The organism is Pseudomonas sp. NFPP28 (assembly GCF_900115535.1).
Taxonomy (GTDB): domain Bacteria; phylum Pseudomonadota; class Gammaproteobacteria; order Pseudomonadales; family Pseudomonadaceae; genus Aquipseudomonas; species Aquipseudomonas extremorientalis.
In genome coordinates this window covers 1-57,671 of sequence record NZ_FOWT01000012.1, presented here as the reverse complement: position 1 = coordinate 57,671, position 57,671 = coordinate 1, and the positions used below count along the sequence as shown (strand labels likewise).

General features: G+C 60.9%; 40 protein-coding genes and 1 pseudogene (1 of these 41 running past the window's edge). 19 read left to right on the top strand and 22 right to left on the bottom strand.

The genetic code is table 11. The features are described from left to right. The 4 genes from BM110_RS27085 to BM110_RS27070 form a co-directional block, all read right to left on the bottom strand. Window positions 1–956: the 5' portion of an ABC transporter substrate-binding protein gene (locus tag BM110_RS27085; protein WP_371858640.1), read on the bottom strand. The gene continues 328 nt to the left of window position 1, outside the view; 956 of the gene's 1,284 nt are visible here — the first part of the coding sequence; the start codon lies at window positions 954–956; the stop codon falls past the left edge of the window. A gap of 293 nt (window positions 957–1,249) precedes the next feature. Beyond that, window positions 1,250–7,642, bottom strand: coding sequence for a hypothetical protein (locus BM110_RS27080; protein WP_093514487.1), 6,393 nt, complete (start codon window positions 7,640–7,642; stop codon window positions 1,250–1,252). Between the two features lie 140 nt (window positions 7,643–7,782). Continuing rightward, window positions 7,783–8,688, bottom strand: coding sequence for an AraC family transcriptional regulator (locus tag BM110_RS27075; protein WP_071490598.1), 906 nt, complete (start codon window positions 8,686–8,688; stop codon window positions 7,783–7,785). A 72-nt stretch (window positions 8,689–8,760) separates the two neighbouring features. Continuing rightward, on the bottom strand, window positions 8,761–10,050 hold the full coding sequence (locus tag BM110_RS27070; RefSeq protein ID WP_093514486.1) for a glycosyltransferase: 1,290 nt from the start codon (window positions 10,048–10,050) through the stop codon (window positions 8,761–8,763). A 158-nt stretch (window positions 10,051–10,208) separates the two neighbouring features. On the opposite strand from BM110_RS27070, the gene tpx reads away from it, so the two are divergent. The 7 genes from tpx (at window position 10,209) to BM110_RS27035 (ending at window position 23,075) form a co-directional block, all read left to right on the top strand. Then, a complete protein-coding gene (gene tpx, locus BM110_RS27065; protein ID WP_092249064.1) occupies window positions 10,209–10,709 on the top strand; it encodes a thiol peroxidase in 501 nt (166 codons plus the stop codon). 231 nt (window positions 10,710–10,940) lie between these two features. Beyond that, entirely contained in the window at window positions 10,941–12,242 is a 1,302-nt protein-coding gene (locus BM110_RS27060) for an MdtA/MuxA family multidrug efflux RND transporter periplasmic adaptor subunit (RefSeq protein WP_093514485.1), read from the top strand. Continuing rightward, window positions 12,239–15,340 (top strand): MdtB/MuxB family multidrug efflux RND transporter permease subunit, encoded by a 3,102-nt coding sequence (locus BM110_RS27055; RefSeq protein ID WP_071490594.1) that lies wholly within the window; start codon window positions 12,239–12,241, stop codon window positions 15,338–15,340. The genes BM110_RS27060 and BM110_RS27055 overlap by 4 nt, the downstream gene beginning before the upstream one ends. Beyond that, the gene (locus BM110_RS27050) at window positions 15,337–18,444 is read left to right on the top strand and encodes an efflux RND transporter permease subunit (RefSeq protein ID WP_071490593.1); all 3,108 of its coding nucleotides are present in this window, start codon (window positions 15,337–15,339) and stop codon (window positions 18,442–18,444) included. Before BM110_RS27055 ends, BM110_RS27050 begins: the two co-directional genes overlap by 4 nt. Further along, window positions 18,441–19,910: an efflux transporter outer membrane subunit gene (locus BM110_RS27045; RefSeq protein ID WP_092249070.1), complete on the top strand. Its 1,470-nt coding sequence runs from the start codon at window positions 18,441–18,443 to the stop codon at window positions 19,908–19,910. The genes BM110_RS27050 and BM110_RS27045 overlap by 4 nt, the downstream gene beginning before the upstream one ends. Window positions 19,911–20,177: 267 nt before the next feature. Continuing rightward, window positions 20,178–22,274: a putative bifunctional diguanylate cyclase/phosphodiesterase gene (locus tag BM110_RS27040; RefSeq protein ID WP_093514484.1), complete on the top strand. Its 2,097-nt coding sequence runs from the start codon at window positions 20,178–20,180 to the stop codon at window positions 22,272–22,274. A gap of 54 nt (window positions 22,275–22,328) precedes the next feature. Further along, window positions 22,329–23,075: an SDR family oxidoreductase gene (locus BM110_RS27035; protein ID WP_092249074.1), complete on the top strand. Its 747-nt coding sequence runs from the start codon at window positions 22,329–22,331 to the stop codon at window positions 23,073–23,075. 9 nt (window positions 23,076–23,084) lie between these two features. Here BM110_RS27035 and BM110_RS27030 read toward each other — a convergent pair whose 3' ends face one another. The 4 genes from BM110_RS27030 to BM110_RS27015 all read right to left on the bottom strand — a co-directional run bounded on the left by BM110_RS27030 (window position 23,085) and on the right by BM110_RS27015 (window position 26,907). Next, a complete protein-coding gene (locus BM110_RS27030) occupies window positions 23,085–23,540 on the bottom strand; it encodes a hypothetical protein (RefSeq protein ID WP_256573002.1) in 456 nt (151 codons plus the stop codon). A 93-nt stretch (window positions 23,541–23,633) separates the two neighbouring features. After that, window positions 23,634–25,043, bottom strand: coding sequence for a GntR family transcriptional regulator MpaR (mapR, locus tag BM110_RS27025; protein WP_093514483.1), 1,410 nt, complete (start codon window positions 25,041–25,043; stop codon window positions 23,634–23,636). Between the two features lie 31 nt (window positions 25,044–25,074). Then, window positions 25,075–26,484, bottom strand: a complete 1,410-nt coding sequence (gene ccoG, locus BM110_RS27020; RefSeq protein ID WP_093514482.1) for a cytochrome c oxidase accessory protein CcoG — start codon at window positions 26,482–26,484, stop codon at window positions 25,075–25,077. A 183-nt stretch (window positions 26,485–26,667) separates the two neighbouring features. Beyond that, on the bottom strand, window positions 26,668–26,907 hold the full coding sequence (locus BM110_RS27015) for a DUF3203 family protein (RefSeq protein ID WP_092249082.1): 240 nt from the start codon (window positions 26,905–26,907) through the stop codon (window positions 26,668–26,670). 121 nt (window positions 26,908–27,028) lie between these two features. Here BM110_RS27015 and BM110_RS27010 point away from each other — a divergent pair, with 121 nt between their 5' ends. After that, window positions 27,029–27,517 (top strand): MgtC/SapB family protein, encoded by a 489-nt coding sequence (locus tag BM110_RS27010; protein ID WP_093514481.1) that lies wholly within the window; start codon window positions 27,029–27,031, stop codon window positions 27,515–27,517. Window positions 27,518–27,538: 21 nt separating this feature from the next. On the opposite strand, the gene BM110_RS27005 is transcribed toward BM110_RS27010, so the two are convergent. Together BM110_RS27005 and BM110_RS29655 are read right to left on the bottom strand one after the other, a co-directional pair. Then, entirely contained in the window at window positions 27,539–28,942 is a 1,404-nt protein-coding gene (locus BM110_RS27005; RefSeq protein ID WP_093514480.1) for a M10 family metallopeptidase C-terminal domain-containing protein, read from the bottom strand. A gap of 151 nt (window positions 28,943–29,093) precedes the next feature. After that, window positions 29,094–29,252 carry a hypothetical protein gene (locus BM110_RS29655; RefSeq protein WP_170856115.1) on the bottom strand — a complete coding sequence of 53 codons (159 nt, stop codon included), beginning with the start codon at window positions 29,250–29,252 and terminating at the stop codon, window positions 29,094–29,096. 204 nt (window positions 29,253–29,456) lie between these two features. Here BM110_RS29655 and BM110_RS27000 point away from each other — a divergent pair, with 204 nt between their 5' ends. From BM110_RS27000 to BM110_RS26985, 4 genes are all read left to right on the top strand, one after another. Next, window positions 29,457–31,445 (top strand): alpha-1,4-glucan--maltose-1-phosphate maltosyltransferase, encoded by a 1,989-nt coding sequence (locus BM110_RS27000; protein WP_092249086.1) that lies wholly within the window; start codon window positions 29,457–29,459, stop codon window positions 31,443–31,445. Between the two features lie 156 nt (window positions 31,446–31,601). Further along, window positions 31,602–34,964 carry a maltose alpha-D-glucosyltransferase gene (treS, locus tag BM110_RS26995; RefSeq protein WP_093514479.1) on the top strand — a complete coding sequence of 1,121 codons (3,363 nt, stop codon included), beginning with the start codon at window positions 31,602–31,604 and terminating at the stop codon, window positions 34,962–34,964. Continuing rightward, window positions 34,961–37,198, top strand: a complete 2,238-nt coding sequence (gene glgB / locus BM110_RS26990; RefSeq protein ID WP_093514478.1) for a 1,4-alpha-glucan branching protein GlgB — start codon at window positions 34,961–34,963, stop codon at window positions 37,196–37,198. Before treS ends, glgB begins: the two co-directional genes overlap by 4 nt. Before the next feature lie 90 nt (window positions 37,199–37,288). Continuing rightward, entirely contained in the window at window positions 37,289–38,416 is a 1,128-nt protein-coding gene (locus BM110_RS26985) for a GGDEF domain-containing protein (protein WP_093514477.1), read from the top strand. A gap of 15 nt (window positions 38,417–38,431) precedes the next feature. Here BM110_RS26985 and BM110_RS26980 read toward each other — a convergent pair whose 3' ends face one another. After that, window positions 38,432–40,612, bottom strand: coding sequence for a GAF domain-containing protein (locus BM110_RS26980; RefSeq protein ID WP_093514476.1), 2,181 nt, complete (start codon window positions 40,610–40,612; stop codon window positions 38,432–38,434). Between the two features lie 152 nt (window positions 40,613–40,764). Then, entirely contained in the window at window positions 40,765–41,616 is an 852-nt protein-coding gene (locus tag BM110_RS26975; RefSeq protein ID WP_092249097.1) for a CAP domain-containing protein, read from the bottom strand. A 276-nt stretch (window positions 41,617–41,892) separates the two neighbouring features. Here BM110_RS26975 and BM110_RS29960 point away from each other — a divergent pair. Both BM110_RS29960 and BM110_RS26965 read left to right on the top strand, forming a co-directional pair. Further along, window positions 41,893–42,063: pseudogene (locus BM110_RS29960) on the top strand (LysR family transcriptional regulator); the annotation flags it as partial. Window positions 42,064–42,085: 22 nt separating this feature from the next. Continuing rightward, window positions 42,086–42,751 carry a GNAT family N-acetyltransferase gene (locus tag BM110_RS26965; RefSeq protein WP_071490574.1) on the top strand — a complete coding sequence of 222 codons (666 nt, stop codon included), beginning with the start codon at window positions 42,086–42,088 and terminating at the stop codon, window positions 42,749–42,751. A gap of 99 nt (window positions 42,752–42,850) precedes the next feature. Here the strand turns inward: BM110_RS26965 and BM110_RS26960 are convergent, their stop codons facing one another. Next, window positions 42,851–43,444 (bottom strand): TetR/AcrR family transcriptional regulator, encoded by a 594-nt coding sequence (locus BM110_RS26960; RefSeq protein ID WP_093127712.1) that lies wholly within the window; start codon window positions 43,442–43,444, stop codon window positions 42,851–42,853. Window positions 43,445–43,513: 69 nt separating this feature from the next. Here BM110_RS26960 and BM110_RS26955 point away from each other — a divergent pair, with 69 nt between their 5' ends. Next, window positions 43,514–44,113 carry an NAD(P)H-dependent oxidoreductase gene (locus BM110_RS26955; protein WP_093514475.1) on the top strand — a complete coding sequence of 200 codons (600 nt, stop codon included), beginning with the start codon at window positions 43,514–43,516 and terminating at the stop codon, window positions 44,111–44,113. Between the two features lies 1 nt (window position 44,114). On the opposite strand, the gene BM110_RS26950 is transcribed toward BM110_RS26955, so the two are convergent. Both BM110_RS26950 and BM110_RS26945 read right to left on the bottom strand, forming a co-directional pair. Continuing rightward, complete coding sequence (locus tag BM110_RS26950; RefSeq protein WP_092249106.1) at window positions 44,115–44,504, bottom strand: hypothetical protein; 390 nt, start codon at window positions 44,502–44,504, stop codon at window positions 44,115–44,117. Window positions 44,505–44,536: 32 nt separating this feature from the next. Then, window positions 44,537–45,793: a 3-phosphoshikimate 1-carboxyvinyltransferase gene (locus tag BM110_RS26945; protein ID WP_093127724.1), complete on the bottom strand. Its 1,257-nt coding sequence runs from the start codon at window positions 45,791–45,793 to the stop codon at window positions 44,537–44,539. Between the two features lie 332 nt (window positions 45,794–46,125). On the opposite strand from BM110_RS26945, the gene BM110_RS26940 reads away from it, so the two are divergent. Continuing rightward, a complete protein-coding gene (locus BM110_RS26940) occupies window positions 46,126–46,755 on the top strand; it encodes a lytic polysaccharide monooxygenase auxiliary activity family 9 protein (protein ID WP_093514474.1) in 630 nt (209 codons plus the stop codon). A gap of 7 nt (window positions 46,756–46,762) precedes the next feature. Here the strand turns inward: BM110_RS26940 and BM110_RS26935 are convergent, their stop codons facing one another. Next, window positions 46,763–47,317 (bottom strand): UPF0149 family protein, encoded by a 555-nt coding sequence (locus BM110_RS26935; RefSeq protein ID WP_093514473.1) that lies wholly within the window; start codon window positions 47,315–47,317, stop codon window positions 46,763–46,765. 62 nt (window positions 47,318–47,379) lie between these two features. After that, complete coding sequence (locus tag BM110_RS26930) at window positions 47,380–48,648, bottom strand: chloride channel protein (RefSeq protein ID WP_092249118.1); 1,269 nt, start codon at window positions 48,646–48,648, stop codon at window positions 47,380–47,382. Between the two features lie 192 nt (window positions 48,649–48,840). Here BM110_RS26930 and BM110_RS26925 point away from each other — a divergent pair, with 192 nt between their 5' ends. Together BM110_RS26925 and nudC are read left to right on the top strand one after the other, a co-directional pair. Next, window positions 48,841–49,653, top strand: coding sequence for a crotonase/enoyl-CoA hydratase family protein (locus BM110_RS26925; RefSeq protein WP_093514472.1), 813 nt, complete (start codon window positions 48,841–48,843; stop codon window positions 49,651–49,653). A 5-nt stretch (window positions 49,654–49,658) separates the two neighbouring features. Next, the gene (nudC, locus tag BM110_RS26920; protein WP_092249124.1) at window positions 49,659–50,492 is read left to right on the top strand and encodes an NAD(+) diphosphatase; all 834 of its coding nucleotides are present in this window, start codon (window positions 49,659–49,661) and stop codon (window positions 50,490–50,492) included. Here nudC and BM110_RS26915 read toward each other — a convergent pair. The 3 genes from BM110_RS26915 to BM110_RS26905 form a co-directional block, all read right to left on the bottom strand. Further along, entirely contained in the window at window positions 50,460–51,239 is a 780-nt protein-coding gene (locus tag BM110_RS26915; protein WP_092249127.1) for a TSUP family transporter, read from the bottom strand. The two genes, nudC and BM110_RS26915, sit on opposite strands and share 33 nt — an antisense overlap. Window positions 51,240–51,418: 179 nt before the next feature. Next, the gene (gene pcsA / locus BM110_RS26910; RefSeq protein WP_058427603.1) at window positions 51,419–52,138 is read right to left on the bottom strand and encodes a phosphatidylcholine synthase; all 720 of its coding nucleotides are present in this window, start codon (window positions 52,136–52,138) and stop codon (window positions 51,419–51,421) included. Between the two features lie 149 nt (window positions 52,139–52,287). After that, window positions 52,288–53,202, bottom strand: a complete 915-nt coding sequence (locus BM110_RS26905) for a class I SAM-dependent methyltransferase (protein ID WP_093514471.1) — start codon at window positions 53,200–53,202, stop codon at window positions 52,288–52,290. A gap of 191 nt (window positions 53,203–53,393) precedes the next feature. Here BM110_RS26905 and mdeB point away from each other — a divergent pair, with 191 nt between their 5' ends. Next, entirely contained in the window at window positions 53,394–56,060 is a 2,667-nt protein-coding gene (gene mdeB / locus BM110_RS26900) for an alpha-ketoglutarate dehydrogenase (protein ID WP_093514470.1), read from the top strand. 1 nt (window position 56,061) lies between these two features. Here the strand turns inward: mdeB and BM110_RS26895 are convergent, their stop codons facing one another. Further along, on the bottom strand, window positions 56,062–56,550 hold the full coding sequence (locus tag BM110_RS26895; protein WP_093514469.1) for a DUF1289 domain-containing protein: 489 nt from the start codon (window positions 56,548–56,550) through the stop codon (window positions 56,062–56,064). A gap of 137 nt (window positions 56,551–56,687) precedes the next feature. Next, a partial coding sequence (locus BM110_RS26890; protein ID WP_092493133.1) for a ribonucleotide-diphosphate reductase subunit beta occupies window positions 56,688–57,671 on the bottom strand: 984 nt, incomplete at its 5' end.

Genomic DNA, 57,671 nt, shown 5'->3' with positions numbered 1-57,671 from the left:
CCATATTCCTTGGAGGTGGCCCAGCTGGTGAACACCTTGGCGGCGTCCTTCGCCTTGGAACTGGTCGGGATCGCCAGGCTCCAGGAGTACAGCCACGACGTACCTTTGTCGGTCTTTTCATGAGGGGCAAAGGTGAAGCCGACATGGTCAGCCACTTTGCTCTGGGTCTTGTCGGTGACGAACGAGCCGGCCACGCTGGCATCCACCCAGATCGCGCACTTGCCGCTGTTGAACAGCGCCAGGTTTTCGTTGAAACCGTTGCTGGAAGCGCCCGGCGGGCCGGATTTCTTCATGTTGTCGACGTAGAAGTTCAGTGCGTCCTTCCATTCAGGGCCGTTGAATTCCGGCTGCCATTTCTCATCGAACCAGCGCGCTCCGTAGCCGTTGGCCAGGGTGGTGATCAGCGCCATGTTCTCGCCCCAACCGGCTTTGCCGCGCAGGCACAGGCCGTATTGCTCTTTGCTCTTGTCGGTGAGTTTGCTGGCGAATTCGCCGATCTGGGTCCAGGTCGGGTGCTCGGGCATGGTCAGCCCGGCGTCCTTGAACAGATCGGTGCGGTAATAGGTGATCGAGCTTTCGGCGTAGAACGGCAGGGCGTACAGCGAGCCTTTGACGGACAAACCGTCACGTACTGAAGGGAAGACATCGTCGAGGTCGTAGGACGCCGGCAGATCCTTCATCGGCTCCAGCCAACCCTTGGCGCCCCACAGTGCAGCTTCGTACATGCCGATGGTCAATACATCGAACTGCCCACCCTGGGTGGCGATGTCGGTGGTCAGGCGCTGGCGCAGTACGTTTTCTTCGAGCACCACCCAGTTCAGCTTGATCTCCGGATGCTCGGCCTCGAAGGTTTTCGAGAGCTTTTGCATGCGGATCATGTCGCTGTTGTTGACGGTGGCAATGGTCAGGGTCTGCGCGCCAAAGCTGACGGCGCTGAGGGTCATGCAGGTGGTCATGCAGGTAGAGACGAGCAGTGCTTTTGCTGTGAACTTCATCGCGCACTCCATTTCCATGCCCAGGGGGCTACGGAAGGACAGTTATTGTTGTTGTGTCTTCCTACAAGGAGTCAGGAAGAGTGTGCGTCGATTACAGCCTTGAAACGGCGATGTGACAAATCCTTGGGAGCACTAGGACTGATACTTTTTTGCACTTGAGTTCAGGTGGGGGCTTGACGCCGGCGGGCATCCGAAAACCTGGCGCCCTGAATAGCGCGGTGGGGCCAGGTCTTCGCAGGTTACGATGCTACGACTTAATAGGCTCTTTTTTCATGCGTGGTCAGCTCTTTGATCCACTGTGGGTCCACAGGCTTGCGCCATTGGCCACGGGTGTGAATTTTCAGGCCTTTTGCGTCCCACTCGGCCATCTTCTTCTTCACTGACTCGGTGTACTCGGATGCCCTGCATGAAATTTCGGCCCAGGGGTCGACGATCCAGGCGTCTTTCCATTCGGATTGTGAAAAATCAATGGTGGCTTTACCTCTCGAGGCCGGTCCGCCGACAACTGTGAATACGTGGTCGCCTCCTTCCACATACCATGTTTGGGCCTTTCCTCCGCTTTTTTCGATGATGTTTTCGGATAGCAAAGCCATTTCCCCACAGTTTCCAGCCCCGGACTTCACAATCAGGTTTGGATGGTTCAACGCCCCAGGCGGTACGGTGTTGCGCAACCAGTTAATCGTCATATCTGCGGCCTCAGTGCGGGCCAGGTCCGCTTTTGAGTGCATTTGGTTAGCAGGCCCCAGGCCGGTGGCTTTCATGGAACGGTTCACGCTGTCTTGCGCTTGTTGTGCGTAGAATTTGTTTTGCTGTTCAGCGGTCCACGATGTGAAGTTGGCGGGATGGTCCAGCGCGGTAACCTGGTTGGGTTGCAAGGCAATATCCGCTTTATCAATCGCTTTGGCCCGCTGTAGCTGATAGACAACCTCGCGTTGCTGTTCATCCGTCAGATTCTTGCACATTGCTTTTAACTCATCGATGTCCTCTTTCAAGTAGCCCGTGCGCTCCAGATCTTCAAAGGCAAATTTCAATTTTGGCAGCGCAATGAAATTGGCATCAAACGGTAAGTTGGCAGCACCTTGACGGATGCTGAATTTGTTCCGGTAAGCCCTCACCATCGGCAGCTCCCTACGCGTGCATTTATTGAACGTCAGCTGGCTGCCGGGTGTCTCCTCCAATCGTGCGTAGTAGAACTCGGCGGTATCCGCCTCGATCACCAGGTATTTGGCGGTACTGCCGTGTGCCTTGTCGTTAACGATCACCCCACGCAGTTCACGTTTATCGTCGACAGCATCAGTGATGCGGTTGAGCTTGACCACGCGTGTTTCTCGCTCCAGCCCCTCACTGTGTTGTGCGCTGAAAAAGCCGAATTCGGGTTCATTTTTGAGTGTGCCGGTGATTTTTGATTTGTAGACGATGGGCTTGGTCCCAGGCACCGGATGCAATTTTGGCCCCCTTTCGCCGTCGACCATTTTCCAGCGGCGGCGTTCGAAAATCACAAACTGGCCCTTGCGCAGGAACTTCGGCGCTGAGGGAAACAGGCGCACGTGCTCAAGCGCCTGAAGTTCCTGCTTCAATTCGCCGGATACCTCCTCGATGAACTTGGTAAAACAGACGTCGTTGGCACCGCGCTTGACGCGGCCGCCGATACTGGGGGCTGGGCACCAGGCTTCAAAGCTTTCCAGCGGCGTGTAGTGGTCGGCTGACTCCAGGTCTCGTAGCAAGCCTGGTTGGCGAGAGTCGTAGCGGTAAACCTTGCCCTCGTTGATCAAGTCGAAGCCATGGGTGCGCGTGACGGTATAGGCATCTGCGGCCAAAGGCTTTTCGGTGACCAGGGCTTTTGTGCCGTCGGAAAAGGTTTCTTGTTTCAGGACCGAGGATGTGTCAGACACAAAACCCTCAAGCGCAGGACCATAAGCGGCCATGGTCTTTGCGTCGTAGGCATACCACTCATTGCCCTGGCGTATGGCGGTGATGTTGGCCCGGTCCTGAGCCCCGGAAAGCCACACGCTGCCATTGGCCATGTCAGCTGTCTGCTCAGTTAGCTGGCCATCCTGAAGCCGGCTCAACGAGCGGATTGATTGCGTGGTAGTGGCAGCCGTGAAGTCCTTGAGCTCAATTGCTTCAACCTCTTTAACGCCAAACTTCTCGATAAACCCCGCGGATACCTTGGCAGCCGCCCAAGATGCAGCAGATTTGGCCAAGCCCCACAAATTGCTGGCGCCCTCTGTGGCAACAAGGATCGCGACATCAATGCCAAGGTCTACGCCTGCTTTCAGGAATTGGCCGTGATAAAGGTCTTCCAAGCTGCTGGTGCCGGGCAAGGAGTGCCATATGGCCTTGAAGAAGTCACGGGGTTGCGTGGCCGTTTCAAGTGTATTGCTGGACCAATTACGGTGAAGGTCGACAAAGTCGGATTTGTACAGGTATGTGGAGTCGACCATCACTTTGGCCAATTTCGATAGTCTTCCAGCCACATAATGGGGGGAGAACGCGTCATTTTCCTGGTGGGCAGGGAAGGACACCGGTAACGGCCAGGGTTCGTTATTGTCATCCAGGAGGCGTTGATCGGTGGCTCTCAAAACGACTTCTGATTTAACCCCCGATTTAGGTTCAGTGCCGGTCTTGAAAGCCTCGGCATCGATTTCCAGGCTGACTTTTTGGCCTAGGGGGGTATCCGGATCAATGTCGGCAATTCTTACAATCTGGCCCCACGTCGGGTAAACCGCAAAATCTCTTCTGGCCCCGTTGTAGATCGACGTGATCACCATGCCGCTGCCGGCGCCTTCAACGTTCAAAAACTCTACGTCGCCATAAAGCAGGCTCTTGCGCTCTTCGACAGGCAGCTTGTTGAGCATGTTCTCGAACAGTGTCGTGGTATGCCGCCTGCGAAGATTGAAATCCGCCTTTATAGCCTTGTCGAATTCATCGTTGATCACTGGAAAGCCAGGTTCCCCGGCCTTTTTACGCAGGCTGTCGAAATCCACATGATTGCCTTCCTGCCCCCAGCTTTCATCCAGCCTGCCTGCTTCATAGATTTCTGCCAGGCTATAGTGTCTCCCGCTGATCAAACCAGCGAGTTCGTTTTCAATCATAAAGCGTTTTTCATAGTCGATATGGCTGCCGAACTGTTCTCTTAGTACTTTCAGTGCCATGTCCCTTCTATTGGGCGCTTCAACTGTTCTCAGCCACTGGACGGCTTCGGCGGTGGCCTGGGTGGCTGCCTGGAGTTTCTGCTGGCTGTCTTTCAATTGCTCCAGGGTGTAGTTGTTCTTATCAACGTTGTTATGGATGGCCGCCCAATCCAATAACGGATTCATTTGCGCGTAGCTGTATATCTGCGCTTCCAGTGCTGAGATAGGCCGGATGTTATGAAGACTCATGATTTCCGGGTACGTCATGTTTGCGGTCGCGCCAGGCGCTGTCCATTCGATCCGGTTGACCGCAGTCGTAAACTCGACATCCTCCGGCGAGCCGAGCGTTACTTGTTTCGGTACATCCTTCACCAGTAATTGCGGTGCCGCCCCTTGTAGAAGCAAGTGCGCAACTGCCGGTGCAAGGTGACGAGGGATGCCTTTGTTCTCAATCAGGTGTTGCGTGAAGCGTTCGCGCCTGAGGTGAGTGCTGCGGCCAACGTTATCGTTGTCGGTCAAATCGGCTCCGGCAATGGTCTTGTGTTGAGTGCCGGCCGTTGGATCAACTTCCAGTATCAGGTACGTCAAAAGCAACTTCCTCAAGCTGGTTGAGGTTACAGCCACCTTAATGCGGGTTTGCAGATCGGTGGCGAGTTCAAGCGCATCACTGCAGGTAAGCAGTTGCTCCAGTGCCTGTTCAGGATCGGTACTGAGGTTGGTAACCCTACTGCTGAGGTAATTGAGGAGCGTGTTATTGGTGCCGATCCTTTTTTTCGCCTCTTCGACCAGCTCATCGCGTTGCGCGGCATTCAGCGGCAGTGGCGTCGACAGGAACCCCCAGCGATTGCCCAGCGGAGGAGAGTGGGGAGCCCGCGTCTGCAAGGCCTTCAGCAAATTGTCGTTGTCTGCTTTTGATGACACTGGGTACCAGTTGTTGTGCGAGATAAATTCGGCAACCGTTGTCACGCCCTTGGGTTGATGGGAAGAGTCTGGATCGACCACAAGGCGCCTGGAGCCGCTGTCCGGTGTCCAGTTTTCCAAGGCTTGGATCAGTCTGTAACGGTCGTTGCTGTCACCCACTGCGGTGTTTTGCCGGGCCAGCCAGCCCATTGTGTTTTCTGGGTTATCAGGTGGGTTGGGAAATTGTTGGGTGCGGCCCATCAAGGCAGCCTGTTGGTCAAATCTCGTGCTGCCGGGGGTGTCGCTGAGGCTATAAAAGTTGGCCACCCATTGGTAGGGAGCACCGTTGGATTCGGCGTGAAGCAGTGCAATGGGTTGTGTTTGATTCGCGAATGCCTGCGCTGCGGTTAGCACGGGCGCCAGCGCGTCAAAGTAATTGGGGTACTTTTGCGCGAACGCGGTGGCAGTGAAACGCTGTTCTTGCGCCCCAACCTTGCTAACCAGCGCGTTGTCCGTGGGGTCATAACGCAAGGAAGCCAGGTCAACCTTCTGCTCATGCGCCCACGCCTTGAAACCCTGGCTATTGAGGGCTTTGTGCAGGTAGGCCCGCCATTGACCGAACAGGCTGCTGGGCGGTATCAGTTGGATGATTTTCGATGCGGCTTGTTCGGGGGCGAGTTTCAGTTCAAGCATTGCACGATGAACAGTGGTGGCAAGCTCACCTTCGGCGCGCGCCAAAAGGTCTTCGGGGGTGTCCTCAGCTTCCACAAGCGCCGCCCGGCTGGCTTTGATGGCGGCGGCCAGTTTTTCAAGTGGCGAGGGGGAGAGCGGCGTAGAGGCCAGCATTTGCGTCACGGCCTGCTGGTTTTGCCGTACGGCGACAGACTGGGGATCGTTCAACGAGGTGTCGACCAGTGCGCTGAAGGTTTGATTTTGAACCAATGCTAAGCCACGATTTAGCAAGGTGTTCAGTTGGTGTTCTTTCCAGTCGGGTTGTCGGGTGTCTGGCTGAGGGGGCATTTGCTCATTGTAGAAACGCATCACCTCGTTCAGTGTTGCGGTGGGCGGAGCAGGGTAGTGCACATTGGCATGAGAGCCTGCGGCCATCTGCTGCACCGCCTGCTTTATCTCGAGCCAGACATTACTCCACTTTTCTGACACATCGTTCAGGGTGAACGTGGTTTCCACGCCTTTCACGTTGGCGGTCAGGGTGCCTGTGTCGGGGTTGATGCGGGCCGTCTTGGGATCAAGGCCTTGTTTCTGCGCAAAGTCGGTAAAAGTGGTGCTTGTGAACGCATTCAGAAGCTGCTGGCGAACTTGGTTGAAGGTTGAGTACTCGGGCACTTCATTGAGCATAGGTGGCGTATTGTCATTTCCACCATTCAGCGCTGGCAATTGTTTCAGCAGCGTCTCGCTGCACTGCCATGCCAGCGCCTCGTCGGCCTCCTGAACCCTTTGGGCTGCGGTCAACGGCGCATAGCGAGCGAGGCGTTGATCCAGTTGCTCCGCTGGCAGATCGACGATTTGTTGCTTGGCTTGCTGTTGACGTTGCTTGACGGGGGCATACTGTTGCTCGTAAAGCGGGTCGGAATGACGTAGCGAAGGAAATGTTCCCTCACGAATCAACTGCCCAATGTTGAATAACGTATCCTCATTGTAGTTTCGGGAGTAATCATGGGGCAGTGGCATGCCATAGAAGTTGGTAATCAGCTCAGGAAACGCCCGGTCTCGCCCGAAAAATCTGAAAGGTTCACGACTGGAGCCCGCCACTTTTGTGACCGCTTTGAAAACCGCCGATGTTGCCTTTGAAAAACTGTCTTTGCCGTACTGGCTGATATCAATGTCGTGGTCCTCCTGCTGCAGGAGGAGGCGCCCGGCGGGGTCGATCACCAACGATTCAATATCGATGTCATGGGTTTGGGCAAACGATTTGAAGGGTTCCGAGCGAAGCGCATCATCCAGCTCGGCAAGGGCCAGGCCAAAAGTGGAGTCGGGCTCGACGTGAACCGTGTATTGGGTGCCTTTTAGAGCCAGCTCTTTATCGTTAAGCAACGCGTTGATCAGGGTGTAGGCTGTATTGATCGCCAACTCCGCATCAGCCTTGTCAACCAACGTGTCGGCGAACTTGCGCAGCGAGGCGTTGCCTGTGTCCTGGCTGGGGGGCGCGTTCTGCAGATCTCGACGTAAGCGCGAAGAAACAGGACGAATTTTTGGCGCGCTGGGCACGGGACTATCAATGATTTCTTGAATCAACTGGTCGGTGTTTTTTTGCGGATCGAGCGCACTTGGCTGACCAAGAAGTTTCTCGACCTCTGCCCGTACTGCGGGAGCTGCCAGCGGATCAGGCGAACTCATCACGTGTTGCCTGATCTGCTCGAACAGGCTTGATTGTTCTTTTGTCGCTCTGAATCTGAGCAAGGATTCAATGCGCTGACGCGTGTGATCCGGCAGATCAACCGGCGGGGTGAAAGGTGTCTGGCGTTGGTCGATGGGGTTAGCGAAAAGTCCGATGACGATGGAGGTGACCGAGACGCGGAGCGGGCCAGCCGGTGGTTTCGGGTTATCACGCTGCGCAGTGGTTGTGCGGTGGTTTGAGACTGGAAGCCCGATCATAAGAAGTCCTCAACAGCAGCGGATATAGGCAGGAAATTCCGCGCAATGGAAAATGGAAGACACTTTTCTTACGTGGCAACCAGCGCTGTTAGGTTCCTTTTGAATTCCCCTATAGATCTATCTAGGGAGGCGTCGCTGTTTCAGGCGAGGTTCTGCTCAGTCAGTCGCTGCACCGCCAGGCGACGGTAGTGGGAAGGGGTCATGCCCTTGAGTTGCTGGAAGCGCCGGTTGAAGTTGGAGATATTGTTGAAGCCCGACTCGAAACACACATCCGTCACGGCTTTATCCCCATCGGCCAACAACTCGCAGGATTTGCTGATACGCAACCGGTTGACGAACTCGATGAATGTGCGCCCGGTGGCCTGTTTGAACACGCGAGAGAAGTAAGTGGGCTTCATGCCCAAGTATTCCGCCACTTCTTCGAGCGGCAACTCCCGCGCGTAGTGGGCGAAAATGTAGTCTACGGCGCGGTTGGTGCGGTCGATGCTGTGTTCATCGGCCAGTTGCGGCGTGGTCACACCGGAAAGCAGTTGGTAGTCCTCACAGGCGCTCAACACGTCCAGCAGGATAAAGAAGTGCCCCAGGCGCGCCATGCCTTGGGCGTCCTCGATGCGTTGCATCAAGGTCATGGCCTGGGCGATGGTCTTTTTGCAGCGAAACTCGATGCCGGACTGCGCCCGCTCCAGCAGCGGCGCCAGGCTTTTGAGTTCGGCGAAGATGTGGCTGCCGTGCTCGAACAGCTCATCGGTGAAGTTCACCAACATGTCGCGCTTGGGCACCACCTCGTCTTCCTCCACCTGGCTGATCCAGTTATGGGGCAGGTTGGGGCCGGTGAGGAACAGGCTTTCCGGGTAAAAGTTGCCGATGTAGTCACCGATAAACACCTTGCCGGAGCTGGCGACGATCAGGTGCAGCTCGTATTCCTTGTGGAAGTGCCAGCGCACCAGCGGGCAAGGGAAACCGTGTTGGCGATAAATAATGGACAGGCCGTTGTGGTCGTCCATCAGTTCGTAGGAAGGGTCGGTGATGCGCGTTGCTCGGGTCATGCTGCCGTCGCTTTATTGTGGTTGCTGCGTAGGATAATGCCCCCTTGCGCACGACCTCGCCAGCGTCGATGTTTATACGTTGCGGTTTTTTGCCTCGATCCACTGGGACATGTACTGCGTACTTTTGTGGGCATGGTGGCGCAGCATGCTGCCGGTGAAGTTATCGCGGCGATGGGCCGAAAGGCGCCCGCGGCACTGCTCCAGGCAGGCCACCAGCGCCGGGCCATGGATGTTCTGGTCATACCGTCTGGCCAGCAGTCGGCGACCGTCCTCCTGGGCCTGGTTCCAGCGTTCACAGTCTTGATACAGGGCCACCGCGGCTGCCGCGAGGGCCGGGGCGCTTTGTTCCACGGCACCAGGCCACGGCTGTTCATCCCCCATGGCCTCGGCACCGATCGGCGTGGTGACGTTTGGCGTGCCGCACAGCATCGCATCCGCCAGCTTGCCCTTGATCCCGGCGCCGAATCGCAAGGGTGCCAGGCAGATGCGCGCCGCGGACATCACTTGCAGGGCGTCTTCGGCCCAGTTCATTACATGAAAGCCCTGCGCCGGGTTGTGCAGGGCCGTGGCTTTGGGCGGGGTGTAGGCGCCATAAATGTGCAGTTGCGCTCCCGGGAGTTGCTGGCGGATCAGCGGCCACAGGCTGTTCTTCATCCACAGCACCGCATCCCAGTTGGGGGCGTGGCGGAAGTTGCCGATGCTGAGGAAATGGGCGCGGTCTTCAAATGGCGCGAAGGGCTCGGTCGGCGGTTCCAGCATCAGCGGGCACCAGTGGAGCAAGGCGGCGGGCACGTTGAACTGCTCGGTGAGCAGGCGCGCCTCTGCGTCGGAGATCATCAGGCTGATGTCACAGCGATAAATCGCGGCGATTTCGCGCTTGGCAATGTCAGTGTCGGCCATTAGCCGGAATTCTTCGTCCAGGGCCAAATTGAACAGGGCGCTGAAGTCGTTACTGTCTGGATGCGTCCTCAGGTGGTCCTTGAGGTGCTGGTGCCGGACATCGCGCAGGCTTTGCAGGTCGCTGGTTTCCAGGACGCGAAGGGCATCGGGGCATTGTTTCTCGACACGCCAGCCAAACTGCTCTTCCATCATGAAGCGGTCGAACAGCACGATATCCGGGGCGAGTTCGCGGATAAAATCATCGAAACTGCTGTTATTGAGTTCGATTAGGCATTCGGCGATGCCCAGCGCGGGCAAATCGGCCTTGTGCTCGCCGATGGTTGCGGGGCTGCTGAAGGTTATGTCCCAACCTTGTGTCAGAAAGCTCTCAAGAATCTGCATCATATGCCCGCCTGCGGCCGAGGAACGCGGCTCCGGCCAGACATAACCAATGACCAGGACTTTGGTGGCAGGCTGATTCATCAACAACAGGTTCCTTGAAGGGCAGGGCGATCGGCGCGCAATTAAACCATAACCGGCGGCATGAGAATTTATGTCTGGCGGTAGGTAGCCATCGCACTTTGTGGTTAACTTCCGCCTCTCGAATTCGTTTCATCAAACCCAGCATAAGGATTCTGTTCATGGCTCAAGTCACCCTTCGTGGTAATCCTGTCCAGGTTGAAGGCGAACTGCCGAAAACCGGCTCCACCGCTCCTGAATTCAGCCTGGTTGCTGTCGACCTGTCGCAAGCGACCCTGGAAACCTTCGCCGGCAAGCGCAAGGTTCTGAACATCTTCCCAAGCGTTGATACCCCGACCTGCGCGACCTCGGTACGCAAGTTCAACGCCCAGGCCAACGACCTGAGCAACACGGTCGTGCTGTGCATTTCCTCTGATCTGCCGTTTGCCCAGAAGCGTTTCTGCGGCACCGAAGGCCTGGACAATGTGCTGAGCCTGTCGGACTTCCGCAACGCCGACTTCGCTGTCGACTACGGCGTTTCCCTCGCCGACGGCCCACTGCAGGGCCTGACCGCCCGCGCCGTGGTGGTACTGGACGAGAACAACACTGTGCTGCACAGCGAGCTGGTTGCGGAAATCGGCCAGGAGCCGAACTACGAAGCAGCCCTGGCTGTTTTGAAGTAACTGTTTCGGTACGTTACTGTCGTTTTGCAGTAACACGCGTGATGCATGATTGCGGCCTGGCCTAGTCCAGGCCGTTTTTATTTGTGTCTCAACTGCTTAGCGAAATAGCGGGCAGACTAAGATCAGAAGTTAAAAGTTGTAAGCCCAAGGTAAATAGCCGGTAAAGGCGCTTTTCTAAATGCGCCCCAGTGCTTATCTTTCAGCCTCCCAAAGAAGAAGCTCTCGCGCCCAATGGTTGATCACTCCATGCAATCCTCCCCCCGTAAGTCCCGCCGCTGGCTGTTCGGCCTGCTTGTGCTGCTGGTTATCGCCGGCCTGTGCTGGAAGTTCTGGCCCGGCAGCCATAAGGATGGCGCCGAAAAGCCCGCGGGCCATGCCGGCAAGACGGGGATGATGCGCCCGGGGTTCGGCGGCTCCGCCGGCCCGGTACCGGTGCGCGTGGCGCCCGCCGTGCTGGGGGAGTTCCCGGTGTACTACAAGGCGCTGGGCACGGTGACCGCGCTCAACACCATCAATGTGCGCAGCCGGGTAGGCGGCGAGCTGGTGAAGATTGCCTTTGAGGAAGGCCAGATGGTCAAGGCCGGCGACCTGCTCGCCGAGATCGACCCGCGCAGCTACCAGAACGCCTTGCTCCAGGCCCAGGGCACGCTGATGCAGAACCAGGCTCAGTTGAAGAACGCCCAGGTCGATGTGCAGCGTTACCGCGACCTGTACGCCCAGGACAGCATCGCCAAGCAGACCCTGGACACCGCCGAAGCGCTGGTCCTGCAATACCAGGGCACGGTCAAGACCAACCAGGGCGCGGTGGATGACGCCAAGCTCAACCTCGAATTCACCAAGATCCGCGCACCGATCAGCGGCCGCGTGGGCCTGCGCCAGGTCGACGTAGGCAACCTGGTGGCGGCCAACGACACCACCTCACTCGCGGTGATCACCCAGACACAACCGATCAGCGTGGCCTTCACCCTGCCGGAAAACACCCTGGAAACCGTGCTCACCCGCTACCACGCCGGCAACAAGCTGCCTGTAGAGGCCTGGGACCGTGGCGACGTGAAGAAGCAGGCTACCGGCGTGCTGCAAAGCCTGGACAACCAGATAGACGTCACCACCGGCACCCTGAAGTTCAAGGCGCGTTTCGATAACAAGGACCAGGCGCTGTTCCCCAACCAGTTCGTCAATGTGCACTTGCTGGCCGATACCCTGCATAACGTGGTGCTGGCGCCGTCGGCGGCGATCCAGTTTGGCAACACCGGAACCTTCGTCTACGTGCTGGACGGTGACAAGAAGGTCAAGATGCAGCCCCTGGTGGTCGGTGATTCCGATGGCGACAACACGGTGATCAAAGAGGGCCTCAAGGCTGGCGACCGCGTGGTGTTGGAAGGCACCGACCGCTTGAAGGACGGCAGCGAGATCGAAGTGGTCAACGACAGCAGCGAAGTGCCGACCACCCCGACCGAACACCTGCAAGGCAAGCCTGCGGCTAAAGGGGAGACCGGTGCCACCGCCGGCAAGGCGCAAAAGGTCGGTTCATGAACCTGTCGCGGCTGTTTATCCTTCGCCCGGTCGCCACTACGCTGAGCATGCTGGCCATTGTCCTGGCCGGCATCATCGCGTACCGCTTGTTGCCGGTGTCGGCCTTGCCCCAGGTGGATTACCCGACGATCCGGGTGATGACCCTGTACCCCGGGGCCAGCCCGGACGTGATGACCAGTGCGGTCACCGCACCGCTGGAGCGCCAGTTCGGGCAAATGCCCGGCCTCACACAGATGGCCTCCACCAGTTCCGGCGGAGCGTCGGTGCTGACCCTGCGTTTCAACCTCGATATCAATATGGATGTCGCCGAGCAGCAGGTGCAGGCCGCGATCAACGCGGCCACCAACCTGCTGCCCAAGGATCTGCCGGCGCCGCCGGTGTACAACAAGGTCAACCCGGCGGACACCCCGGTGCTGACCCTGGCGATCACCTCCAAGACCATGCTGCTGCCCAAGCTCAATGATCTGGTGGATACGCGGATGGCGCAGAAAATCGCGCAGATCAGCGGCGTCGGCATGGTCAGCATCGCCGGCGGCCAGCGCCAGGCGGTGCGCATCAAGGTCAACCCCGAGGCCCTGGCGGCCAACGGCTTGAATCTGTCCGATGTGCGCACGCTGATCGCCGCGTCCAACGTCAACCAGCCCAAGGGCAACTTCGACGGGCCGACCCGTGTGTCGATGCTCGATGCCAACGACCAGTTGGTCTCGCCCGCGCAATATGCCGAACTGATCCTGGCCTACAACAACGGCGCGCCATTGCGCCTCAAGGACGTGGCGCAGATCGTCGACGGCGCTGAAAACGAACGCCTTGCCGCCTGGGCCAATGAAAACCAGGCGGTGCTGCTGAACATCCAGCGCCAGCCGGGTGCCAACGTGATCGAGGTGGTGGACCGCATCAAGGCATTGCTGCCCAGCATCACCGACAACCTGCCGGCCGGCCTCGATGTGACGGTGCTCACCGACCGTACCCAGACCATCCGCGCCTCGGTCAAGGATGTGCAACACGAATTGCTTATCGCCATCGCCCTGGTGGTCATGGTGACGTTCCTGTTCCTGCGCCGGGTCAGTGCCACGATCATCCCGTCCATCGCCGTGCCGCTGTCGCTGGTGGGCACCTTTGGCGTGATGTACCTGGCCGGATTCTCCATCAACAACCTGACGCTGATGGCGCTGACCATCGCCACCGGGTTCGTGGTGGATGACGCGATCGTGATGCTGGAGAACATTTCCCGCTATATCGAGGAAGGCGAAACACCATTGGCCGCCGCGCTCAAGGGCGCCAAGCAGATCGGTTTCACCCTGATTTCCCTGACGCTGTCGCTGATTGCGGTGTTGATCCCGCTGCTGTTCATGGCCGACGTGGTCGGGCGCCTGTTCCGTGAGTTCGCCATTACCCTGGCGGTGGCGATCCTGATTTCCCTGGTGGTGTCCCTGACCCTCACGCCGATGATGTGCGCACGCTTGCTCAAGCGTGAGCCAAAAGAGGAAGAGCAGGGGCGTTTCTACAAGGCCAGCGGTGCCTGGATCGATTGGTTGATTGCGCGTTACGGGAGCATGTTGCAGTGGGTGCTCAAGCACCAACCACTGACCCTGCTGGTGGCCATCGCCACCCTGGGCCTCACTGTATTCCTGTATCTGGTGGTGCCCAAGGGGTTCTTCCCGGTGCAGGATACCGGCGTGATCCAGGGCATTTCCGAAGCGCCGCAGTCGATTTCCTTCGCCGCCATGAGCCAGCGCCAGCAGGAGCTGGCCAAGATCATCCTGGCCGATCCAGCGGTGGAAAGCCTGTCGTCGTATATTGGTGTGGACGGCGATAACGCTACCCTCAACAGCGGGCGCCTGTTGATCAACCTCAAGGCCCACGGCCAGCGTGACTTGAGCGCAGCCCAGGTGATCACCCGTTTGCAGCCGGAGATCGACAAGCTGGTGGGCATCCGCCTGTTCATGCAGCCGGTGCAGGACCTGACCATAGAAGACCGTGTGAGCCGTACCCAGTACCAGTTCAGCATGTCCTCGCCGGACGCCGAGCTGCTGGCGCTGTGGAGCGACAAGCTGGTGCATGCGCTCAGCCAGTTGCCGGAACTCACTGATGTGGCCAGCGACCTGCAGGACAAAGGCCTGCAGGTGTACCTGGTGATCGACCGCGATGCGGCCTCGCGCCTGGGCGTGAGCGTATCGACCATCACCGACGCCCTGTACGACGCCTTCGGCCAGCGGCAGATTTCCACCATCTACACCCAGGCCAGCCAGTACCGCGTGGTGTTGCAGGCCCAGTCCGGCGAGACACTCGGGCCGGACGCGCTGAACCAGATCCACGTGAAAACCACCGATGGCGGCCAGGTGCGCTTGTCCAGCCTGGCCCATGTGGAACAGCGTCAGGCGCAGTTGGCGATTGCCCATATCGGCCAGTTCCCGGCGGTGATGATGTCGTTCAACCTGGCCCCCGGCGTCGCGCTGGGCAAAGGCGTGGAGCTGATCAACCAGACCCAGAAAGACATCGGCATGCCGGTGGGCGTGCAGACTCAGTTCCAGGGCGCAGCCCAGGCGTTCGAAGCGTCGCTGTCGAGCACCTTGCTGCTGATCCTGGCGGCGGTGGTCACCATGTACATCGTGCTCGGTGTGCTCTACGAGAGCTATATCCACCCGATCACCATTCTCTCGACCTTGCCATCGGCGGCGGTGGGAGCCTTGCTGGCCTTGCTGCTCAGCGGCAATGACCTGGGCATGATCGCGATCATCGGCATCATTCTGTTGATCGGTATCGTCAAGAAGAACGCGATCATGATGATCGACTTCGCCCTCGACGCTGAACGCAACCAGGGCCTCGACCCGCAGACCGCCATTTACCAGGCGGCGCTGCTGCGCTTCCGGCCGATCCTGATGACCACCCTGGCGGCGTTGTTCGGCGCGGTGCCGTTGATGCTGGCCACCGGTTCCGGCGCGGAATTGCGCCAACCGCTGGGCCTGGTGATGGTCGGCGGTCTGCTGGTGAGCCAGGTGTTGACGCTGTTCACCACCCCGGTGATCTACCTGTACTTCGATCGCCTTGGCCGCCGCTGGCGCAAAGAGCCGCAAAGCCTGGAGCCGGTTGAGTCATGAACCTGTCCGGACCTTTCATCCGCCGGCCGGTCGCGACCATGCTGCTGAGCCTGGCGATCCTGTTGCTCGGCGGTGTCAGCTTCAACCTGCTGCCGGTATCGCCACTGCCGCAGATCGATTTTCCGGTGATCGTGGTATCGGCCAGCTTGCCCGGCGCCAGCCCCGAAGTGATGGCGTCTACCGTGGCCACGCCGCTGGAGCGTTCGTTCGGCGCGATTGCCGGCATCACCACCATGAGCAGTTCGTCGAGCCAGGGCTCCACCCGGGTGATCCTCGCGTTCGATTCCGACCGCGACATCAACGGCGCGGCGCGGGAAGTGCAGGCGGCGATCAACGCCTCGCGCAACCTGCTGCCCAGCGGTATGCGCAGCATGCCCACCTACAAGAAGATCAACCCGTCCCAGGCGCCGATCATGGTGCTGTCGCTGACCTCGGACGTGTTGCAGAAGGGCCAGTTGTACGACCTGGCCTCGACCATTCTTTCCCAGAGCCTCTCGCAGGTTCCGGGTGTGGGCGAAGTGCAGATCGGCGGCAGCTCCCTGCCGGCCGTGCGCATCGAGCTGGAGCCCAAGGCTCTCGACCAGTACGGCGTGGCCCTCGATGATGTGCGCAACACCATCGCCAACGCCAACCAGCGCCGGCCCAAGGGCTCGCTGGAAGACAATGAGCGTAACTGGCAGATCCAGGCCAACGACCAGTTGGAAAAGGCCAAGGACTACGAGCCGCTGCTGATTCGCTACCAGAACGGCGCTGCCCTGCGCCTTGGGGATGTGGCCAAGATCAGCGACGGTGTGGAAGACCGCTATAACAGCGGCTTCTTCAATAACGACTCGGCGGTACTGCTGGTGATCAACCGCCAGTCCGGTGCCAACATCATCGAGACGGTGCGGCAGATCAAGGCGCAGCTGCCGGCGTTGCAGGCGGTGCTGCCGTCCAGCGTCAAGCTGAGCCTGGCCATGGACCGCTCGCCGGTGATCACCGCCACCTTGCATGAAGCCGAGATGACCTTGCTGATTGCCGTGGGGCTGGTGATCCTGGTGGTGTACCTGTTCCTGGGGAATTTCCGCGCCTCGCTGATCCCGACCCTGGCGGTGCCGGTGTCGCTGGTGGGCACCTTTGCGGTGATGTACCTGTACGGGTTCTCGTTGAACAACTTCTCGCTGATGGCGTTGATCCTGGCCACCGGCCTGGTGGTGGACGATGCCATCGTGGTGCTGGAGAACATCTCCCGGCACATCGACGAAGGCGTGCCGCCGATGAAGGCGGCGTATCTGGGCGCACAGGAAGTCGGCTTTACCTTGCTGTCGATGAACGTGTCGCTGGTGGCGGTGTTCCTGTCCATCCTGTTCATGGGCGGGATTGTCACCAACCTGTTCCGCGAGTTTTCCATCACCCTGTCGGCGGCGATCATTGTGTCGTTGATTGTCTCGCTGACCCTGACCCCGATGCTCTGCGCGCGCTGGCTGAAACCCCACGTCAAAACGCAGATGACCGGTTTGCAACGCTGGAGCCAGAAGATCAACGACCGCATGGTTGCCGGCTACGCCACCAGCCTGGACTGGGTGCTGCGCCATCGGCGCCTGACCCTGCTCAGCCTGTTGCTGACCATCGGCATGAACGTGGCGCTGTACGTGGTGGTGCCGAAAACCTTCATGCCCCAGCAGGACACCGGCCAATTGATCGGTTTTGTGCGCGGTGACGACGGCCTGTCCTTCAGCGTGATGCAGCCGAAAATGGAGACCTTCCGCAAGGCGGTGCTCAAGGACCCGGCGGTGCTCAGCGTGGCCGGCTTCATCGGCGGCAACAACGGCACCAACAACGCGGTGATGCTGGTCCGCCTCAAGCCCATCAGCGAGCGCAAGGTCTCTGCCCAGGCGGTGATCGAGCGTCTGCGCAAGGATGTGCCGCTGGTGCCGGGCGGGCGCCTGTTCCTGATGGCCGACCAGGACCTGCAATTCGGCGGTAGCCGCGACCAGACCAGTGCGCAGTATTCCTACATCCTGCAAAGCGGCGACCTGGCGGCATTGCGCCTGTGGTACCCGAAAGTGGTCGCGGCGCTGCGCGAGTTGCCGGAACTCACCGCCATCGACGCCCGTGAAGGTCGGGGCGCGGCGCAGGTCACGTTGATTGTCGACCGCGACCAGGCCAAGCGCCTGGGGATCGACATGAACATGGTCACCGCCGTACTGAACAACGCCTACAGCCAGCGGCAGATTTCGACCATCTACGACAGCCTCAACCAGTATCAGGTGGTGATGGAGGTCAACCCGAAATATGCCCAGGACCCGATCACCCTCAACCAGATGCAGGTGATCACGTCCACGGGCGCACGGGTGCCGTTGTCGACCATCGCCCATTATGAGAACAGCCTGGCCGACGACCGCGTCAGCCACGAAGGCCAGTTCGCCTCGGAAGACATCGCCTTCGACATGGCGCCCGGCGTGACGGTGGAGCAGGGTACGGCCGCCATCGAACGGGCGATTGCCAAGGTCGGCTTGCCGGAAGACGTGATTGCCAAGATGGCCGGTACCGCCGATGCCTTCGCGGCCACGCAGAAGGGCCAGCCGTTCATGATCCTCGGCGCGCTGGTGGCGGTGTACCTGGTGTTGGGCATTCTGTACGAAAGCTACATTCACCCGCTGACCATTCTCTCGACCTTACCCTCGGCGGGTGTCGGCGCCATGCTCGCCATTTACCTGACGGGAGGCGAGTTCAGCCTGATCTCCCTGCTGGGCCTGTTCCTGTTGATTGGGGTGGTGAAGAAAAACGCGATCCTGATGATCGACCTGGCGTTGCAGCTGGAGCGCAATGACCGCATGGGGCCGCTCGAATCGATTCGCAGTGCCTGCCTGCTGCGCTTGCGCCCGATCCTGATGACCACCCTGGCAGCAATCCTCGGCGCCTTGCCGTTGCTGCTGGGTGCGGGCGATGGCGCGGAAATGCGCCGTCCCCTGGGCCTGACCATTATCGGTGGCCTGGTGTTCAGCCAGGTCCTGACCCTTTACACCACCCCGGTGGTTTACCTTTATCTCGACCGCGCGCGCCACCGCTTCAACGCCTGGCGCGGCGTGCGTACCGATGCTGCCCTGGACACTGCGCTATGACCGATTCAACCTTTGCCCGATTGGCCCTGTTCCGTGGTTCCCGCGTGGCGAGCCTGGTGCTCTGCGGCGTGTTGCTCAGCGCCTGCGCCGTCGGCCCCGACTACAAACGCCCGGAAGTGGTCGAGCCGGCGCAATTCAAGGAAGCCAAGGGTTGGCGCCAGGCCACCCCCAGTGATTCCCTGGCCCGTGGTGCCTGGTGGGAGTTGTACGGCGACCGCCAGCTCAATGAGCTGGTGCTGCGCCTGAACAGTTCCAACCAGACCGTGGCCCAGGCCGAAGCGCGCTTTCGCCAGGCCCAGGCTTTGGTGCGCAGTTCCCGCGGGGCGTTTTACCCCACCGTCGACCTGAGCGCCGGGAAAACCCGCGCCAGCCAGGGCACCGGCAGCAGCAGCGCCAGCCTGAGCAGTTCCAGCAGCGGTATCCGCGACACCCTCAATGCGCAGTTGGGCGTGAGCTGGGAAGCGGACATCTGGGGCAAGCTGCGCCGGGGCCTGGAAGCCAATGAGGCCAGTGCCGAAGCCAGCTCGGCGGACCTGGCGGCGATGCGCCTGAGCCAGCAGTCGGAACTGGTGCAAAGCTACCTGCAACTGCGCGTCATGGATGAACAGACGCGCCTGCTGCAAGCGACCCTGGAGACTTATCAGCGCTCCCTGCAAATGACCGAAAACCAGTACCGCGCCGGTGTTTCCGGCAAGGACGCGGTGGCCCAGGCGCAGACCCAGCTCAAGACCACCCAGGCCAGCCTGATCGACCTGATCTGGCAGCGCGCCCAGCTGGAAAACGCGATTGCGGTACTGATTGGCGAGGCGCCGGCCAACTTCAACCTGGCGGTGAGCAAGGACATTCCGGCGCTGCCGCAGATCCCGGTGAGCCTGCCGTCGCAACTGCTTGAGCGTCGCCCGGACATCGCCTCGGCCGAACGCTCGGTGATCGCCGCCAACGCCAATATCGGCGTGGCCAAGGCCGCCTACTACCCGGACCTGACCCTGAGCCTGGCCGGTGGTTACTCCAGCAGCACCTACGCCGACTGGATCAGCCTGCCGAACCGCTTCTGGTCGGTGGGGCCAAAGCTGGCCATGACCCTGTTCGATGGCGGCCAACGTTCGGCTGAAGTCGACCGCACCGTGGCCTCCTATGACGAAACCGTCGCCAAGTACCGCCAGACGGTGCTGGATGGTTTCCGCGAAGTGGAAAACTACATGGTGCAGCTCAAGGTGCTGGAGGACGAGGCGGTGGTCAGCAACGAAGCGCTGGCGGCAGCGCGTGAGTCGCTGCGCCTGACCCAGAACCAGTACAAGGCCGGGCTGATTGCCTACCTGGATGTGGTCACTGTGCAGGCCACGGCCCTGAGCAACGAGCGCACGGTGCTGACCTTGCTGCAGACGCGCCTGGTGGCCAGTGTGCAATTGATCGCCGCGTTGGGCGGTGGCTGGGATGGACAGACACCGATCGCCGACAAAAACTGAAGATCAACTCGATCCAATGGGTGGGCTTGCTGTGATGAACAGGCGTGTTGAGGTTGGCGGGCCCGCTCACCGCAATAAGCCCGCTCACCAAGTCCCACTGCCATATTTGGCCTCAACAAATCCTCGTTTTGAGTCATCCGATTGGCGTCAAAATGCCACTAATGGCGCTCTGATAATTAATCAAGTACTCAAGAATTATTCTCGCTACAATCGCCCGCTTTGCCATTTCGCACGGGCCTTTCGGGCTCGCTGTGCACGAGAAGTCCCATGCTCATCGGTAGTTACTCGCCCTCGCTGGTCGTGATCTCACTGTTCGTTGCGATCCTCGCTTCTTACACCGCGCTGGACCTTTCTGGCCGCATCGCCACCGCCAAGGGGCGCGCCGTTTACTTATGGATCACTGGCGGATCCATGGCGATGGGGGTGGGGGTGTGGTCCATGCACTTCATCGGCATGCTGGCTTTGCGCTTGCCGTTTGCCCTGGGCTTCGACCTGGGGATTACCGCGCTGTCGTTGCTGATTGCGGTGCTGTCCAGCGGCTTTGCCTTGTGGCTGGTCAGCCAACCGCGCCTGCCGGCCTGGCAGCTGGGGTTGGGGGCGCTGATCATGGGCACCGGCATTGCCAGCATGCACTACACCGGCATGGCGGCGATGCGCATGACGCCGGGCATCGATTACGACCCGACGCTGTTCGGCGCTTCGTTATTGATCGCGGTGGTGGCCTCCGGTGCAGCGTTGTGGATCGCCCATAATCTGCGCCGCAATACGCCGTATGTGCGCCTGGCCCGGGGTGGGGCGGCGGTGGTGATGGGGTTTGCCATCGTCGGTATGCATTACACCGGCATGGCAGCCGCACGCTTTGCCGATGAGAGCTTCTGCGGCGCGGCACTGAACGGTTTGAGCGGCAAGGGCCTGGATAACCTGGTGCTGGTTACCACCCTGGCGGTGCTGGCCATCGCTTTGCTGACGTCGTTGCTCGACGCACGCCTGGAAGCGCGCACAGCGGTTCTCGCCGACTCCCTGAGCCAGGCCAACCAGGAACTGACCCACCTGGCCCTGCACGACATGCTCACCGGCCTGCCCAACCGCACCTTGCTCGCCGACCGCATCCAGCAAGCCATGCAGGCGGTAAAAGAGCAGGGCGGCTGTTTTGCGCTGATGTTTATCGACCTGGACGGCTTCAAGCCGGTCAACGATGCTTTTGGCCACCATATGGGCGACCAGTTGCTGCGCGAAGTCGGCCAGCGCCTGCACGAAGACTTGCGCAGTCACGACACCCTGGCGCGCATCGGCGGCGATGAGTTCGTATTGCTGGTGCAACTGACCCAGCCGGACGATGCCCTCGGCCTGGCCGAGCGCCAGGTGGTGCTGATCAACCGCGCCTTCCAGGTGGCCGAACATGAGTTGAAGATCTCCGCCAGCGTGGGCATCGCCGTGTTCCCGGGCAACGGCAATAACCCCCAGGAATTGCTGATGAACGCCGACGCCGCGATGTACCACGCCAAGGGCATGGGCAAGAACGGCTACAGCTTCTTTGATGCGTCGATGAACACCAACGCGCGCAAGCAATTGCAGTTGTTGCAGGACCTGCGCAATGCGGTGGAACAGCAACAATTTCGCTTGTACTACCAGCCCAAGTACGATGCGGCCAGTGGCATTGCGGTGGGGGCCGAAGCGCTGTTGCGCTGGGAGCATCCACAACAGGGCCTGTTGTTGCCGGCGACGTTTATCGAATTGGCGGAAAAGACCGGGTTGATCATCCCCATCGGCGAATGGGTACTCGATGAAGCCTGTCGCCAAATGAGCCTGTGGTACGCCCAGGGCTACGAAGATTGGCGTATCGCCGTGAACCTGTCGGCGCTGCAGTTCTGCCACGCCGGGCTGGTCAAGAGCGTGGCTCAAGCCCTTGAGCGTCATCGCTTGCCAGCCAACAGCCTGACCCTGGAAATCACCGAGACCACCGCCATGAGCGACGCCGATGCGAGCATGACGGTGTTGCAGCAGTTGTCGGACATGGGCGTCGATCTTTCCATCGATGACTTCGGCACGGGTTATTCCAGCCTGATGTACCTCAAGCGCCTGCCGGCCAACGAGTTGAAGATCGACCGTGGGTTTGTACGCGACCTGGAGCACGACAGCGATGATGCCGCCATCGTCTCGGCCATTGTCGCCCTCGGCCAGGCCCTGGGCCTGCGTATTGTTGCCGAAGGGGTGGAAACCGATGTGCAACAGACCTTTCTCACGCGCCTGGGGTGTAACTCCCTGCAAGGTTATCTGCTGGGCCATCCGTTGCCGGCGGAAGGGTTCATGGTCGACATCCAGCGTGCCGAAGACACCTTGGCGCCTGACAAAAGCCGTGCATGACGGGTATTCTTGGATCCAGCCCTAAACATCAGGTTGAATCAGGAGACCGCACGCATGGACAAAGTCGTCATCATCACCGGGGGCAGCCGTGGGATCGGCGCCGAGACGGCGTTGCTGGCCGCTCGCCAGGGTTATCGCATCTGCATCAACTATCAGTCTGACGAAGAGGCTGCCCACCGTGTGCTCGAACAAGTCCGCGCCCTGGGCGCCCAGGCGATTACCGTGCGCGCCGACGTGAGCATTGAAGATGAAGTGATTGCACTGTTTCATCGCGTCGACACCGAACTGGGCCGCGTCACCGCACTGGTCAACAACGCCGGTACCGTGGGGCACAAATCCCGTGTGGATGAGATGTCCGAGTTCCGTATCCTGAAAATCATGAAGACCAATGTGCTGGGGCCGATCCTGTGTGCCAAGCACGCGGTGCTGCGCATGTCGCCCAAGCATGGCGGGCAGGGCGGCAGCATTGTCAACGTGTCGTCGGTGGCGGCGCGCCTGGGGTCGCCCGGCGAGTATGTCGATTACGCTGCGTCAAAGGGCGCGCTCGACTCCTTCACCATTGGTCTGTCAAAGGAAGTGGCGGGTGAGGGCATTCGCGTCAACGCGGTGCGTCCTGGCTATATCTACACCGACTTCCATGCCCTGAGCGGCGACCCGGACCGGGTCAGCAAACTCGAATCCGGTATCCCCATGGCCCGTGGCGGGCGCCCGGATGAGGTGGCGGAAGCGATTATCTGGCTGCTGTCGGATAAGGCTTCGTATGCCACCGGGACGTTCCTTGATTTGGGCGGTGGCCGTTAGACGGCGGTGCTATCGGGTCCGCAAATGGCGCAGTGCGTCATAGCCCTTTAATGAAAACGCCTGGAGCAGGCTGGCTTCCGAATTGTAAACGGTGCTGTAGCCATCGCTGTTGAAACCATCGATCTGTCCATTGCGGCTATGGCTACCGTTTAGATAGCGATCGTCCAGGTTATCGAGAAACCGCAACACTTGGTCCAGATAGTAGAGCGCATTGGCCCTGGCTTCCGGGTGCGGGTTGGCTTCGGTGAAGTCACCCACCTGGCGTTTCAGGTCATCAATCAAGTGGTAATTGTCGCGATTGTCCAAAAAATTCTTAAGTACAGGGCTCTGTTCGATAATCCTGTCTGCAGAACGGTGATCGCCGGCAGGACGCCCCGTCGGGCCTGTCATCTCGCGTATTTGTTGCTGTTCTACTGCACGCATGTAATGGGGGGGGATCGGCAGTGGCTTGTCGGACATGCTCATGGGAAAGTTCCGGGTCAAAATGGGGTAAACGCATTCTCCCTTGTGAGAAACTTGCGCTTCTTTATGTGGTTCCTTGTTTTATCGGGTTCCCGTTCAAAACGACCGCACAATCCGCCCCAACGTCTCCATCGCCTTTTCCGACGCCTCGGTCCACGGGCTGCCATAGTTCAGGCGAATGCAGTTGCGAAAGCGCTGGGTCGCCGAGAAGATCGGCCCCGGCGCAATGCTGATGCCCTGCGCCAGGGCCATCTGGAACAGCTTCAGCGAGTCCGTCTGCTCCGGCAGTTCCAACCACAGGAAGTACCCGCCGGCCGGTTGGCTGACCCGCGTCTGTGCCGGAAAGTAGCGCGCGATGGCGGCCAGCATGGCGCTTTGCTGTTCTTCCAGGGCATAGCGCAATTTGCGCAGGTGCCGGTCGTAGCCGCCATGTTGCAGGTAATCGGCAATTGCGGCCTGGGCCGGCATTGAGGGGCATAGCGACGTCATCAGTTTCAAACGTTCGACCTTCTGCGCAAAACGCCCGGCCGCGACCCAGCCCACGCGATAGCCGGGGGCCAGGCTTTTGGCGAAGGAGCCGCAATGCATCACCAAACCTTCGGTGTCGAAGGCCTTGGCCGGCTTGGGTGCCTGCTGGCCATAATACAATTCGGCATACACATCGTCTTCGATCAGCGGCACCTGATGCTCGCGCAGCAGTTCCACCAGGGCCTGCTTCTTGGCTTCCGGCAGCGTCGCGCCCATGGGGTTCTGGAAGCTGGTCATGGTCCAGCAAGCCCTGATCGGGTAGCGCTGCAGGGATTGCGCCAGGGCGTTGAGGTCGATGCCGTCGCGCGGGTGCACGGGGATTTCCACGGCCTTGAGTTTCAAACGCTCCAACACTTGCAGGCACGCATAGAACGCCGGCGCTTCGATGGCCACCAGGTCACCCGGTTCGGTGACGGCTTGCAGGCACAGGTTGAGGGCTTCCAAGGCGCCATTGGTGATCAGCAGTTCCTCCATGGGCAGCATCAGGCCACCGACCATGTAGCGCAGGGCGATTTGCCGACGCAGTTGCGGGTTGCCCGGCGACATGTCGGTGACCACCAGGCGCGGGTCCATTTCGCGGCTGGCGCTGGCCAGGGACCGGGCCAGGCGCGGCAACGGGAACAGCATCGGGCTGGGGAACGCCGAGCCGAAGGGCACGGTGTTGGGGTCCTTGATCGAGTCGAGCACCGAGAACACCAGTTCGCTCACATCCACTTCGGTGGACTCATGCACCTGCTCGCTCACCACCGGCTCGGAAAACGGGCTGGGTGCGTGGGTGTTGACGAAGTAGCCGGAACGCGGCCGTGCCCGGATCAGGCCACGGCGTTCCAGCAGGTAGTAGGCCTGGAACACTGTCGACGGGCTGACGCCGTACGTCTGGCTGGCGTAGCGTACCGAAGGTACCCGCTGGCCGGGGCCGAGCACGCCGGAGCGGATCAGTTCTGCGATGTCGTCGGCGAATTTTTCGTAGCGTTTCATGGGGGCTCAATTAGCTTTTTACAGGTATTTTTCAGCGGTTCAGCGGCGCCACAAAGCGGCTGTCGGCAGCGCTATGGATCCACGGCTCATCCACATCCGAGACTTTGAAGCGCAAGGTCTGCGAGCTGCTCGTCGGTTTGTCCGCCAGCAATGCCACCGACACCGGCACATCGATGATTTCCCCCGGTGCCAGGCTGATCTCGGTCTTGCCCTGCAATTGGAAGCCGTCGGCGTCCACCAATTCCAGGCGGTAATCCTGGCGCTGCTGGGTCTTGTTGATCACCTTTAGGCTGTAGATGTTTTCAATCTGGCCCTGGGCGTTCTCGCGGAACATGCCACGGTCCTTGGTCACGTCCAGCGAGACCATGGGTCGTTCCACCAAGGCCACCACCAGGGCTGCGATCATCACCAGCAGCACCGTACTGTAGCCGATCAGGCGCGGGCGCAGCAGGTGGGTTTTGCCGCCTTGCAGTTGATGTTCGCTGGTATAGCTCACCAGGCCGCGCGCGTAGCCCATCTTGTCCATGATCGAATCGCAGGCGTCGATGCACGCTGCACAACCGATGCACTCCATTTGCAGACCATCGCGGATGTCGATACCGGTAGGGCAAACCTGCACGCACAGTTGGCAGTCGATGCAATCGCCCAGGCCGACGTCGGCGGGTTTCACTTCACGTTTGCGCGGGCCACGGCGTTCGCCGCGAGCCACGTCGTAGGAAATGGTCAGGGTGTCCTTGTCGAACATCACGCTCTGGAACCGCGCATACGGGCACATGTGCATGCACACTGCTTCGCGCAACCAGCCGGCGTTGATGTAGGTGGCACCGGTAAAGAACAGCACCCAGAACAGGCTGACGCCGCCCATCTGCCAGGTCAGCAGTTCGCTGGCCAGGGGGCGAATCGGCGTGAAATAGCCGACAAAGGTCAGCCCGGTCAGCACACTGATGCCCAGCCACAAGGCGTGCTTGGCCGAGCGCCGCGCCAGTTTGTCCAGGCTCCAGGGCGCGGCGTGCAGCTTGATGCGCTGGTTGCGTTCACCTTCGGTGACCTTTTCACACCACATGAACAGCCAGGTGAATGAACTCTGCGGGCAGGTGTAGCCGCACCACACACGGCCAGCGAACACGGTGATCGCAAACAGGCCGAAGGCGCAGATGATCAGCAAGGCCGACAGCAGGATGAAATCCTGGGGCCAGAAGGTCGCCCCGAAGATGTGGAATTTGCTTTCAGCCAAGTCCCACAGCACGGCTTGCCGGCCACCCCAGTTCAGCCACACGGTGCCGAAAAACGCCAGGAACAGAAAGCCTGCACCGCCTACGCGCAACGTGCGGAACAGGCCGGTGAAACTGCGGGTATGAATCAGGTTGTCGCTGGATTTGGCCTTCACCTTCTTCGGGTGTATGGGCTCAAAGGTTTCCACGGTGGGGATTCTTTCGCTCATGTCGTTCGCTCATCAGCCTCCATCAGGCCAATGAACTATGCGCGGGGGGCTGTTTGCATAACAGACTCAGGTAGTGTGATAAAAAGCGGATCAGATAGGCTGCGCGAGGTGTGCTGCGACAATGCGCTGCACCCCGTATCGCCTAGGGTGCAGCGCTATGACGGGTGTATTGATACAGATCAATCAAATCAGCGAACCAGGCTCTTCGGCCTTCACATGCTGGCGTCCATCGTGGGCTCCGGCGACCGTCAGCGCGTCGGCCTCGGCTTCAGTGATATAGATCCGCTCGGCGGCCAATTCCACGTAGGACATGGATTTTTCGGTGTCGGTCAGGACAGTGACCCGCGTCGCTGGCACGCTCTGTTCCTGGCGGTTGTCGTCGAGCATGAAGTAGCACAGTTGGTTGTCGATACGAATGGGCATGCCGATCTCCTTTCTCATGGGCTATGCAAGGTTAGGGGTAGGCAATGTGCAGGGGTTCCAGGCAACTGACTGGCGGTCGCCGCTGTCCATCCTTTACCAACAACGATAAAGGACGGCATCCATGGACGCCTGGTGGCATGAAGTGTGGCAAACCCTGCAGGCTGAATTCGCTGATATCGGCGACGCCAGGCAACTCACCCAGATCACCGTGCGCCTGCTGATCGCGGCGGTCCTGGGCGGCATCCTCGGCTTTGAGCGCGAGAGCAAGGGCAAGGCCGCCGGGGTGCGCACCCACATGCTGGTGGCGCTGGGTGCCGCGTTATTTGTGATGGTGCCGCAGATGTCCGGCAATCAGGCGGATGCAATGAGCAGGGTGGTCCAGGGTGTAATTGCCGGGATCGGTTTCCTGGGCGCGGGGACCATCATCAAGGGCAAGGACGATGAAGAAGGGCATGTCAAAGGCCTGACCACCGCCGCCGGCCTGTGGATGACCGCTGCGATTGGAGTCTCGGCCGGGTTGGGCCGGGAATCGACAGCGGTACTGAGTACGTTGCTGGCCTTGGCGGTGTTCAGCGTGATGCCCAGGCTTGTACGAATGGTGGAGAAGTAGGCATATGTTGGGCGGCCAGCCTCATAGCACTACATCGCTTGGTTTCAATTGGCCTCGTACTTCCACTTCAAGCGACGGTTGTCCAAACTTGTAAAAAATCATCAGCGTGCTGACGTTAGCTTTTGGGTCATAGTAAATGGCGCCTTCGCCTTCTTCCAGACCGCCTCCCGTCCCCAGCTCGAGGACGGACTCCTTCCAGCGTACAGGTTTACCACCGGTTACTGTGCGTATACCCGACACATCAATCTTGTCCTTGCCGCTTTCGAAATCCATGATGGTATCGACGCCGTTGAACATGCTCGAATCAGTCGGACTGCTGTAGACAAAGGTATCCGCGCCTTTCCCGCCCCACAGTTTGTCCCAGCCTCTGCCGCCATGAATAACGTCGTTACCGTCACCGCCTTCCAGGATGTTATTGGCGTCGTTACCCACGATCAAATCGTCGCCCTTGCCGCCTTTGGCGTTTTCGATGATGACGCCATTGGCGATAGAAAGGTTCCTGTCACGGCCATTGGCATTGGTGAAGGTGCCCGGCATCAGGCTGATCTTCTGGTCCTTTTTGTAACCGGAAAGATCCAGCGTGTCGTTGCCGCCGCCATCCCAGATGGTACCCCTGAGTTCATCCTTGTCGGACTTAAGCTTCAGGACGTCACGGTCGGCGTTCGAGTTGAAGCCGTAGACAGTGTCTCCCTTGCGCGTTTGATGGTTAGCGCCGTATCGGCTTTGAATCGCGGTGATGTCATCCATCAAGGGCATAGGTGTAGGGCTTCCATGTTCATATTTGCTCATGATGGTGTGTTTACGGGAGTCCTCCAAATAGCCAAGTTTGTTCTGTTCATATTTTTTTCCGTAGTTGCGTCCCGGGTGGGTCAAGCCAAGCGTGTGGCCGGCTTCATGCACCAACGTCGTCATGCCGCCCGGGCCTGAACTTTCCTTTTCTGTGGTCCAGACCTGTGCGCTTTGCTTTTCTTTTTTCGGCTGAATGGCGTGGGGGTTGAAGGGCGCGTGTTCACCTCTCGGGTTGCGCATGGTCTTAAAGTTTCCGAACTCGATATGGCCTTCGCTTTGCTCATTTCTTGGTCCTTCGACAAACTTGACGTTCGTCACATCTGCCCACTGGTTGAGTGCGTCGCGGGTTTTAGCCTTATTTGCTTCGGACACATCATTCACGCCCTGGTAGCGGCCGTACTCTTTTTTAGGTTTATCGGAGCCGGGTATGAACGAGTAGGTGACAACCGTGACACCATCACCGTTCTTGTCACGCCAACCTAAATGCGGACTTATCAAGCGCGGGATAGCTTCCTGCGAGGTTTTTGACTTCAGGCCATTTTTTTCAATATGCCCACCGCGGTCATCGCGGTGCTTGAAGTCGTCGACCTGTTGGTAGGTGGCACTACCGTGGGGGGAAATGGCGCTGATCGGCATGGGGGTTCCTATTCAAAATCGTGAGCCCAGAGTTTGCTCGCGTTGAATAGGCTGCGTACTAAGCACTTTCCGAAAGTCGTGAGAGATGTTTACCGACATTTCTGTAGGGCGATGTGGCTGTGCAGTGCATTTGCGCACTGCACATGCTTGATTACACGATCACCGGTGGCATTGTCGTGGGGGGTTCCTCGACGGGCGGTGGCTGATGCTCCGGCGGTTCCTTTTCCGGAATCGGTTCCGGTTCGGTGGGTGGCAGGGTGGGGTTGTCGATATTCGGGTCCGGGGTTTCAGCCGGGATCGGGATATTCATCGGTGTGGCCTCCTTTGTGCTTTGCTCTATCGGTGGACAGCTGCCAGGGCGAATTGATTCCCCGCCCAATGGCAGCACATCCACCTGAACTTTTAACCAGCGTGCAGGCTCGGACCTATACGGCGCTGCTCAGGGAGAGCTCAGCCGTATCGCAATTTCGGATCAAGCAAAGAGCGTCCACAGGGCGTAAGGGGAAGATGCTCGATGACTGCTGAAACACAGGTTCCAGACACCTCCATATTGCCGCTGTCCCAGGCGCTGTTGCTGCCCCGGATCGCGATCGAAAGCACCACCCCCGTGATCGACGGCGGCGAATTTGCCGTCAAAGCCGTGGTCGGCCAGCGGGTCAACGTCACCAGCAAAGTGTTTGCCGACGGCCATGACAAGCTCGCCGTGCTGATCCGCTGGCGCCCGCTGCAGGACGAAAGCTGGCACAGCGTGGTCATGACCGACGTGGGCAACAACGGCTGGGAAGGCGCCTTTACCGTGACCCAGCAAGGCCCCCACGAATACTGCATCGAAGCCTGGATCGATACCTTCGCCAGCTTCTGTTACGAGCTGCGCAAGAAGCACGAGGCCGGCGTGCCGGTCAGCCTGGAGTTGCAGGAAGGCCGCAGCCTGGTGCTGCAGGCCGCCGAACGCAGTGACAATGAACTTCGCGACCGCCTGATGCTGCTGCATCATGAACTCTCTGGCCTGCTGGAAACCGAGCAGGTTGCGCAGTTCCTGCACGAAGACAGTGCACATTTGATGACACAGGCTGATCACCGTGCCTACCTGAGCATCAGCACGGTTTACCCGATCGATGTGGAACGTGAGGCGGCACTGTTCGCCAGTTGGTACGAGCTGTTCCCGCGCTCGATCACTGACGATCCCGCACGGCACGGCACGTTCAATGACGTGCATTCGCGCCTGTCGATGATCCATGACATGGGCTTCGACGTGCTCTATTTCCCGCCTATCCACCCCATCGGGCGCAGCCACCGCAAAGGCAAGAACAACTCGCTGACCGCCGGTCCCGATGATCCGGGCAGCCCGTATGCAATCGGCAGCGAAGAGGGCGGCCACGAAGCTATCCACCCGCAACTGGGCAGCCGCGACGACTTCCGCCGCCTGGTCCAGGCCGCCGCCGAACACGGCCTGGAAATCGCCCTGGACTTCGCCATCCAGTGTTCCCAGGACCATCCATGGCTCAAAGAGCATCCGGGCTGGTTCAACTGGCGCCCGGACGGCACGATCAAGTACGCGGAAAACCCGCCGAAAAAGTATCAGGACATCGTCAACGTCGACTTCTATGCGGCGGATGCCATCCCAGGCCTGTGGACCGAGCTGCGCGATATCGTGGTGGGCTGGGTGGAAGAGGGTGTGAAGACTTTTCGCGTCGACAACCCCCACACCAAGCCGCTGCCGTTCTGGCAATGGTTGATCAGCGACGTACGGTCCAGGTACCCGGAGGTGATCTTCCTCGCCGAGGCGTTCACCACGCCGGCGATGATGGCGCGCCTGGGCAAGGTCGGCTACTCCCAGAGCTACACCTACTTCACCTGGCGCAATACCAAGGCCGAATTGAGCGAATACCTGACGCAGTTGAATGAATCGCCATGGCGTGAGTGCTATCGGCCGAATTTCTTCGTCAACACGCCGGACATCAACCCTGGCTTCCTGCATGAGTCAGGACGCCCGGGCTTTTTGATCCGCGCCGCGCTGGCAACCATGGGCTCGGGCCTGTGGGGCATGTATTCGGGTTTCGAGCTGTGTGAAGCCGCCCCGGTGCCCGGCAAAGAGGAATACCTGGATTCGGAGAAATACGAAATCCGCCCACGGGATTTCACCGCCCCCGGCAACATCATCGCCGAGATCGCCCAGCTCAACCGCATTCGTCGGCAGAACCCGGCACTGCAAACGCATTTGGGGCTGAAGCTCTACAACGCCTGGAACGACAACATCCTGTATTTCGGCAAGCGCAGCGAGGATGGCAGCAACTTCATTCTGGTGGCGGTCAACCTCGACCCTTACAACGCCCAGGAGGCCAATTTCGAGTTGCCGCTGTGGGAGTTGGGGTTGCCGGACGATGCCCAGACCCAGGGCGAAGACTTGATGAATGGCCACCGCTGGACCTGGTATGGCAAGCACCAGTGGACGCGGCTGGAGCCGCAGATGCCGTTCGGGATCTGGCGTATCACCACCTCTTAAACCCTGCGCGGGACAAATGTGGGAGGGGGCTCGCCTCCGATAGCAGTGTGTCAGCCACCGCTTCATCAACTGACACACCTTCATCGGGTGCAGGTCGAATCTTCGCACCGCCTCTCCCACATTGACCGAGTGGTTCAAGTATTTCAGGAGCTTCCAATGGCGAAGAAACCCACCGCTGCCACCTTCATCAAAGACCCGCTCTGGTACAAGGACGCGGTGATCTACCAGGTTCACGTCAAATCCTATTTCGACTCCAACAATGACGGTATCGGCGACTTTCCCGGCCTGATCGCCAAGCTCGATTACATCGCCGACCTCGGCGTCAACACTATCTGGCTGCTGCCGTTCTACCCGTCGCCACGCCGCGACGATGGCTACGACATCGCAGAATACCGAGGCGTACACAGTGACTACGGCACCATGGCCGACGCCAAGCGCTTTATCGCCGAGGCGCACAAGCGCGGTCTGCGGGTGATCACCGAGCTGGTGATCAACCACACCTCCGACCAGCACCCCTGGTTCCAGCGCGCACGCAAGGCCAAGCCCGGTTCGGCGGCGCGGGACTTCTACGTGTGGTCGGATGACGACCAGAAATACGACGGCACGCGCATCATCTTCCTCGACACCGAAAAATCCAACTGGACGTGGGACCCGGTCGCCGGCCAATACTTCTGGCACCGTTTCTACTCGCACCAGCCCGACCTCAACTTCGACAACCCGCAGGTCATGAAAGCCGTGCTGTCGGTGATGCGTTACTGGCTGGACATGGGCATCGACGGCCTGCGCCTGGACGCGATCCCCTATTTGATCGAACGCGATGGGACCAACAACGAAAACCTGCCTGAGACTCACGACGTGCTCAAGCAGATCCGCGCCGAGATCGACGCCCATTACCCCGACCGCATGCTGCTGGCCGAAGCCAACCAGTGGCCGGAAGACACGCAACTCTACTTCGGTGACAAAAAGGGCGACGACGGCGACGAATGCCACATGGCCTTCCACTTTCCGTTGATGCCGCGCATGTACATGGCCCTGGCCCAGGAAGATCGCTTCCCGATCACCGATATCCTGCGCCAGACTCCGGAAATTCCCGCCAATTGCCAGTGGGCGATCTTCCTGCGCAACCATGATGAGCTGACCCTGGAAATGGTCACCGACAAAGAGCGCGACTACCTGTGGAACTACTACGCCGCCGACCGGCGTGCGCGGATCAACCTGGGCATTCGCCGGCGCCTGGCACCGTTGATGGAGCGCGATCGCCGCCGTGTCGAGTTGCTCAACAGTCTGTTGCTGTCGATGCCGGGCACGCCGACCTTGTACTACGGCGATGAAATCGGCATGGGCGATAACATCTACCTGGGTGACCGCGATGGGGTGCGCACGCCGATGCAGTGGTCCATCGACCGCAACGGCGGTTTCTCCCGCGCCGACCCGGCCAGCCTGGTACTGCCGCCGATCATGGACCCGCAATATGGCTATCAGTCGGTCAATGTGGAGACCCAGGCCCAGGACCCGCATTCGCTGCTGAACTGGACCCGGCGCATGTTGGCGGTGCGCAAGCAGTCCAAGGCCTTTGGCCGGGGCAGCCTGAAAATGCTCTCGCCGAGCAACCGGCGCATCCTGGCCTATACCCGCGAATTCACCGGGGAGGACGGGCGCAACGAGATCATTTTGTGCGTGGCCAACGTGTCGCGCAGTGCCCAGGCGGCAGAGCTGGACCTGTCGGCGTTTGCCGGCATGGTGCCGGTGGAAATGCTCGGCGGTAATGCCTTCCCGCCCATCGGCCAGCTGAATTTCCTGCTGACCCTGGCGCCCTACGGCTTCTATTGGTTTGTGCTGGCGCCGGAAAACCAGATGCCCAGCTGGCATGTGGAACCGGCCCAGAGCATGCCCGACTTCACCACACTGGTATTGAAAAAACGCATGGAAGAACTGCTTGAAGAACCTTGCCAAGCGTCCCTGGAACAGACCGCTCTGCCGGCGTGGTTGCCCAAGCGCCGCTGGTTTGCTGGCAAGGACACGGCCATCGACAGCGTGCGCATTGCCTACGGTGCGCGTTTTGGCGATCCGCAGCATCCGGTGTTGCTCAGCGAGGTCGAAGTGACGGCCGCAGGCCAGGTCAGCCGCTACCAGTTACCGTTCGGATTCCTCGGTGAAGACCAGTTCACCAGCGCCTTGCCCCAACAATTGGCGCTGGCCCGTGTACGTCGGGTGCGCCAGGTCGGGTTGGTGACCGATGCCTTCAGCCTTGAACACTTTATTCGTGCGGTGATCCAGGGCTTGCAGGCGGGCACCGTGCTGGAGACCAGTGACGGTGAGCTGCGCTTTGCGGCCACACCGCACTTGGACAGGTTGCAACTGACGGATGAGTCCGAGGTGCGTTACTTGTCGGCCGAGCAATCTAACAGCTCGGTGGTGGTCGGTGAGAGCCTGGTGCTCAAGCTGATCCGCAAAGTCGCCTCCGGCGTGCACCCGGAACTGGAGATGAGTGCCTATCTGACGGCCGCGGGCTACCCCAATATTTCGCCACTGCTGGGGTCGATGGTGCGCCACGACGCCGAGGGCCAGGACAACCTGCTGATGATTGCCCAGGGCTACCTGAGCAACCAGGGCGATGCCTGGAGCTGGACCCAGAACAACCTGGAGCGGGCGATCCGCGACGAACTGGCCGAGGCCATTTCCGAGCAGGAACAACACTACAACGCCCTGGGCGAGCTGGCGGATTTTGCCGGGCTGCTCGGCCAGCGCCTGGGCGAAATGCACCTGGTGCTCGGTGCAAATACCACCGACAAGGCCTTTAAACCCGAAATCACCACGGCCAAGGACACCCAGGCCTGGGCCAAGGACGTCGGCGCACAACTGGAGCGTGCGCTGCACTTGCTCAAACTTCATCAAAGCCAGTTGAACCCGGCGGATCAAGCGCTGGTCAGTGATTTGCTGGCGCAGAAAAAAGCCATCGCCAGCCATGTGCAGGCTTTGGCGAAAGCCACGGCGGGCGGGTTGCGCATTCGCGTGCATGGTGACTTGCACCTGGGTCAAGTGCTGGTGGTGAAGGGCGATGCTTACCTGATCGACTTCGAAGGGGAGCCGGCGCGGCCATTGCATGAGCGACGTGGCAAGCACAGCCCCTATAAAGATGTGAGCGGCGTATTGCGCTCATTCGACTATGCGGCGGCGATGGCCCTGAATGTTCAAGGGGTGGATCACTCGCCCGAGGCGGACCAGGCGCGCAGACGCGTAACGGAACGTTACCTCAAGGAAGCACGGCAGGCCTTTATCCGGGCTTATCAGGCAGCGACGGCTACACTGGCGCATGACTGGCAGGATGCCAGAGGCCAGGACGCCGCGCTGACGTTGTTCAGCCTGGAGAAGGCCGCGTACGAAGTGGCCTACGAAGCGGAAAACCGCCCGACCTGGTTGCCGGTGCCCCTGCAAGGGTTGCACGGTTTACTGAGCGGGATTGCTTCTATAAAGGAAGCACCTATATCGAACACTGTACGCGGTGGGGAGACGTCATGAGTTTTACACATAAAGAACCGCTGCAACCGAAACTGACTGCATTGCCGGCGTCCAGGGACGTCGAAGCGCTGGTCCGCGCCGAACACCACGACCCGTTCTCGGTGCTGGGGCCGCACGATGATGAACACGGCGGCCAGTTTATCCGCGCATTCCTGCCCGAGGCCTTGAGTGTGCAAGTGCTGGCACGTGATGGCGGCGAGCAGCTGGGCAGCCTGGACGCGAGCCAGGTGCCGGGCCTGTTTGTCGGCCAGTTCAAGACCCGTCAGCCGTACCTGTTGAAAATCCAGTGGGCCGGTGGCGAACAGATCACCGAAGACCCGTACAGCTTCCAGCAACTGCTGCTGGGTGAAATGGACCTTTACCTGTTTGCCGAAGGCAATCACCGCGACCTCGGCAGTTGCCTGGGCGCCCAGGTGACCAGCGTCGACGGCGTGGCGGGCGTGCGCTTTGCCGTGTGGGCACCGAATGCGCGGCGGGTGTCGGTGGTGGGCGACTTCAATATCTGGGACGGTCGTCGCCATCCGATGCGCTTGCGCCATCCTTCCGGGGTGTGGGAGATCTTTATCCCTCGCCTGCAACCGGGGGCGGCCTACAAGTACGAGATTCTAGGTGCCCATGGGATCCTGCCGCTCAAGGCCGATCCGGTGGCGCTGGCCACCCAGTTGCCGCCCGACACAGCCTCCAAGGTGGCCGAACCGTTGCAAGTGGACTGGCAGGACCACGCCTGGATGCAATCGCGGGTCGACAAGCAAAAGACCACGGCACCGCTGTCGATCTATGAGCTGCACGTCGGCTCCTGGCAGTGCGAGTTGGATGAGGCCGGCGAAGTGGCCCGCCAATATAACTGGCGTGAACTGGCCGAGCGCCTGATTCCCTACGTGCAGCAATTGGGCTTCACCCACGTCGAGCTGATGCCGATCATGGAGCACCCGTTCGGCGGCTCCTGGGGCTACCAGGCGCTGTCGCAATTTGCGCCGACGGCGCGGTTCGGCTCGCCGCAGGATTTCGCCTACTTCGTCGATGCGCTGCACCAGGCCGATATCGGCGTGATCCTTGACTGGGTGCCGGCGCATTTTCCCACCGATACCCACGGCCTCGCGCAATTCGACGGCACTGCGCTGTACGAATATGCCAACCCGCTGGAAGGCTTCCACCAGGATTGGGACACGCTGATCTACAACCTGGGCCGCACCGAGGTACACGGCTTCATGCTGGCTTCGGCGCTGCACTGGCTCAAACACTTCCACATCGACGGGCTGCGCGTGGATGCCGTGGCGTCCATGCTCTACCGCGACTATTCGCGCAAGGCCGGCGAGTGGGTGCCGAACCGCCATGGCGGCCGCGAGAACCTTGAAGCTATCGACTTCCTGCGCCATCTGAACGACGTGGTGGCCCAGGAAGCGCCGGGTGCGCTGGTGATTGCCGAGGAGTCCACCGCCTGGCCGGGTGTGAGCCAGCCGACCCAACAGGGCGGGCTGGGCTTCAACTACAAATGGAACATGGGCTGGATGCACGACTCCCTGCATTACATCCAGCAGGACCCGGTGTACCGTGCCCACCATCACAACGAGCTGAGTTTCGGCCTGGTGTATGCCTGGTCCGAGCGGTTCATCCTGCCGATCTCCCACGATGAGGTGGTACACGGCAAGCACTCGCTGATCGACAAGATGCCAGGCGACCGCTGGCAGAAATTCGCCAACCTGCGTGCCTACCTCGCGTTCATGTGGATGCACCCTGGCAAGAAACTGCTGTTCATGGGCTGCGAGTTCGGCCAATGGCGCGAGTGGAACCACGATCAGCAATTGGACTGGTACTTGCTGCAGTATGCCGAACACAAAGGCGTGCAAAAGCTGGTCGGCGACTTGAACCGTCTATACCGCGAAGAGCCGGCCTTGCATGAACAGGACGATGCGCCCCAGGGCTTCCAGTGGCTGATCGGCGATGACGCGATCAACAGCGTCTATGCCTGGCTGCGCTGGAGCAAGGAGGGTAAGCCGGTGCTGGTGGTGGCCAATTTCACCCCGGTGCCGCGTGAGGGTTACGCCGTCGGTGTTCCTTTTGCTGGACGCTGGAGCGAAGTGATCAACAGTGACGCCGATATGTACGCAGGTTCCAATTACGGTAACGGGGGCGAGGTATTTACCCAGGAAGAGCCCCGTCATGGGCAAGCGGTGTCACTGTCTTTGAATTTGCCGCCCCTGGGTGTGCTGATTCTGCGTCCGGAACCGCTTTAAAGGCTCTACCGTGCTGGATTCTGTTGTCCACGCTACTGGCAGGGTGCCACAATGGCGCCTTTGTCGTAGCGGCTGAATCGGGCGAATTTCATGAATGGCCTTGGGCGTGGGCAGGACCAGGATTGCTTTATAGAAGAGCAGGTGCGTACTGATCGTTTGCACCAGCTGTTCCGACAGTCGTTTGCCGCCATCTTCGGCAGCTACCTGGGCGCCATGATGCTCTGCTGGCTCTGCTGGGACCGGTTCGACCACCAGATCATCGTGGTTTGGCTAGTCATGTTGGCAGCCTCGACGTTACTGCGGCTCAAGATGTTCATGGAGTGGTTTCGCTGCCCCAACGCCGAGCGCACCCCGGATCGCTGGGAGCGCCGCTACTGGATCACGCTGATGCTGTCGGCCGGCATCTGGGGCTTCGGCGCGCTGGCGGTGATGCCCACCGATGACCGACTGTCCCAGGCCCTGGTGATGCTGTTTACCGTGGGTATGTCGGTGAGCGCAGTGTCTTGCTATTCGGCGTACCGCTATATGACGCTGGGGTCCATGGGCCTGGTTTTGTTCCCGTGCACACTCTGGCTGCTGTTCCAGCCTTCGCCGATGCAAGTCGGCGTGGCCATCGCGGTATTGGTGTTTTCCACCTTTGTGGTGAGTGCCACGCGCAAGCTGTCCGATGCCCTGGAAAAGGCCTTTCGCCTGACCCGGCAAATGGAACGTGCCCACAACATCTCCACCCGCGCCGCCCAGACCGATGAACTCACCGGCCTGATGAACCGCCGCGCCTTCTTCGAGCATGCCCAGGTGTTGTATGAACAATGCCGGCACAATCGTCAGCCGCTGTGTGCGCTGATGATGGACATGGACCACTTCAAGGAAATCAACGACACCTACGGCCACCAGGCCGGTGATCAGGTGTTGCGCCAGATTGGCGGAGTGATCAGCGCTTCGTTCCGCCAGGCCGATGTGTACGGGCGCCTGGGGGGGGAAGAGTTCGCGGTATTGCTGCCCAACACTTCGCTGGAAACCGCACGGGCTATCGCCGAGCAGTTGATCAAGGCGATCTCCGGCCTGTCTTCCGCGCCGGTGCATGGCTTGACCGCCAGCCTCGGTGTTGCCTCCACCCATGCCCAGGATCAAGACCTGCACGGCCTGATGAATACGGCCGACAAGGCGCTGTACCGGGCGAAAGCCCTGGGTCGTAATCAAGTGGCCGTGGCAGAGTAAGGTTTCAGGTCTCGCCTAGGGCATCGCCTTGGCCAATGCCCGGGCCACCTGGTCTGCGGAGTAGGGTTTGGCGAGGAACTCGAACCCTTCGTAGCCACTGTCGGCCAGTTCTTCGCTGTAGCCGGAGGTGAGCACCACCGGCAAGTCCGGGCGTCGCTGGCGCAGCACCTTGGCCATGGCCACACCGGTCATGCCGGGCATCACCACATCCGAGAACACCCCATCGAACCCCATGCCATCGGCACCGGCCAGGGCGAGTGCCTGTTCGGCATCGGTGGCCCAGGTGGTGCGGTAGCCCAGGTCCTGGAGGATCTGGTTGGCGAAGCGACCCACTTCCAGATTGTCCTCTACGATGAGGATATGGCGCGGCGTCGCAGTGTGGACCGGTGCAAGCTCCTCTGGGCGCTGCGCGAGAGGCATCGCGGGTGGGGCCACTTCCGGCAGATACAAGGTAAACACCGTGCCCTGGCCCACGCGGCTGGACACATCGACGTTGCCGCCGGACTGCTTGGCAAACCCGAATACCTGGGACAAGCCCAGGCCAGTGCCTTTGCCCACGGCCTTGGTGGTGAAAAACGGCTCGAAAATGTGCTCGAAGGTGTCTCCCGCAATACCGCTGCCGGTGTCGGTCAGGGAAACGCTCACAAACCCTTCGTGCACCGCTGCGTCGCCGCGAATACGCGGCATTGCATCCACCGTGGCGACACGCAGGACCAGCGTGCCCTGGCCGTCCATGGCATCCCGGGCATTGAGTGCGATATTGATCAGCGCAGTTTCGAACTGGCTGGAGTCGACGCGCACATGGCAAGGGGCATCAGGCAGTTCTACTTGCACGTGGATGCGTGCGCCGGTGACGCTTTCGAGCATCTCGCCGATGTTCTTGACCCGTTGGCCCGCATCGAAGACTTCCGGGTTCAGCGGTTGGCGGCGGGCGAAGGCGAGCAGTTGACTGGTGAGTTTGCTGGCCCGCTCTACGGTATCGGACACCGCGCCCATGTAGCGTTGGCGCCGTTCTTCGGACAACCCCGGCTGACGCAGGAAGTCCACCGAGGAGCGAATGATGGTCAGCAGGTTGTTGAAGTCGTGGGCCACGCCGCCGGTCAATTGGCCGATGGCTTCGAGTTTCTGTGACTGGCGCAGTGCGGCCTCGGCCTGGGTGAGGGCAGCGGTGCGTTCCTGTACCCGTTGTTCCAGCGAGGCGTTCAGCTCGGTGAAGGCTGCCAGGCCTTCGCGTACGGCGGCGTCGGCGCGTACGCGCTCGATATGGGCCCAGGAGCGCTCGGTGACTTCTCCTACCAGCGCCAGGTCATAGGGCGACCAGACCCGGGCCTTTTTGTCATGCACGGCCATCAAGGCGGTGAGGCGGCCGTGCTTGATCAATGGGAAACACACAGTGGCCAACGCGCCCAGTGCCTGATAGCTCGCGGCGTCCTCGGGGGCGAACTCGATGCGATTGTCCTGCACCACCAACGGTTCGCCGGCGCGCAGGCGCTGCACTGCCATTGCGCCGAACGAGGCCAGGCTGTAGTGACCCACGATGCTCGGCGAGCCGGGCGCTGCCCAGTTGCCGCGAATGGTAAAGCCGTCTTCGTCGGCATCCATGTCGGCATACGCGCAGTTGGACACCTGCATGTGCTGCGCCAGCAGGCGCGTGGTGGTGGCCATGATGTGTTCGGCATCGGTGGCGGTGGCGACCGCATTGCCGATGGTGTCCAGGGCCGCCAGGCGCTGGGTGAGAAATACGGTGGTGGTGGTTTCGGTGACCGTGTCGAGCATGCCGACGATCTTGCCATCGGGGTCGCGGATCGGGCTGTAGCAGAACGTGAAGTAGGCCTGCTCCGGCCCCGCACCACGCTCAATGACCAGGGGGAAATTCTCGATGTAGGTCGCGTGCCCCTCGAATGCCGCGTCGGCGATCGGGCTGATCTGGTCCCAGACTTCGTGCCAGATTTCGCTGAAAGGGCGGCCCAATGCGTCAGGTTTATCGCCCAGGATCGGAATAAACGCATCGTTGTAGAGCGTGATCAACTGCGGTCCCCAGATGATGGCCTGGGGAAAGCTTGAGGCGAAGCACAGTGCGGCCGTGGTCTTGAGCACATCCGGCCACTGTTCCAGCGGACCCAGGGGCGTATTCGCCCAATCATGCTGGCGAACCCGCTCAGCCATGTCGCTGCTACTCTGCAGCCAATTCATCATTGCAAGAACACCTTGTTTGCCGCGATCTGCGTAACGCCTTGAAGGGAGGGCCTGACAAGCAACAGACCGGAAACCCCGCTGGCAGTTCAGCGGGATTATCGCGGTGATAGCAATTTGATGCACTGTACATTCGTGGCGATCTGCAAACCGGCTTATTGCGCGCCGAAAACCGCCGTCCAATAAATCCCCGCGTCACTCTTCGGGTCCATCGCATAGGCCGCGCCCAGCTCGCGGAACTGCGGGTTCATCAGGTTGGCGCAATGGCCCGGGCTGGCGAGCCAGCCGTCGACCACCTTGCGCGGCGTGTCCAGGCCGGCGGCGATGTTTTCGCCGATGTTCTTCGCGATATACCCGGCCAGTTCCGCACGGTCGCCGGGGGTACGGCCGTCGTGGTCGAGGTGGTCGAAGAAATTGCCGTTGGCCATGTTTCGCGTGTGACTGTTGGCGGCGCCGGCCAGGTCGTCATTCCACGACAAGGGCGTGGTGGCGGTAAACGCCTGGGGGCCGCATTGCCTTGGCTGCGATCGCGCGGCGTTGATCAGGTTGAGCAGTTGCCTGCCTTCGGTCTGCCAATCGCCCAGGCCACTGGTCAGCAGCGGGCGGGCGAGCACGATGCGCCAGTCCTGGCCGCTGTTGCTTACGCCGATATCGACGAATTGCGGGTCCAGCACCACGCGGCAGAAGCTCTCGCGCACGGCCTTCATGGCCGCCTGGGCATCCTTGGGCCCGGACAGGCTGATGGCCTGCACGTTGACCATCGGGTACGCGGCGCGTGCCAGCGCTTGCTGCAAGTCGCCCACATTGGTGGCCGGCAGCACCAGCCGGGTGTCGCTGGCCAGCGGTGGCAGTTCCTGGGAACCCTGGTCGCCGCAACGTTGCACCTGGCTGCGGTATTGGTTGATCTGTTGTACCAACTGACTTTCTTCATTCGCCATCGCGCTGGCGCAGAACACCGTACTGGCGGCCAGCGTCGTGAGACCCATCATCAATGACAGAACGCGCATGGACGTTACCCTTGAGCTTGAAAGTGCCCATGATGCGCGATGTAACCCGGTCTGGCGCAACGCCTTTTTTGTTTTTTTGCCTCAATGGGTGTTCTGGAGGCTGTTACAAGCGCTGAAGCGGCGCCATGCCATCACACCCGCCAGCAGGATCAAACCCAGCGCCATGCTGAACGTTGGATGCAGGCCATAGGCCACGGATTGGGGCAGGGCGCGGGTCACGTCCGGGCTGGCCCAGGCAAACACTGCACCCAGTACGGACGTGCCGACGATCAACACACCACCCGTCAACGTGCAGGCCTGTACAGCTTTGCCGTGCCACTGACGTTGCCGGGCTTTACCGTGGCGATGCTCTGGCATCCCCGGCAAGATGCCGACCTTGCCCACCGTTGGTCGCGCGGGTGTTTGCGTGAGGTATGCGCCGAACAGGTACAATCAGCGCTGCCTTGACGCTGAACCCCCAGGAATTTGCATGTACAGCCTTACCCGCTACACCACACCGTGCCCCGAGCCGATCAACAGCCAGATCCTGCAGTTGGTGGTGGATAACCTCACCGACATCAGCAGCGTAGCGCTGCCGCCGAGCAACCTGCTGTACAACATCTACCAATATGCCACCGGCTTTGAAGTGCACCTGTACCTCGAAGCGCTCAACGGTGCCAAAGGCATTGCGGTCGAGTTGGTGGTGGCGATGGACGGGGACAAGCTGATTGGCTTTTGCCTGTACCTGCCCGTGAAGGATGATCCAGAGGCCTGCGGTGTTGCGTTCATGGCGGTGCAGGTCGGCTATCGGCGCCAGGGTGTGGCCCGCGCAATGATGCGTGACGTGTTGAGCCGTTATCCCCATGCTGAATTGGCCTGTTCGGTGGAGAAGGTGCCCGCCTTTGAGGGCATGGGCTTTCAAGTGCGTGGTGCGCGCGGCACCCAGGTGTTGATGAACACGCGGGACTACGGCACCGATGGCCTGATGGGCGTGCTGGATGTGGCGTCGATCTACCGCTCGCTGGAGGTGCGGCAGATTCATACGTACCTGCTGCAAAAGCATGGCAAGCGCGCCATGGTGGATGCGGAGAAGCAGCGTGACCGCCACCTCGATCAACTGGCGCGCAAGGTGCAGTTGTTTGTTGCCGGGCGTTGAGTGGATCTTTTTTGTGGCAAGCCCGCTCACTACCATGTGGCAATGTGAGCTGTCAGTTGCCGCCGCCGTGTAGGTTGTTGCATCGTCACCCAAAACTTTCTAGACGCGCCCACGATTGACCATCGCCAGGATGGTCGCCAGCAACTCCTGTTGCGCCTCTTCACGGCTGATCTCACCACTGGCCGCTGCCTGGGACAACGCTTCCGCAGCCCCCAGCATTGCCCTTAGACCCGGCTGGGAAATCCGGCCGAAGGGCGACAGCGCATCGCGGCATTTAGCGAGAAAGATTGCCTCGTACTGGCGCTTGAGCGTCTCCAGCTCCGGCGAGCTGCTGAGCGCGGCGATCACCCCCGGAATTTCCCGACCTTGCAACAGCACGCAGTCCACATAGGACGCGGCGATCACCCAGGCACGATCCTCAAGCGTAGCGCTGCTGGCTTCGATGGCGTCGACAAACACCTGGTTCTGGCGCGCATCGAAGTCTTCATACAGCGCGGTCAGCAACCCGGCGCGGGTGACAAAATGGTCGTAAACCACCGGCTTGGTGACGCCCGCCAGTTCCGCCAGGCGGCCAAGGGTCAGGGCGTCTGTGCCTTCATCGCGCACCAGTTGCCAGGCCACATCAAGTAGTTGGCGCAGGCGATCTTCACGGGACAGGCGACGGCGTGGGGCAGGGGATGCGGGGCTTGACATGCTTATATACCAAAAGTAACTTACTGATCGTAACTTAAGCCCAGCCTAACCCTGAAGGGGAGTTTTGTCATGCATGCGTTGATTGTTGTTGCCCATCACGACCCGCAATCCCTTACCCACAGCGTCGCCGCGCAGGTGGTCGTCGGCCTCGGCGCATCCGGCCACACATTCGAGATCGCCGACCTTGCCGCCGAAGGGTTTGACCCGCGCTACAACGCCGCCGACCATGCGGTACACCGCAGCCGCGCCACGCCCCCGGCCGACGTACTGGCCGAACAGGCCCGCCTTGACCGCGCCGACGCGCTGGTGCTGGCGTTCCCGATCTATTGGTGGTCGCTGCCGGGCTTGCTCAAGGGCTGGATCGACCGTGTATTCGTCAACGGCTGGGCCATCGAGTACGGCCCGGATACCCCGATGGTGAAAAAACTGCGGCACCTGCAGGTCCACCTGCTGGCCCTGGGCGCGGCGGATGACGATGCCTTTGATCGGCACGGCTATGCCAAGGCGATGCGCACGCAGATCGACTACGGGATTTTTGATTACTGTGGCGCGCAGGTGGTGACGTCCGAATTGTTGCTGGAGTCGGAAAGCGGTGGGGCGCAGGCGCATCTGGACAAGGCCAGGGCCGTTGGTCGGGGAGTGTTTGAAACCGAGGCGGTTGCCGGTTGATTCAAACGTCGCGAAACAAGTCGTGGGCATCCAGCAGGCGGTAGGCGATTTCCGGACGTTTTTCCATGCCTCGGCGGATCGCGGCCGGGATCGATTGGCGGGTCTTGCGACACATCCCTGGCAAATCGTCGATGACGATCTGGATCCCGCGCATGCTCTTGACCTCGGTATGGCCAGGGGCGATATGCACGCGGATGCCCAGTTGCTGGTACATCAGCTGTTGCATGCGCTCCAGGTCCTGCAGGCTCTTGAGGTCTTCAAGCCGGTCGAGCAGTTTCTTCTCTTCCTGGCGCGTGAGCCGGAGGATGCGCTGGTCGGCACCCGGCGTCTGCAACAGTTGTTCGCGGTCGCAGACGCAGGCGCCGGGTGGGCAGGGTTGGCGAATGATCATGTGCAGAGCCTCCCCATTCCGACGCCGACGCCTTAATAGCTCAGCTGCACCCCGAGACTGCCCAGGGCCTTCCAGTACTCGGGATAGGTCTTGGCCACGCAATCCGGGTCCTGGATGCGAATACCCGAAACCTTCAGCCCGGCCAGGGCAAAGCACATGGCGATGCGGTGGTCGGCGTGGGTGTCGATCAGCGCGGTGCACGCGGTGCCGGCCAATGCGGGGTCGCTGGCTACCAGCAGGTCGTCGCCTTCGATGGTCGCCAGGCCCGGGCGGATTGCATTGAGGCCGTCATGCAGTGCCTGCACACGGTCGCACTCCTTGACCCGCAGGTTGGCCAACTCGGTGAAACGCACCGGCGTGTTGTTGAAAGCCGCGAGCACCGCCAGGGTCGGGATGGCGTCCTGCATCTGCGAGCCGACCACCGTGGCTTGCATGTGCGGGAACTGCGCGATCACGGCCTGGGCCTTGGCGTCCGGCTGGGTGAAATCCTGCGCGGCCACGCCGATGTCGATGCGCCCCCCGGTCAACACTTCAGCGGCCCACAGGTAAGTGGCGGCGGAGGCGTCGGGTTCGATCAGGTAGTCGTGGGCGATGTAGCCGGTCGGGGCCACGCACCAGGTGGTGTCGTCAACGGCTTCAACCTGGGCACCGAAGGCGCGCATGCAGTCCAGGGTCAGGTCGACATAGCCACGGGCACCGATGTCCTTGCCGGTCAGCGCCACTTCAATCGGCGCTTCGCCGCAGGCCGCGAGCATCAGCAGCGCCGACACGTACTGGCTGGACAGGCCGCCGTCGATCTCGAAGCGCTTGGCCTTGATCTTGCCCACGCCATGCACGGTGACCGGCGGGCAACCGGTCGGGCTGTCGACCTGGATGCCGTTCTGGCCGAGGGTCGCCAGCAACGGGCCGATCGGGCGTTTTTGCATGTAGTCGTCGCCGGTCAGCACCACGGTGCCTTCGACCGTGGCCACCGCAGCCGTGAGAAAGCGCATGGCAGTACCGGCATTGCCGAGGAACAGCGGTTGCGACGGCAGGTGCAGTTTGCCGTTGCCGGTGACAACGAAGGTGGTGTCGTCCGGCTCATCGATGGTCACGCCCATTTGGCGCAGGGCCACCGACATATGGCGGGTGTCGTCGCTCTTGAGCGCGCCGCTGAGACGGCTGGTGCCCTTGGCCAGGGCCGCCAGCAACAGGGCGCGGTTGGTAATGGATTTGGAGCCGGGGGGCGCGACCTTGCCATTGAGGGGGAAATTGGGCGGTGTAACGGTCACGGTTTTCTGCGAACTCAAGGGACAGGGCTCCTGATCAAGGCAAGGTGGCACGGAGTGGCCGACGGGCGGACTCGAATAATCGGGCATAGGTACAGTACTTGTCGAGCAGGGAACGCCGCCGGCCGGCATTTTCCGCAGGGTTGTCGATTATCGGGACGCGCTGTAGGTGGATTGCCCTTGGCAGGGTAGGCGTGCGCCCCAACAGGGGGCAGGACAAGCGCGTCCGGTCAATGAAATGCAGGAGTTGTGTAACTTTTCGTACGCGGCGCCTCGATGGACAAGCCGGGGCGATAGGGTAAGTTCAAAGCGCGTCCCATCCCCGGGGCGTTTTCAATCAAGGAGTGACTGAAATGAACAAACCCCAGACTCAACTCAGACATGGCCGCGTCGTGACCCCGGCCAGCCGTGGCTCGGTGGCTGTTGAACGCGGGCTGCTGGGCAACTGGCAAGTCAACGAAATGGAAGGCGGCAAGAACTTCCCGGCGCTGACTGCCGGGCCGTTCCCCGCACCCTATCAAACCGACGACCAGAGTGTGACGCCGCCGGCCGATGGACATATCTTGAGCGGCGGCAAAACCGACGAGCGCGATTGCATCAACTACACCGATGAGGAGATGAGCAAAAAGCTCAACACGTCGTTTACCTGGCCACTGCTGAATGTGGAGGCCGGACAAGTCTTCAAGGTGCAGTGGGAGTACACCGCCGCCCACGTTACCCGTGGTTACCGCTGGTTCATCACCAGGGATGGCTGGGACCCGAAACAGCGCATCAGTCGCGCTCAATTGGACACCCAGCCGTTCTTCGAGGATTTCTACACCCAAGTGCCGTACTACCAGCATGCCGACGAACTGAAAGCCAAGGTCGAGCATCAGGTGACATTGCCCAAGGGTAAGCAAGGCCGACATGTGGTGGTGCTGATGTGGATCGTCGCCAACACGGGCAACGCGTTCTACCAGGCGTTTGACCTGGACTTCAAATAAAGTCCGGTCAACGCTTGCTCAACCAGTAATCATGTAGCGCCCGCGCAGCCGGTTCGATTTCGCTGACCCGCTGTTGATGGGCGTCTACATCCAGGTCGGCCGGCAATTCGAAGTTGTCCTGTTCGGCGCACCAGGAAATATTCTCCAACTGCGCGGCCTGCTCGGCGGGCAATTCAGGCCAGTTACCGATGGCGGCGCCACGGATGTAGCCAAAGCACCATTCCTCGGCGAGGGTCACGGTGTGGCCCTGGTGTTCGGTATCGTCGAAGCGCGCCTTGAAACCCGTGGCGTCAGTGGCCAGTTGCCCGGCCAGGGTGTTGATATGGCGTACGCACAGTTCGAGGAAACTCTGCGCTTCATCCATGTTGTCCCATTCCGGGTTCTGGCCGCCCCAGATCGCCGGGAACCACTCGGCCACGTCCACCTGCACCGGGCTGGACACCAGCGCGGTGAAGTAGCCGTCGAGTTCGGCCAGGTTCAGCACCGAATGGTCATCGCCGTACTTGAGCAGGGTGTCTTCGATGAACTCGAATTCGGCGGCGGTGAGGGGTTGGGCGTGCATGGGCATATCCTTTAAACGTCGAGCGCCGCTGTCGGGGCGGCCTAAAGCGCGAAGGATGGCGCTTAGTCAGGCTTTTTTCCAGCAGTTTCCATGCGTTGGCACAGCTTGCCCACGCACACCGCGCCGACCACTGCGAGGATGATCGGCACCAGGAAGTCATGGTCGATGCGGGTGAATTCCGCCACCAGCACAATCGCGGTCAGGGGCATGTTCATGCTGGCGGCGAGGAACGCCGCCGCGCCGATGATTGCAAACGCTCCGAGGGGCACACCCGGCCACACCAGGCTCCAGGCGCCGCCGAGGATGATCGCCAGTAACGCGCCATTCGCCAGGCCGGGGGTGAGCAGGCCGCCTTCGGCCCCGGCGCGCAGGCTGCTGGTGGTGATCAGCACCTTGACCACCAGCAACAGTGCGGCCAGGCCAATGCTCAGCTCATTGTCGAAACCCAGTTGCGCCGGGCCTTTGCCGTTGCCGAGAATCTGCGGCAGCAACATTGCCAGCCCGCCGATGACGCTGAAGTTGATCAACGCCAATACCGGCAGGCGCCAGCCTCTGGCGGCGTTCGCCCGCGCAGCGCCGGTGAGGCGGGTGAAACCATAGGCGGCCAATCCAAACACTGGCCCACACACCACGGCCCAGGCGATCAGCACTGGGCTCAGCACAAAATGCGGCACCACGTATTGCGACTCCGCCCCCAGCCCGATCCACGCCACTGCTGCACCAATCGCCGAAGTTGCCAGCGCAATCAGCGCCGCCGGCCAACTGAATGCGCCCACCAGCACTTCCAGTACAAACACCGCGCCGCCCAACGGCACGTTGTACACCGCCGCCAGCCCGGCCCCCGCTCCGCAAGCCACGATCAGGCGGTGCATGGGCGGTTCGAGCCGGGCGTGTCGGGACAGCCAGGTGGCGGCCAGTGCACCGACCTCACGGGGCGCCACTTCACGCCCCAGCGGCGAGCCGAGAGCCACGGTGATGATCTGCAACAGCGCGTGGGCGAGGGTGGTCTTGGGCGGCATGATCGGCATGTGTTCCGACACCGCCCGCTTGATGCTCACCAGCGGGCGGCCGTAGCGATAGAGCGTCCACCAGCCCAACCCGGCAACCAGGCCGCATACCACCAGCACCCGCAAACGGCGCTCCGGCGCGGCGGCGGTCACGCCCCACAGAAAGGTTTCGTGGCTGACCAGGCTGTCGAGACTGTAACCGTACGCCAGGTGCTGAATACCGTGCAGCAGCAGGGCCAGGAGCATCCCGCCCAGGCCCGCGCCAACGCCGGTCAACACGACCACCAGGGCAAGAATCAGCGACGAACGCAACGTGGACGGCATAGACGGCTCCAGGCAAGGGCCCTGATTGTATAGCCGATAAGCCGGGCCTCCGGGATCAAATGTATCGGTGCTGCCTGAACCGTGCGCCCACAACATTCCATTACGTTTGCCCGTCCCGTTTTTGGCCGATGTGCCGTCACACACACTTGTTATAGTTCGGGCCTTATCACTCGCCAGTCAGGGATCACTGCCATGTCCGAATACCAAGCTTTCGTCGTCGAACTCACCGGCAACGTTGCCCATGTGCAGATCAACCGCCCGGAAAAGATCAACGCGATGAACGTCGCGTTCTGGACCGAAATCATCGACATCTTCCAGTGGGTCGAAGACACCGACGCCGTGCGCGCCGTGGTACTCAGCGGCGCCGGCAAGCATTTCTCCTCCGGCATCGACCTGATGATGCTGGCCTCGGTCGCCAACGACTTTGGCAAGGATGTCGGTCGCAACGCCCGCCTGCTGCGGCGCAAGATCCTCGAACTGCAAGCCTCGTTCAACGCCGTCGACAACTGCCGCAAGCCGGTGCTGGCGGCGATCCAGGGTTACTGCATCGGCGGCGCCATCGACCTGATCAGCGCTTGTGACATGCGCTACGCCGCCGAAGGCGCGCAATTCTCGATCAAGGAAATCGACATCGGCATGGCCGCCGACGTCGGCACCCTGCAGCGTCTGCCGCGCATCATCGGCGACGGCATGCTGCGCGAGCTGGCCTACACCGGTCGCCAGTTCGGCGCCGAGGAGGCGCGCAGCATCGGCCTGGTCAATCGCGTCTACGCCGATCAGGACAGCCTGTTGGCCGGCGTGATGGAGATTGCCCATGAAATCGCCGGCAAATCGCCGATTGCGGTCACCGGCACCAAGGCCATGATCAGCTACATGCGTGACCATACAGTCAATGACGGCCTGGAATACGTTGCCACCTGGAACTCGGCTATGTTGCAATCCAACGACCTGCGCGTGGCCATCGCGGCCCATATGAGCAAGCAGAAACCCGAATTCGTGGATTGACTGACATGACCCCAGGCTGGATTACCACAACGCTGCTGGACAACGACGCCCCTGGCGGCTGGGCCGTCGCCCGCAGCCGCGACGGCTTTTTGCACGACACCAATGGCCCGCTGTTCCCGAGGGAATGGCTCAAGCGCCAGGACCTGTCGGTGTTCGCCGAGCATGGCATCGGCCACCTCGATGGCGAGCCGGTGTACCTGCTGGAGCTCGACTCGGCGGCTGAAGTGCCGGGCTGCAGTTGGCAGGGCCTGCGCGGCTTCATGCTGCAAGGCGATCACACTTTGTACAAAGTGCTGGGCTATGCGGCGCAGATCGGTACTTGGGCACGGGAGCACAGGTTCTGTGGCAGTTGCGGCCAGGCCATGGTCCAGGTGCCACGGGAACGCGCGATGTACTGCCAGGCCTGCGACCTGCGCAGCTATCCGCGGATCTCGCCGAGCATGATCGTGCTGGTGACTCGTGGCGACGAGATCCTGCTGGCGCGTTCGCCACGCTTTGTCACGGGGGTCTACAGCACCCTGGCGGGGTTTGCCGAGCCGGGTGAGTCGGCCGAAGACTGCCTGGTCCGCGAGGTCCGCGAAGAGGTGCAGCTGGAGGTCAAGAACATCCAGTACATGGGCAGCCAGTGCTGGCCGTTCCCGCACTCGATGATGCTGGGCTTCCATGCCGAGTACGCCGGTGGCGACATCGTGCCCCAGGCCGATGAGATTGAGGACGCGCAGTGGTTCAACATCCACGACCTGCCGCCGTTGCCGGCGTCACGCTCGATTGCGCGTTACCTGATCGACCTGTACCTGGCCCGTCGACTAGGTCACGCTGAACCAGTGTTGCCAGGCTAGACGCACCGTCAGGCCGAGGACCACGGTGATAAACACCGGGCGAATGAATTTGGCGCCGCCGCTGATCGCGCTGCGTGCGCCAAAGAATGCGCCGCACATCACTGAAACGCCCATGGCCAGGCCGACGATCCAGTCCACCGAACCATTGACGATGAACACCGTCAGCGCCGCTGCGTTGCTGACAAAGTTCATGCTGCGCGCCACGCCGCTGGCCTTCACCAGGTCGATGGGGTGCAACAGCATCGTGCTCACCGTCCAGAACGCCCCGGTGCCCGGGCCTGCCACGCCATCGTAGAAGCCCAGGCCGAAGCCCTGGGTGGCTTGCCACTTCTTCTTGATCGGCGCGTCGGCATCCAGCGGCGCCTTGGGCGTGCCGCCGAACAGCAGGTACAGGCCACAGGCGAACACAATCACTGGCAGCATTTTGTTCAGGGTTTCGGCCGGTAAATAATGGGCGACCACGGCGCCACTCAGTGCGCCGACCAGCGTACCAACGATGGCGTGCACCCACTGGCGCGGGTGGAACAGTTTGCGGCGATAGAAGGTGAAACTGGCGGTGGCCGAGCCGAAGGTGGAACTGAGCTTGTTGGTGCCCAATACCAAATGCGGTGGCATGCCGGCGGTGAGCAGGGCGGGTGTGGTCAGCAGGCCGCCGCCACCGGCAATGGCGTCGATAAAACCGGCGATGAAGGCAACCACCGCCAGGATGGCGAGGGTGGTGAGGTCTACGCTGAGTTCGAAGGGCATGGGCAGGGCTTATTCTTGGCACGGCACTATGCGAAAGGCCGCCATCTTACTCGCGGGGAGTCTGCAAATCCAAATGTGGGAGGGGGCTTGCCCCCGATTGCGGTGTTCCAGCTAACTCATCTGTAGCTGATCCACCGCTATCGGGGGCAAGCCCCCTCTCACATTGTTACTGCGTCGACTTACGATCGATGTGTTTCGATCCACTCCAACGCCGTGCGCCAGATACAAATCCCGAGGAAATACGCCGACATCACCGACCACAACCCAAACGTCCACGGGTTGGTATTCGGGTAATCCACCACCATCAAGAAGCTGCACAGCAACCAGATCGTGGTCACCGCGATGTTGATCGGCATGAACCGCTTCACCCGGAACGGGTGCAGGAACTTCATCGGCGTCACGGTCAGCAGCGCCAAGCCAATCACGGTGAGCAAGGTGACCCAGGCTTCCGGCTGGATGATATACACGCACAGCGCCACCACGTTCCAGGCGGCGGGGAAGCCGACGAAGTAGTTGTCCTTGCTCTTCATGTTGACGTTGCAGAAGCAGAACAGCGACGACACCAGGATCACCGACACCGTGAACAGGTGGGTAAAGTCCGGCAGGTCGATATAGCGGTAGATAAACAGTGCGGGAATGAACACATAGGTGAGGTAATCGATCACCAGGTCCAGCACCGAGCCGTCAAAGCTTGGCAATACCGTGCTGACATTCACCCGGCGCGCGAGCGAGCCATCGACCCCGTCCACTACCAATGCCAGGCCAAGCCACAGCAGGCAGGCCTTCGGCGAGTTTTCCAGCAGCGCCAGGGTGGCCAGGAAGGCCAATACCACACCGGTGGCGGTGAAGCCGTGGGCGCCCCAGGCTTTGAGTCTGGCTACATGCAGGGTCGATATCACGGGCGGTTCTCCAAAAGGTGAAACGGGGCAGCCGACAACGTGACGCCGTCGAGTCTGGCCGAGGAATGCAGGTATCGACCGGGAAGGGGGTAAGAAGGTTCACCACCCCGGTGTATCACTTAGCGTAGCAAGCGTAAGACATTTCGGCATCAACCCTGGCGGAACACCAGTGCCTTCAGGCCACTTTGCGGGTCGATATCCGGAAACTCCGGCGGGTTTGCCAGGCGCTCCACAAAGTTCAGGCCCGGCGCTTCGCGGGTCACGCCGTCGATCAGGAAGTCTTCGCCGAAGGCCGGGTCGTTCATGCAGGCCAGCACGGTGCCCTGTGGCGTGAGTAAATCCGGCAGCCGGCGCAGCACACGTTGGTAGTCCTTGGTCAGCAGAAAGCTGCCTTTCTGGAACGAGGGCGGGTCGATGATCACCAGGTCGTAGGGGCCGCTGTTGGTAACCTTGGCCCAGGACTTGAACAGGTCATGGCCCAGGAAACTCACCTTGCTCAGGTCATGACCGTTGAGACGATGGTTGTCGCGGCCACGGCTCAAGGCGCCGCGGGCCATGTCCAGGTTCACCACATGCTCGGCGCCGCCTTCGATGGCCGCCACCGAAAACCCGCAGGTGTAGGCAAACAGGTTGAGCACACGCATGCCCCTGGCCTGTTCGCGCACCCAGTTGCGGCCATGACGCATGTCGAGGAACAGCCCGCTATTCTGTTTCTTGCCCAGGTCGATCAGGTAGCGCAGGCCGCCTTCGACGATGATCTGCTCTTCGACGGGCTCACCTACCAGCCATTCGGTGGTGCTTTGCGGCAGATAGCGGTGTTGCAGGGCCACGGTATAACGGTCGAACTGGCCGTGCAGCAGCTGTTTCAGGGCGTCCAGTTGTGCCGCGTCGGGCTCCTTGAACAACGACACCAGCACTACGCCTTGCAACCAGTCCACCGTCAGTTGCTCCAGGCCCGGCCAGCAACGACCACGGCCGTGGAACAGGCGGCGGGTTTCGCTCGGCGGAGTCTGCAGGGCAGCGAGCAAATGAGCGTGCAGGGTGGCGAGTGCTTCTGGGTTCATCGTTAAACGTCATTGATTGAGCGGGCGGCATTTTAAACACAGTTGCAGGGTTGCGGGTGGCTTGAGCACAACGTGCTGCAAAAAAGTGAGTTGGCAGTGATTCATGCTCAAAATGCTGAAATCAGCGCTTGAGAACAGGCAAAAAATCCTTCGGTGCCGACATAAACTGGAAAAAAAGCCTGGAGGTGCCCATGAACAGTTTCACGACAGCGGTGATTGACCAGCAAGAGCTGGATGAATGGCGCGACGCCCTCGCCTCACTGGTGGCGAACGCCGGCCCGGCACGGGCGCGGCAGATCCTCGATGTGCTGGCCCAGGATGCCAGTGCCCCGCACATTGACTGGAAACCGCGCCACGGCACGCCCTACATCAATAGCATCCGCGTCGAGCAGCAGCCGGCGTTTCCGGGCGATCTCGCCACCGAAGAACGCCTGGCTTCACTGGTGCGCTGGAACGCCCTGGCCATGGTGGTGCGCGCCAACCAGGCCTATGGCGAACTCGGCGGGCATATCGCCAGTTACGCCAGCGCGGCAGACTTGTTCGAGGTGGGTTTCAACCATTTCTTCCGTGCCCGCAGCGACAGCTTTGGCGGTGACCTGGTGTTCTATCAGCCGCATTCCGCGCCTGGCATTTATGCGCGGGCGTTCCTTGAAGGCCGCTTGAGTGAAGCCGACCTGGCCCACTATCGCCAGGAGATCGGCGGGCCCAAGGGAGGCGCACGCGGCCTGTCCAGCTATCCCCACCCCTGGCTGATGCCGGATTTCTGGCAGTTCCCCACCGGTTCCATGGGGATCGGCCCCATCAGTTCGATTTTCCAGGCGCGCTTCATGCGCTACTTGCAGCATCGCGGCTTGCTGGATACCACTGACCGCCACGTCTGGGGCGTGTTTGGCGACGGCGAGATGGACGAGCCGGAAAGCATGTCCGCCTTGACCCTGGCCGCCCGTGAAGGCCTGGACAACCTCACCTGGGTGGTCAATTGCAACCTGCAACGCCTCGACGGCCCGGTGCGCGGCAACGGGCGCATCATCGATGAACTGGAAGCCTTGTTTGCCGGCGCCGGTTGGAACGTTATCAAACTGGTGTGGGGCTCGGACTGGGATGCGTTGTTGGCCAAGGATGCCGACGGTTCGCTGGTCAACACCTTGTCCAGTACGGTTGACGGCCAATTCCAGACCTTTGCCGCCAAGGACGGCGCCTACAACCGCGAACACTTCTTTGGCCAGAGTGAATCCCTGGCCCGGCTGGTCGAGGGCCTGAGCGACGAACAGATCGACCGCCTCAAGCGTGGCGGCCACGACATGGTCAAGATTCACGCGGCCTACCACGCGGCGCGGCAGGTCAAGGGCAAGCCCACGGTGATCCTGGCCCAGACCAAGAAGGGCTTCGGCATGGGCGAAGCCGGGCAGGGCAAGATGACCACCCACCAGCAGAAGAAACTCGACCGCGATGCACTGATCGCCTTCCGCAATCGCTTCCAGTTGCCGCTGACCGATGAGCAGACCGAGTCCCTGAGCTTTTTCAAACCGGCAGACGACAGCGTCGAACTGCGCTACCTGCACCAGCGGCGCAACGCATTGGGCGGCTACGTGCCCAGTCGCAGCCAGGCCGCCGCGCCTGTCGCCGTGCCGGCGGTATCGGGCTACGCCGGTTTTGCCACGGCCGCCGACGGCAAGGAAATGTCCACCACCATGGCATTCGTGCGCATGCTCACCAACCTGCTCAAGGACAAAGCCCTGGGCCCGCGCATCGTGCCCATCGTCGCCGATGAAGCGCGCACCTTCGGCATGGCCAACCTGTTCAAGCAGATCGGCATCTATTCCAGCGTCGGCCAGCGCTACGAGCCGGAAGACATCGGCTCGATCCTCAGCTACCGCGAAGCCACCGATGGGCAGATCCTGGAGGAGGGCATCAGCGAAGCCAGCGCCATCAGCTCCTGGGTTGCCGCGGCCACCAGTTATTCAGTCCATGGCCTGCGCATGTTGCCGTTCTACATCTATTACTCGATGTTCGGCTTCCAGCGCGTCGGCGACCTGATCTGGGCCGCGGCCGACCAGCGCGCCCGTGGCTTCCTGCTCGGCGCCACGGCCGGGCGCACCACCCTCGGTGGCGAGGGCTTGCAGCACCAGGATGGCAGCAGCCACCTCACGGCGGCCACCGTGCCCAACTGCCGCGCCTACGACCCGGCGTTTGCCGGTGAATTCGCGGTGATCCTCGACCACGGTATGCGCCAGATGCTGGAGCACGATGTGGACGAGTTCTACTACGTGACCCTGATGAACGAAAACTACCCGCAGCCGAGCCTCCCGGAAGGCGTGGAGACGGCGATCATCAAGGGCATGTATCGCTTGCAAGGTACGGTCGATGCCAAGGTGCGCCTGTTGGGTTCCGGCACGCTGGTGCGCGAGGCGCAAGCGGCGGCGCAGTTGCTGGCGCAGGATTGGCAGGTGGCGAGCGAGGTGTTCAGCGTGACCAGTTTCAGCGAACTGGCGCGGGAAGCGCGGGAGGTGGAACGCTGGAATCGCTTGCATCCGCAGCAGAAGGCACGTGTCAGCCACTTGGCTGAATGCTTGCCCAAGGGCGCGCCGGTGGTGGCTGTGTCCGACTACGTGCGGGCTGTGCCGCAGATGATCGGTTCATATCTGGATTCCAGCTACACCGTGCTCGGTACTGACGGATTCGGGCGCAGTGATACACGGGCGGCGTTGCGCGATTTCTTTGAGGTGGATCGCCATCATCTCGTGCTGGCAGCGTTGACGGCGTTGGTGGAGCAGGGGCATCTGCAAGCGCGGGTGTGCCAGGAGGCTATCGAGCGTTACAACGTGCAGACTGAGCGCGGAGCCTCCTGGAACGGCTGAGTTAAAAGCTGGCTATCAGTGGAGGCCCAAAAGCCTCCCTGATAAACCCCGGCGCGATATACCGCTCGTAATGCGCCTCGGACAACAGGAAAAACTCCCGGTCAATCGCATCGCGCAGATCCGCCAGGCTGCGCTCGCGAAACTCCGGCAGCAACCCCACCCCATACGCCTCCAGTCTGGAAATCACTCTAGCCCCCCGCGCAATCAGCTGGTACGCCCAGCAATAGGGCGATTGGTGCGGCACAAAGCGGATCTTGCGATTCTCCAGTTGCTGGCGCAGCAGGTGCGCGTCGAGCACCTGCAGCTTGCTGGCCATTACCTGCACCAGCAGTTGCTCCAGGCGCAGCCACACCGCCTGTTTTTCCTCGGCGTTGTAGCCGTTCCACTGGATCACTTCGTGGTGATAGCGTTTGCAGCCGCGGCAGACCAGGTCTCCGTAGACGGTGGAACACAGGCCGACGCAAGGGGTCTTGATGGTTTGATTGGGCATAAGAAGGCAATTTGCAAAGATTTATCGCGCACCGCAACCGATGTGGGAGGGGGCTTGCCCCCGATTGCGGTGCATCAGTCACTGAAGCTTGAGCTGAACGAACGTCATCGGGGGCAAGCCCCCTCCCACATGTGGAGTCAGTCCCAGCTCAGCGCGCCGCCAGTCTGGTATTCGATCACACGGGTCTCGAAGAAGTTTTTCTCTTTCTTCAAGTCCATGATCTCGCTCATCCACGGGAACGGGTTGGTGGTACCTGGGTACTCTTCCTTCAACCCAATCTGCGACAGACGACGGTTAGCGATGAACTTGAGGTAATCCTCCATCATCGCTGCGTTCATGCCGAGTACCCCACGTGGCATAGTGTCGCGAGCATATTCAATCTCCAGCTGAGTCCCTTGCAGGATCATCTGGGTCGCTTCTTCCTTCATCTCGGCATCCCACAGGTGTGGGTTTTCGATCTTGATCTGGTTGATCACATCGATACCGAAGTTCAGGTGCATCGACTCATCGCGCAGGATGTACTGGAACTGCTCGGCCACGCCGGTCATTTTGTTGCGACGGCCCATGGACAGGATCTGGGTGAAGCCGCAGTAGAAGAAGATGCCTTCCAGGACGCAGTAGTAGGCGACCAGGTTGCGCAGCAGCTCTTTGTCGGTCTCGACGGTGCCGGTTTCGAACTTCGGATCGGAGATCGAGCGGGTGTACTTCAAACCCCAGGCGGCCTTTTTGGCGACCGATGGGATCTCGTGGTACATGTTGAAGATCTCGCCTTCATCCATGGCCAGCGATTCGATGCAGTACTGGTAGGCGTGGGTGTGGATCGCTTCTTCGAAGGCCTGGCGCAGGATGTACTGGCGGCACTCCGGGTTGGTGATCAGGCGGTACACGGCCAGCACCAGGTTGTTGGCGACCAGGGAGTCGGCGGTGGAGAAGAAGCCGAGGTTGCGCATGACGATGCGGCGTTCGTCGTCGGTCAGGCCTTCGGGGTTTTTCCACAGGGCGATGTCGGCGGTCATGTTGACCTCTTGCGGCATCCAGTGGTTGGCGCAGCCGTCGAGGTACTTCTGCCAGGCCCAGTCGTACTTGAACGGCACGAGTTGGTTGAGGTCGGCGCGGCAGTT

Excerpts from the sequence above, each read along its gene's own strand:
- BM110_RS27080 (WP_093514487.1), bottom strand. The coding sequence starts at position 7,642 with ATGATCGGGCTTCCAGTCTCAAACCACCGCACAACCACTGCGCAGCGT.
- BM110_RS27075 (WP_071490598.1), bottom strand. The coding sequence starts at position 8,688 with ATGACCCGAGCAACGCGCATCACCGACCCTTCCTACGAACTGATGGAC.
- BM110_RS27070 (WP_093514486.1), bottom strand. The coding sequence starts at position 10,050 with ATGAATCAGCCTGCCACCAAAGTCCTGGTCATTGGTTATGTCTGGCCG.
- tpx (WP_092249064.1), top strand. The coding sequence starts at position 10,209 with ATGGCTCAAGTCACCCTTCGTGGTAATCCTGTCCAGGTTGAAGGCGAA.
- BM110_RS27060 (WP_093514485.1), top strand. The coding sequence starts at position 10,941 with ATGGTTGATCACTCCATGCAATCCTCCCCCCGTAAGTCCCGCCGCTGG.
- BM110_RS27055 (WP_071490594.1), top strand. The coding sequence starts at position 12,239 with ATGAACCTGTCGCGGCTGTTTATCCTTCGCCCGGTCGCCACTACGCTG.
- BM110_RS27050 (WP_071490593.1), top strand. The coding sequence starts at position 15,337 with ATGAACCTGTCCGGACCTTTCATCCGCCGGCCGGTCGCGACCATGCTG.
- BM110_RS27045 (WP_092249070.1), top strand. The coding sequence starts at position 18,441 with ATGACCGATTCAACCTTTGCCCGATTGGCCCTGTTCCGTGGTTCCCGC.
- BM110_RS27040 (WP_093514484.1), top strand. The coding sequence starts at position 20,178 with ATGCTCATCGGTAGTTACTCGCCCTCGCTGGTCGTGATCTCACTGTTC.
- BM110_RS27035 (WP_092249074.1), top strand. The coding sequence starts at position 22,329 with ATGGACAAAGTCGTCATCATCACCGGGGGCAGCCGTGGGATCGGCGCC.
- BM110_RS27030 (WP_256573002.1), bottom strand. The coding sequence starts at position 23,540 with ATGAGCATGTCCGACAAGCCACTGCCGATCCCCCCCCATTACATGCGT.
- mapR (WP_093514483.1), bottom strand. The coding sequence starts at position 25,043 with ATGAAACGCTACGAAAAATTCGCCGACGACATCGCAGAACTGATCCGC.
- ccoG (WP_093514482.1), bottom strand. The coding sequence starts at position 26,484 with ATGAGCGAAAGAATCCCCACCGTGGAAACCTTTGAGCCCATACACCCG.
- BM110_RS27015 (WP_092249082.1), bottom strand. The coding sequence starts at position 26,907 with ATGCCCATTCGTATCGACAACCAACTGTGCTACTTCATGCTCGACGAC.
- BM110_RS27010 (WP_093514481.1), top strand. The coding sequence starts at position 27,029 with ATGGACGCCTGGTGGCATGAAGTGTGGCAAACCCTGCAGGCTGAATTC.
- BM110_RS27005 (WP_093514480.1), bottom strand. The coding sequence starts at position 28,942 with ATGCCGATCAGCGCCATTTCCCCCCACGGTAGTGCCACCTACCAACAG.
- BM110_RS29655 (WP_170856115.1), bottom strand. The coding sequence starts at position 29,252 with ATGAATATCCCGATCCCGGCTGAAACCCCGGACCCGAATATCGACAAC.
- BM110_RS27000 (WP_092249086.1), top strand. The coding sequence starts at position 29,457 with ATGACTGCTGAAACACAGGTTCCAGACACCTCCATATTGCCGCTGTCC.
- treS (WP_093514479.1), top strand. The coding sequence starts at position 31,602 with ATGGCGAAGAAACCCACCGCTGCCACCTTCATCAAAGACCCGCTCTGG.
- glgB (WP_093514478.1), top strand. The coding sequence starts at position 34,961 with ATGAGTTTTACACATAAAGAACCGCTGCAACCGAAACTGACTGCATTG.
- BM110_RS26985 (WP_093514477.1), top strand. The coding sequence starts at position 37,289 with ATGAATGGCCTTGGGCGTGGGCAGGACCAGGATTGCTTTATAGAAGAG.
- BM110_RS26980 (WP_093514476.1), bottom strand. The coding sequence starts at position 40,612 with ATGATGAATTGGCTGCAGAGTAGCAGCGACATGGCTGAGCGGGTTCGC.
- BM110_RS26975 (WP_092249097.1), bottom strand. The coding sequence starts at position 41,616 with ATGCGCGTTCTGTCATTGATGATGGGTCTCACGACGCTGGCCGCCAGT.
- BM110_RS26965 (WP_071490574.1), top strand. The coding sequence starts at position 42,086 with ATGTACAGCCTTACCCGCTACACCACACCGTGCCCCGAGCCGATCAAC.
- BM110_RS26960 (WP_093127712.1), bottom strand. The coding sequence starts at position 43,444 with ATGTCAAGCCCCGCATCCCCTGCCCCACGCCGTCGCCTGTCCCGTGAA.
- BM110_RS26955 (WP_093514475.1), top strand. The coding sequence starts at position 43,514 with ATGCATGCGTTGATTGTTGTTGCCCATCACGACCCGCAATCCCTTACC.
- BM110_RS26950 (WP_092249106.1), bottom strand. The coding sequence starts at position 44,504 with ATGATCATTCGCCAACCCTGCCCACCCGGCGCCTGCGTCTGCGACCGC.
- BM110_RS26940 (WP_093514474.1), top strand. The coding sequence starts at position 46,126 with ATGAACAAACCCCAGACTCAACTCAGACATGGCCGCGTCGTGACCCCG.
- BM110_RS26935 (WP_093514473.1), bottom strand. The coding sequence starts at position 47,317 with ATGCACGCCCAACCCCTCACCGCCGCCGAATTCGAGTTCATCGAAGAC.
- BM110_RS26930 (WP_092249118.1), bottom strand. The coding sequence starts at position 48,648 with ATGCCGTCCACGTTGCGTTCGTCGCTGATTCTTGCCCTGGTGGTCGTG.
- BM110_RS26925 (WP_093514472.1), top strand. The coding sequence starts at position 48,841 with ATGTCCGAATACCAAGCTTTCGTCGTCGAACTCACCGGCAACGTTGCC.
- nudC (WP_092249124.1), top strand. The coding sequence starts at position 49,659 with ATGACCCCAGGCTGGATTACCACAACGCTGCTGGACAACGACGCCCCT.
- BM110_RS26915 (WP_092249127.1), bottom strand. The coding sequence starts at position 51,239 with ATGCCCTTCGAACTCAGCGTAGACCTCACCACCCTCGCCATCCTGGCG.
- BM110_RS26905 (WP_093514471.1), bottom strand. The coding sequence starts at position 53,202 with ATGAACCCAGAAGCACTCGCCACCCTGCACGCTCATTTGCTCGCTGCC.
- mdeB (WP_093514470.1), top strand. The coding sequence starts at position 53,394 with ATGAACAGTTTCACGACAGCGGTGATTGACCAGCAAGAGCTGGATGAA.
- BM110_RS26895 (WP_093514469.1), bottom strand. The coding sequence starts at position 56,550 with ATGCCCAATCAAACCATCAAGACCCCTTGCGTCGGCCTGTGTTCCACC.